A 55,062-nucleotide genomic window follows, 5' to 3' on the forward strand; every position below is an offset into this window, starting at 1 on the left:
TTGTCGATGTACCGCGCCGTCTGATCGCCCGGACGAATGCCCGGAATGAACGCACCGCTCTTCTTCAGGTTGTCGGCCGTCTCACGACTGTTGAACACCAGGCCCGTGTAGAAGAAGCAGAAGAAGATGATGGCCGCCGCATACAGCATGACGTAAATGGGTTGCCCCGGCGTCAGCGTCGATGCGATGTCCTTCAGCCAGCGCATCGAATCGCCCGCGCTGAACCAGCCCACGATGGTGGCCGGCAGCAGGATGATCGACGACGCGAAGATCGGCGGAATCACGCCAGCCATGTTCAGCTTGAGCGGCAGGTGCGACGACTGGCCGCCATACACCTTGTTGCCCACCTGACGGCGTGCGTAGTTCACCAGGATCTTGCGCTGGCCGCGCTCGACGAACACGACGAAGTAGGTCACCAGGCACACCAGGGCCACGATGAACAGCGCCACGATGATGCTCATCGCGCCGGTGCGCACCAGCTCCAGCAGCCCGCCCACGGCATTCGGCAGACCGGCAGCAATGCCGGCGAAGATCAGGATCGAAATGCCGTTGCCCAGACCGCGCTCGGTGATCTGTTCGCCCAGCCACATCAGGAACATGGTGCCGGCCGTCAGGCTGACCACCGCGGTCAGGCGGAAGCCCCAGCCCGGAGCGATGACCAGGCCTTGCGATGCTTCCAGCGCCACGGCGATGCCGAACGACTGGAACAGCGCCAGGGCCAGCGTGCCATAGCGGGTGTACTGCGTGATCCTGCGACGTCCCGCCTCGCCTTCCTTCTTCATCTGCTCGAAGGTCGGCACGACGTAGGTCATCAACTGCATGATGATCGACGCCGAGATGTACGGCATGATGCCCAGCGCGAACACCGTGAACCGCGACAGCGCACCACCCGAGAACATGTTGAACAGGTTCAGGATGCCGCCCTGCTGGCCCTGGAACAGCTGACGCAGCTGGTCCGGGTTGATGCCAGGCACGGGAATGTGCGCGCCGATGCGGTACACGACCAGCGCGAGCAGCAGAAACACCAGCCGGCGACGCAGGTCGCCGTACTTGCCGGTTTTCGCGATTTGCGGTCCGCTGGTGGCCACTACTCAATCACTTTCAACAATCTGGATGCTTCAGGCCAACGCACCACCGGCGGCCTCGATGGCAGCCTTGGCACCGGCGGTCGCGCCGACGCCCGTCAGCTTGACGGCCTTGGTCAGTTCGCCGGACTTGATGACCTTCACCACCTTGACGATCTCGCGCACGAGCCCGGCCTTCTTGAGGGCGAGCACGTCCACTTCGGCAGCGCCCAGGCGCTCCAGGTCGGACAGGGTCACTTCGGCGTTGTACTTGAGCGAGGCCGACTTGAAGCCACGCTTGGGCAGGCGACGCTGCAGCGGCATCTGGCCGCCTTCGAAGCCGACCTTGTGGTAGCCACCGGCACGCGATTTCTGGCCCTTGTGGCCGCGACCGGCCGTCTTGCCCAGGCCGGAGCCGATGCCGCGACCCACGCGGCGGCGCGCCTTCTTGGCGCCGTCGGCGGGCTTGATGCTGTTGAGTTCCATGATCGGGTTCCTCAGACGATCTTGACCAGATAGTCGATCTTGTTGATCATGCCGCGCACCGCAGGCGTGTCCTGCAGTTCGCGCACGCTGTTCAGTTTGCGCAGGCCCAGGCCGCGCACGGTGGCGCGGTGCGATTCCTTGCAGCCGATGGGGCTGCGAACCAGCTGAACCTTGACGGTTTTCTGCTCGGTTGCCATGTCTTGACTCCTGCTTTAGGCGGCGAAGATGTCTTCGACCGACTTGCCGCGCTTGGCCGCCACTTCGGCCGGCGTGGTGCTGTGGCGCAGCGCATCCAGCGTCGCGCGCACCATGTTGTAGGGGTTCGACGTGCCGTGGCTCTTGGCCACGATGTCGGTGATGCCCAGCACCTCAAACACGGCGCGCATCGGGCCGCCGGCGATGATGCCGGTACCGCGCGGGGCGGGCGCCATCATCACGACAGCGGCGCCATGGTGGCCGGTCACGTTGTGGTGGATGGTGCCATCCTTGAGCGACACCTTCAGCATGTTGCGGCGGGCCTCTTCCATGGCCTTCTGCACGGCGGCGGGCACTTCCTTGGACTTGCCCTTGCCCATGCCGACGCGGCCGTCGCCGTCGCCCACCACGGTCAGCGCGGCGAAACCGAGGATACGGCCACCCTTGACCACCTTGGTCACGCGGTTGACCGCGATCATCTTCTCGCGCAGGCCGTCCTCCGGACCGTCACCCTGCGTTCTTGCCTGAAACTTTGCCATTTGTCTGTCCTGCCTTCTTAGAACTGCAGACCCGCTTCACGGGCGGCGTCGGCCAGGGCCTTGACGCGGCCGTGATACGCGAAACCCGCGCGATCGAAAGCCACTTTTTCGACACCGGCGGCCTTGGCACGCTCGGCGATGCGCTTGCCGATCTGCTGCGCGGCAGCGACGTTGCCGCCCTTGCCAGCCGCGCCCAGCTCCTTGCGCATGTCGGCCTCGGCGGTGGAGGCGCTGGCCAGCACGCGGCAGCCGTCCTCGGACACCACGGTGGCGTAGATGTGCAGGTTGGTGCGGTTCACGCTCAGACGGGCAACGCCCTTGTCTGCGATGCGGATGCGCGTCTGACGTGCACGACGAAGACGCTGCTCTTTCTTGGTCATCATGATGCAGGTCCTTATTTCTTCTTGGTTTCCTTGATGACGACGCGTTCGTCGGCATACCGGATACCCTTGCCCTTGTAGGGCTCGGGCGGACGGGCGTCGCGGATGTTGGCGGCCAGCTGGCCCACCACCTGGCGATCGGCGCCCTTGACGATGATTTCGGTCGGCGTCGGCGTGGTCACGGTGACGCCCGCCGGCATTTCGAAGTTGACCGGGTGCGAATAACCGATGGCCAGGTTCAGCTTGTTGCCTTGAGCCTGGGCACGGAAGCCTACGCCCACCAGCGTCAGCTTCTTCTCGAAGCCCTTGCTGACACCCACCACCATGTTGTTCACCAGCTGGCGCATGGTGCCGCTCATGGCATTGGCTTCGCGCGACTCGTTGGCCGGCTCGAACGACAGCTTGCCGTCCTTGGCCACCACGTTCACCAGGTCGTTGGCGGCGAGCTTGAGCTCACCACCGCTGCCCTTGACGGTGATCTGGTCTTCCTTGATCTGAACGTCGACGCCCTGAGGAACGGCGACGCCCATCTTTGCAATGCGGGACATGTTCGCTTCTCCTTACGCGACGTAGCAGAGCACTTCGCCGCCGACACCGGTGGCACGCGCCTTGCGATCGGTCATCACGCCCTTGGGCGTGGTCACGATGGCCACGCCCAGGCCGTTCATGACCTGGGGAATGGCGTCGCGGCCCTTGTACACGCGCAGGCCGGGGCGGCTGACGCGCTCGATGCGCTCGATGACCGGGCGACCGGCGTAGTACTTGAGGGCAATTTCCAGCTCGGACTTGCCGCCGTCGGACTTGACTTCGAAACCGTCGATGTAGCCCTCGTCCTTCAGGACCTGGGCAATGGCCACCTTGACCTTGGACGACGGCACCGACACGGTCTGCTTGGCCACCATCTGCGCGTTGCGGATGCGGGTCAACAGATCGGCGATGGGATCACTCATGCTCATGTTGTTCTCTCCTGCCGATTACCAGCTGGCCTTGGTGATGCCGGGAATCTGGCCTTCGAAGGCGAGTTCGCGGATCTTGGCGCGGCCGAGGCCGAACTGGCGGAACGTGCCGCGCGGGCGGCCGGTCATCTCGCAGCGGTTGCGCTGGCGAGTCGGGTTGGCGTTGCGCGGGAGCTTCTGCAGCGCCAGGCGGGCCTGCGCGCGCTCGTCGTCGCTGCGCTTGGCGTCGTTGGCGATGCTTTTCAGCTCGGCGTGTTTCTTGGCGAATTTGGCGACGAGCTGCTCGCGCTTGAGCTCGCGTTCGATCAAAGCTTTCTTGGCCACGTCGCTACCTCAGTTCTTGAACGGGAAACGGAAGGCCTGCAGAAGCGCCTTGGCTTCCTCGTCGTTCTTGGCCGTCGTCGTGATGCTGATGTTCAGGCCGCGCAGGGCGTCGACCTTGTCGTACTCGATCTCGGGGAAGATGATCTGCTCTTTGACGCCGACGTTGTAGTTGCCGCGGCCATCGAAAGAGCGACCCGAGATGCCGCGGAAGTCACGCACGCGGGGGAGCGCGACGGTGACAAAGCGGTCCAGGAATTCGTACATGCGCACGCCACGCAGCGTGACCATGGTGCCGATGGGCTGCTGCTCGCGGATCTTGAAGCCGGCGATGGCCTTCTTGGCCTTGGTGACCACGGGCTTCTGGCCGGCGATCTTGGTCAGGTCGGCCACGGCGTTGTCCATGACCTTCTTGTCCGCCACGGCCTCGCTCACACCCATGTTGAGCGTGATCTTGGTGATGCGCGGCACCTCCATGGGCGACTTGTAGCCGAACTTCTTCATCAGCTCGGGCGCCACTTTTTCGCGGTAATGTTGTTGCAGTCGTGCCATGATGATCCTCAGGCCTTGATCTCTTCGCCGCTGGACTTGAACACGCGCACGCGGCTGCCGTCCTGCAGGGTCTTGACGCCGACGCGGTCGGCCTTGCCGGTGGCCTTGTTGTAGATGGCCACGTTGGACTGGTGAATGGGCATGGCCTTCTCGATGATGCCACCCGTCACGCCCTTCATGGGGTTCGGCTTGGCATGCTTCTTGACCATGTTGATGCCGTCCACCACGATGCGCTCTTCGCACACACGCAGGCTGACGGTGCCACGCTTACCCTTGTCGCGGCCGGCGAGCACGATGACCTCGTCGCCCTTGCGAATCTTGTTCATGTCGCGCCTTCCTTCTTACAGGACTTCAGGGGCCAGCGACACGATCTTCATGAAGCGCTCGGAACGCAGCTCGCGCGTAACCGGGCCGAAGATGCGGGTGCCGATGGGCTCCAGCTTGTTGTTGAGCAGCACGGCGGCGTTGCCGTCGAACTTGACGAGCGAGCCGTCACCGCGGCGAATGCCCTTGGCGGTGCGCACCACCACGGCGCTGTAGACCTCGCCCTTCTTGACGCGGCCGCGCGGCGCAGCTTCCTTGATGCTCACCTTGATGATGTCGCCGACGCTGGCGTAGCGGCGCTTGGAGCCGCCCAGCACCTTGATGCACAGGACGGATTTGGCGCCCGTGTTGTCGGCGACCTCGAGTCGAGATTCAGTCTGGATCATTTCGTTGTTTCCCAACTTGCACCCCGCCAGCCTGGCCAGCGGGATCAGTCTTGGGCCCGCGCCCTGGATAAGCCTTGCAGCCACCAGAACGGTTTAGGGGCAGATTCCTCACCCAAAATGGGCGAAGCTCTCGATTCTGGCAGTTTGTGGCGGGGCTGTCAAGCACCCCCGCCGACGCCGGTCTGGGCGTAGCTTTGCGCCAACTCGTCGAAGGCGGCCAGGTCCGGGGAGTGCCCCAATTCGCTTGCCAGCACTGCCGCCACGGCGGGGGCGGCCGCAGCGGCCTCACGCGCATCCAGAAACAGCAGGCGGCTTCGGCGCGCCAGCACGTCCTCGACGTTGCGGGCGTATTCGTGCCGCACGGCAAAGCGCACCATGGCTTCACTCAGCCCGGGCGCCAGCCAGCGGTCGGCGCCAGGCAGGCTGCTCACGATGTCGGCTTCGCTGCCGTACAGGTGCAGGCCCGGCGCCTGGCTCAGCGCCACCGGGGCGCCGCCCGGCGCGGGTGCACCGACCATCCGCAGGCCCGCCGTGTGCGACGCCCCGCGCGGCAGCAGCACGCCAGCCTGGGTGCAACGGGCCAGCACGTCTTCGGCCATGGCACGGTAGGTGGTCCACTTGCCGCCCGTCACCGTGACCAGGCCGGAGCGCGCCACCAGCACCGTGTGTTCGCGGCTGATGGCCTTGGTGTCGTCGCCCTCGCCGCTGGACTTGACCAGCGGGCGCAGGCCGGCCCAGGTGCTGAGGATGTCGGCGCGTTCGGGCGCCCGCCGCAGGTATTGGCCCGCTTCGCGCAGGATGAAGGCGATCTCGTCATCGGCCGGCCGCGGCTCCAGCGGCAGGTCGGGGCGGGGCGAGTCGGTGGTGCCCAGGATCAGCTTGCCCAGCCAGGGCACGGCAAACAGCACGCGCCCGTCGGCGGTGCTGGGCACCAGCAGCGCGTGTTCGCCGGGCAGAAACGCCTGGTCGACCACCACATGCACGCCCTGGCTCGGCGCCACGATGGGGTTGATGCCCTGTCCGGCGGCGCGCGCGTCCAGCGTGCGCAGGCCGTCCACCCAGACGCCGGTGGCGTTGACGATGCAGCCGGCCTGGATACGGAAGTCGCGCCCCGTGTCGGCGTCGCGCGCCACCAGCCCGACGGCGCGGCCGCCGTCGTGCAGCACCGCGGTGGCCGACACGTAGTTGATCAGCAGCGCCCCGTGCGCCGCCGCGGTGCGCGCGATGGCCAGCGCCAGCCGGGCGTCGTCGAACTGGCCGTCCCAGTACTTCACGCCGCCTTTCAGCCCGCGAGGCTGCGCGCCCGGCAGCATCTGAAGCGTTTCGCGCGCCGACAGCCATTCGGTGCGGCCCAGGCCGGCGCTGCCGGCCAGCAGGTCGTACATCTTGAGGCCCGTGCCGTAGAAAGGCGTGTCCCACAGGCGGTACGAGGGCATCACGAAAGGCAGCGGCTGCGCCAGATGGGGCGCGCTGTTCAGGATGTGCACGCGCTCGTGCAGCGCCTCACGCACCAGGCCGATGTTGCCCTGCGCCAGGTAGCGCACGCCGCCGTGCACCAGCTTGGTGGCGCGCGACGACGTGCCCTTGGCGAAGTCGTGCGCCTCGATCAGCACCACGCTGTGCCCGCGCTGGGCCGCGTCCAGCGCCACGCCCAGACCGGTGGCGCCGCCGCCGACGATGGCGATGTCGTATTTGCGCGGCTCGGCAAGGCGCGCCAGCAGCGCTGAACGGTCGGTCGGCAGGGGCGTGCGGGTCATCGGGCGGTGGATTTATACAAAAACCATAGCAGCGTGCGCGCTTCTGGCGTGCGCCACGGGCTTATTTTGACCTGATTTTTTGTCTGCTGTGGCCCGCCGGCGCACGGCGCGCCTTACGCCACGTCATCGCGCGCCCAGCCGCGTGCGCGGTCCACGGCTTCGCGCCAGCGGGCGATGCGCTGGCGGCGCGCCGGCTCGGGCAGGCGCGGCTCAAAGCGCCGGTCCATCGCCCAATGCTCGGCAATATCGGCACCGCCCGCCCACACGCCGGTCGCCAGCCCGGCGAGGTAGGCCGCGCCCAGCGCCGTGGTTTCGGTCACGCGCGGGCGGACCACGGGCACGCCGGCCAGGTCGGCCTGCAGTTGCATCAGCAGGTCGTTGCGGCTGGCGCCGCCGTCCACGCGCAGCTCGGTCAGCGCAATGCCCGAATCGCGGCTCATGGCGCCAAACAGGTCGGCCGATTGCAGCGCAATCGCCTCCAGTGCGGCGCGGGCGATGTGCGCGCGCGTGGTGCCGCGCGTCAGCCCCACCAGCGTGCCGCGCGCGCGGCCGTCCCAGTCCGGCGCGCCCAGGCCGGCGAAGGCGGGCACCAGAAATACGTCACCGCTGTCTTCGACGCTGGCCGCCAGCGCTTCGACTTCGGGCGCGCTCCGGATCATCTGCAGGCCGTCGCGCAGCCACTGCACCGTGGCGCCGGCCATGAATACCGACCCTTCCAGGCAGTAGGCCGTACGCGCCCCCCCACTCGGCCGCCGGCCCCTGCCAACCCACGGTGGTGAGCAGTCGGTTGCGGCTGGCCACCGGCAGGCTGCCGGTGTTCATCAGCATGAAGCAGCCGGTGCCATAGGTGTTCTTGGCCATGCCGGGGGCAAAGCAGGCCTGGCCGAAGGTGGCCGCCTGCTGGTCGCCCGCCACGCCGGCGATGGGGATCGGTGCCGCACCCAGCACGCCCGGCGCGGTTTCGCCCAGCACGCCGCTGGACGGCACGATGCGCGGCAGCACCGCGCGCGGGATGTGGAACAGACGCAGCAGCTCGTCGTCCCAGTCCAGCGTGTGGATGTTCATCAGCAGCGTGCGCGACGCATTGCTGGGGTCGGTGGCGTGCACGCCGCCGCGCGGGCCGCCGGTCAGGTTCCAGATCAGCCAGCTGTCGACGGTGCCGAAGGCCAGCTCGCCCGCCTCGGCGCGCGCGCGGGCGCCGGGCGTCTGGTCCAGCAGCCATTCGAGCTTGGTGGCGGAAAAGTAGGCGTCCAGCACCAGCCCCGTCTTGCGCTGGATCAGGCCCGCCTTGCCCTGGCGCCGCAGCGCCTCGCAGCGCGCGGTGGTGCGGCGGTCCTGCCAGACGATGGCGCGCGCCACCGGCTCGCCCGTGGCGCGGTCCCACAGCACGGTGGTCTCGCGCTGGTTGGTGATGCCGATGGCTGCAATTTTTATAGCTGACTGCGCTTGTCCTGCCTGCGCTGCAGCCAGTTTTTGCATGCATTCGCGCGCCACGGCCAGTTGGGTCGCCCAGATCTCGGCCGCGTCGTGCTCGACCCAGCCGGGCTGCGGAAAGTGCTGCGTGAATTCGCGTTGCGCCACCGCCGCCACGCGACCCTGTTCGTCAAACGCAATGGCGCGGCTGCTGGTGGTGCCTTGGTCGAGGGCGAGGAGGTAGCGCATGGCGCCAAGCGTAGCCGATGGATCGGCGCCTTTCCAGCACCGCGTGGGTCCCTCAGGACGGCTCGAATTCGCCCTGCATATAGATGCGCGCCAGCCCGCGCGTAATGGCATCCACCACCTGCTCGCGCCGCAGCGCGATGTGCTCGCCCAGGCAATGCTGGGCGGCGGTGGCATCGCCGCGCGCCAGGGCGTCGAGCAGCGCCTGGTGCTCGCGCTGGGTTGAATCGCGCCCCACGGCCTCCATGTCCAGCCAGCGGACGAAGCGGATGCGCTCGTTCAGGTTGGCCAGCAGGCGGCGCAGTTCGGCGTTGCGCGCCATGTCGGCCATGCGCAGGTGAAAGCCCTCGTCCAGCGCCACCAGTTCACGCACCGGCGTTTCTGGCGGCACCGATTTGCTGCCGGCCAGGAAGGCCTGCGCCTCGGCCAGCTGGTCGGGCGTGGCCCGGTCCAACGCCAGGCGCAGGCATTCGCGCTCAACGGCCAGGCGCGCCTCGTACAGGTCCAGCGTCTCCTGCACGTCGAGCGGGCGGCGCACGTAGCCGCGGCTGGCGGGTTCGAGGAACCCGTCCGTCACCAACCGCGCCAGCGCCTCGCGCACCGGCGTGCGGCTGACGCCCAGGCGCGCCGCCAGGTCGATTTCGGACAGGCGCTCGCCGGGCTTCAGTTCGTAGGCGATGGCCATGTCGCGCAGGCGGGCCAGCACGTCGGAGCCGCGCTCGCGCCGCGTGGCGGAGATGTCGGGCCGCGCCGGCTTGGCCGCTGCGCCGGGCGGCGACGCGCGGCCGCCGGCAGGCCGCGACGCGCCGTGCGCCCGCTGGCCCGTGCCGCCGGACGGCGCGCCTGAAATATCGCCGTGCTTGTCTTGTCGTGTCATCGAAGTTTCAGTATACTGAATTGCATGCTGAACGCGAATGTGCCGCGCCAGCGCCTGACCTGATCGCCCCCGCCCCTCCTGAAAGCGCCCCGCATGACGACCCCCCTTCACCGGCGCCGACGCGCTGATCCGCATGTTGCAGCTGAACGGCGTGCAACACATTTTCGGCCTGTGCGGCGACACCAGCCTGCCTTATTACGACGCGCTGGCGCGGCTGGACCACGGCATGACGCACATCCTGACGCGCGATGAACGCAGCGCCGCCTACATGGCCGACGGCTATGCGCGCGTCACCGGCCGCGTGGGCGTCTGCGAAGGGCCGAGCGGCGGCGGTGCCACCTACCTGCTGCCGGGGCTGGTTGAGGCCAACGAATCGTCCGTCGCCGTGCTGGGCATCACGTCCGACGTGTCGGTGACGGCGCGCGGGCGTTTTCCGCTGACCGAGCTGGACCAGAAAGCGCTGTACGCGCCACTGACCAAGTGGAACACCGTGATCAACCGCGTGGAAGAAATCCCCTCCGCCGTGCGGGCCGCCTTCCGCGCCATGACCACCGGCCGCCCCGGCGCCGCGCACATCGGCCTGCCCTACGACGTGCAGAAGCACGCGATCGCCGAATCCGACGTGTGGGCGCAGCCCGGCCACCAGACCTTTCCGGCGCTGCGCAGCGCGCCCGACGCGGCAGCGGTTCAGGACGCCGCCGAGCGCCTGCTGGCCGCCAGGTGCCCGGTGCTCATCGTCGGCGGCGGCGTGATCCAGGCCGGCGCCTGTGCCGAGCTGACCGCGCTGGCCGAAGCCCTGGGCGCGCCGGTGTGCACCACCGTCAGCGGCCACGGCAGCCTGCCCGCCGCGCACCCGCTGCTGGTGGGCGTGGTCGGCACCAACGGCGGCGTGCCCGCCACGCGCGCCGTGCTGGAACAGGCCGACCTGGTGCTGTTCATCGGCTGCCGCGCCGGCTCCACCACCACCGAGCACTGGAAGCTGCCCGGCCCCGGCGTCACCATCCTGCACCTGGACGTGGACGCCGCCACCATCGGCACCAACTACCGCACCGACGTGGCGCTGGTGGGCGACGCGCGGCTGGGCCTGCAGGCGCTGCTGAACGACATTAAAAACCATAGCAACAAAGCGACGAGCGATCAGGGCTGGGGCCAAAAAATGGCTGCGCAGGCGCGCGCCGACAAGCAGGCCTTCTTCGCCCCGCTGGCCGCCTCCACCCAGACCCCCATCCGGCCCGAGGTGGTGCTGGCCGCGCTCAACAAGCTGCTGCCGCCCAAGGCCATCGCCGTGGCCGACCCTGGCACGCCCTGCCCGTATTTCTCGGCCTACTTCCAGGCGCCCGAAGCGGGCCGCCACTTCATCACCAACCGTGCCCACGGCGCATTGGGCTATTCGATGGCCGCGGCCTTCGGCGCGCAGGTCGGCGCGCCCGATTCGGTGGTCGTCTCGGCCATGGGCGACGGCAGCTTCGGCTTCACCTGCGGCGAGCTCGAAACCATCGTGCGCTACGGCGTGCCGCTGAAGATGATCGTGTTCTCCAACAGCGTCTATGGCTGGATCAAGGCCAGCCAGAAGACCGGCTATGGCGAGCGCTACTTCTCGGTCGACTTCAACCGCACCGACCACGCCCGCGTGGCCGAAGCCTTCGGCGTCAAGGCCTTCCGCGTGCAGGACCCGCGCGACGTGGAGAGCACGCTGAAGGCCGCGCTGATGCATGATGGGCCGGCGCTGGTGGATGTGATCTCGCAGGAGTTGCAGGACACGGCGGTGCCGGTGAGCCAGTGGATGGGGTAGAAATGACGACCCCCCCTGTGGCGCTGCGCGCCTTCCCCCGAAGGGGGACGCCGCCGGTGGCCGGGCCAAGCCCGCTCCACGGCGGCCGCTGGTGTGGCCTGCTCCGCGGCCGTTTGGGGTTGGACAGCCGTCAATCGTTTTTTTGAGTATTCATGATGTCAAGAGGACTCACGATGAACCAGCGCGCCAATCGCCGCCAGCTTCTGCAAACCACTTCAGCCACTGCCCTGCTCAGCCTGCTCGGCCTGCCCGCGCAGGCGCAGGAAGGGCCGCCGCTCAAGCTGGTGGTCACGTTTCCGCCCGGCGGCAGCACCGACATCACGGCGCGCATCATGCAGCCGCGCCTGTCAGAGCTGGCCAGGCGCTCCGTGATCGTCGACAACAAGCCCGGCGCGGCCAGCCAGATCGGCACCAACTACGTGGCCAAGGCCGCGCCCGACGGCAACACGGTGCTGGTGTGCTTCGACACACACGCCATCAACCCCATCGCCAAGCCCCGGCTGCCCTACGACACCTTCAAGGACTTTGTCGGCGTCAGCCTGGCGGTGCGCTTTCCGCTCGTCATCGGCGCGTCGCCCAGCGTGCCGGGCGCCCACCTGCGTGAATTCCTGGACGCCGCGCGCAAGGCGCCGGGCAAGTTCAGCTATGCGTCGACCGGCGTCGGTTCGATGAACCATCTGGTGATGGAAGACATCAAGCGCAAGTCCAACACCTTCGTGCTGCACGTGCCGTATGGCGGTGGCGGGCCGGCCGTGGCCGCGGTGGTCAGCGACCAGGCCAGCCTGACGCTGCTGTCCTATGCCGCGCTCAAAGGCCAGATTGCCGCCGGCAAGGTCAAGCCGCTGGCCGTGACGGGCGCCAAGCGCCTGCCCGACCTGCCCCACGTACCGACGGTGGCCGAATCGGGCTTTCCGGGCTTTGAAGCGTATTCGTGGATCGGCATCTTCGCGCCCAGCGCCACGCCGCCGGCCACCGTCAAGCGGCTGACCGACGAGTTCCAGGCCACGCTGCACACGCCCGACGTGGCGAACAAGCTCACGGCCGCCGGCTTCGAGGTGATGGCCACCGACGGCCTATCGCTCGACCGTTACGCGCGCGAGCAGCACGACCGCTGGGACAAGTTCATCAAGCAGACCAAGCTGAAGCTGGACGAGTGAGATGCGCCCCCACGCTACGCCACTGCGTGTGCTGCGCTGCCCCCCGAGGGGGCCGCAGCCGCCTTGGGAGCGGCCCGGCGGCGGCTGACCATGCCCCCACGCTACGCCACTGCGTGTGCTGCGCTGCCCCCGAGGGGGCCGCAGCCGCCTTGGGAGCGGCCCGGCGGCGGCTGATCCTCGCGTCAAATGAGCCATAGGCCACAACTTGACCACGTCGTGCTGGCGGTGCACGACCTGGCCGCGGCTGCCGACGATTTCCGCGCGCTGGGTTTCACCGTCACGCCGGGCGGCGAACACACGGGCCGCAGCTCGCACAACGCGCTGATCGTGTTCGACGACGGCGCCTACCTGGAACTGAAGGCCTGGCGCGCCGCGGCGCCCGACGAGGCCTGGTGGCGCACGCTCGACGCGCATGGCGACGGGCTGGTCGACTACGCGCTGTGGCCGGCCAGCGTGCCCGCCGCGCTGGCGGCCGCGCACGCGCGCGGGCTGCACACCTTGCGCGGCCCCGTGCCCGGCCGCCGCGCGCGGCCCGACGGCGCCGACGTGCGCTGGGAAACCGCGCGCCACGACACACCCGACGTGCCCTTTCTGTGCGCCGACCTGACCCCGCGCGCGCTGCGCGTGCCCGAAGGTGCGGCGCGGCAGCACGCCAACGGCGCCACGGGCGTTGCCTGCGTGCAGATGGCCACGCACGACCTGGCGCAGACCGCCCGCCGCCACCAGGCGCTGCTGGGCACGGCGCTGTCGTGGCAGTGGGCGGGGCGCGACGGCGACATGGCCGGCCTGCGCTACCGCCTGGGTGGCACCGATTTCGAGCTTTTCGGGCCGCTGGCGCTGGCTGATCAAGCGGATATAGCTATTCAATTCATAGCAACCGATCCGTCACCCCACAGCGCTTTCGACGCCGCCCGCGCACGTTTGCGCGGGCACGGCGAAGGCCCGTTTGCCTGCCGCCTGCACGCAGCCGCGGGGTCGCCCGCCCGCGTGCTGGATCCCGCGCGCACGCACGGCGCGCGCCTGGTGCTGGGCCAAGCCGGATGAGTGCGCCAGCGCGTGCGCCGGCTTAGACTCCCGCGCCATGGTGCATCCCAACCCCACCGCTTTCCGTCTGCATCGCCGCCAGTGGCTCGGCATGGCCTTGTCCGCCGCCGGCCTGCTGGCCGCCCCGGCCAGTAAAGCCCGCACGCCCGCGCGGCGCGCCGTCGCGCCCGCCCTGCGCCTGCTGGCGCACGGCAGCCTGTCCACGGGCACCGAGTTCAAGGGCACGCTGGTGGGCGGCCTGTCGGGTCTGGCGTACGACGCGCAGAACGACCTGTGGTACGCCCTGTCGGACGACCGCAGCCGCCACGCGCCGGCGCGCTGCTACGTGTTCCGCCTGCCGCCGCTCACCACGCAGCCGCTGCTGCCGCAGTGGGTCGACGTGATCACGCTGCTGGGCGCCGACGGCAAGCCGTTTGCCCGCCACGCGGTCGACCCCGAAGGCCTGGCGCTGCGGCGCGACCCGGCGACCGGCAGCGCCACGCTGCTGTGGACGAGCGAGGGCGACATCCGTGCGCAGATCGCGCCGGCGCTGTATGAATCGGCGCTGGACGGGCGGCTGCTGCGCACCTTCACCCTGCCCGATGCGCTGCGCGAGCTGGGGCGCATCGGCCGCGGCCCGCGCCACAACGAAACGCTGGAAGGCCTGGCGCTGACGCCCAATGGCCAGCACGCCTGGACCGCCATGGAAGGCGCGCTGGCGCAGGACCGCGACGGCCTGACGCCCGGCGCACCGCCCGGCCCGTGCCGGCTGACGCGCTTCGACGTGGCCAGCGGGCGCGCCGACCGCCAGGTTGCCTACCTGCCCGAAGCGCGGCCTTTCGGGCCGCTGATGCCGATGGGCGGCGTGGGCGAAAGCGGCATCTCCGAGATCATCGTGCGCGACAACGACCACCTGTGGGTGCTGGAGCGCGCCTGGACGCCCGCCACCGGCGTGTCGGCGCGGCTGTACGAAGCCGACCTGCGCCACGCCAGCGACACCCTGGCCGTTGACGCGCTGACCGGCCGCCGCTACCGCCCCTGCGCCAAGCGCCTGCTGCTGGATTTGCGCCAGTGCGGCCTGCCGCACGTCGACAACTTCGAGGCCATGGCCTGGGGCCCGCGCCTGCCCAACGGCCACCGCACGCTGGTGATGTGCACCGACGACAACTTCAATCCGCTGCAGGTGACGCAATTCATAGCGCTGGAAGCGCCACCCCCCCTGAGGCGCTGACGCGCCTTCACTCCCTCTGCGGCGCGAGGGGGACCACGCCAGTGCCCGGCGCAGGTCCGGGCACGGCGTTCCTCGCATGGCCTGCGCCGCGGCCGCCGGCGTCACGATCCGGGACGCCGTGACCGACCTACACTGCCACATCACTGACACGACTGCATCACCCGCCATGAATCAGCCCGCATTGCCTTCCACCACCCGCATCGCCTTCATCGGCGGCGGCAACATGGCCAGCGCCATCATCGGCGGCTTGATCCGGCAGGGCGTGCCTGCGGCGCACATCGCGGTGGTGGAGCCGTTCGAGGCGACGCGCGAGGCACTGCGCGCGCAGCACGGCGTGGTCGCCCAGGCGGCCGCCGGCGCCGCGTTGGACGGCGCCGATCTGCTGCTGTGGGCGGTCAAGCCGCAGAGTTTTCGTGAAGCGGCTGCGCCCGTGGCCGCGCACATCGGCGGTGCGCTGCAGCTGTCGGTGATGGCCGGCATCCGCTGCGCCGACATCGCGTCGGCCACCGGCGGCGCCCGCATCGTGCGCTGCATGCCCAACACGCCGGCCCTGGTGGGGCGCGGCATGACGGGGCTGTTTGCCGCCCAAGGCAGCGACGCCGACCGTGCGCTGGCCGAAAGCGTGATCCGCACCACCGGCGACGTGCTGTGGGTGCAGCGCGAGGAGCAGCTGGACGCGGTGACCGCGCTGTCCGGCTCGGGCCCCGCCTACGTGTTCTATTTTCTCGAAGCCATGCAGCAGGCGGGCACCGAGCTGGGCCTGTCGCCCGAGCAGGCGCGCCAGCTGGCCGTGGGCACCTTCGCCGGCGGCAGCGCGCTGGCGGCGGCGTCCACCGAGCCGCTGTCGCTGCTGCGCGAGCGCGTGACCAGCAAGGGCGGCACCACCTACGCCGCGCTGACCGCGATGGAGCAGGCCGGCATCCAGCCCGCCTTTGTGCAGGCGATGCACGCGGCGTGCAGGCGCGCGCATGAGCTGGGCGACGAGTTCGGGCGCTGAGCCGGCACGGCCCGCCCGCGCGTGATGGGCCGCGCGGACACGGCGTAAGCGTTTTGCGGCCACGCGCCGTCTAGACTGCGGCGCGACCCGCGCTCTGCGGGGCCGCCAGAATCACACCGAAAGACATCGCACGATGCAACGCCGCCATTTCTCGGCCCTGGGTCTTGGACTGCTGCTGGCGCCCGCGTGGGCGCAGGTCAGCGACATCAACGACGCGATCAACAAGGCCGGGCGCCAGCGCATGCTGTCGCAGCGCGTGGCCAAGGCGTATCTGGCGACGGTGCTGCGCGCCCAGGCTGGTCAGGCCGAGAAGATCCTCGACCAGTCGATGGCGCTGTTCGACCGGCAGCTGGTGGAGCTGAAGGCCTTTGCGCCGTCCAGCGCCATCCGCGACACCTATGTCCAGCTGGAAGTAGCCTGGGCCACCTACAAAGAGAATCTGGTGGGCAAGACGCCGTCCCTGGGCGGCGCGCCCGCCGTGATCGCGCAGTCCGAAGCGGTGCTGGCGCTGGCGCACAAGGGCACGGGCCAGCTGGAGCAGGAATCGGGCAAGTCGCTGGGCCGCCTGGTCAACGTGGCGGGCCGCCAGCGCATGCTGTCGCAGCGGCTGGCCAAGTATGCGTACGCCAGCGCTGCCGGCATCGACCGTGCAGTGGCGCAGGCCGAAATTGCCAAGGCGCGCACCGAATTCCTGGCCGGCATGAAGACGCTGACCGACGCGCCCGAAGCCACGCCGCGCATCCAGGAGCAGTTGCGCCTGGGCGAACAGCAGTGGGTGTTCTTCGACGCCGCCCTTCAGGCGTCGCAAAAAGGCACGGCCACGCCCGAGGCGCTGTCGCACGTGATGACGACCAGCGAGAACATCCTGGCCGTGCTGAACGAGGTGACGGGGTTGTACGCAAAACTCTGACGCCACCCCTGTGGCGCCTGCGGCGCCTTCCCCCAGGGGGGACGCCGCTGGTCGCCGGGGGGACCCCGGCTCGGGCGGCCGCTGGGATGGCCTGCTCCGCGGCCGCTGGACGCACGGTGCGAGGCGGCGCAGCGCTCATCGAAGGGTTTTCCCTTCTCTCAACGACCACACCAGCCATCGGGCATGAGACTCCCTGCCTCTGGTCAATAACCTGCCCCCGCGAAGGGAAGGTTGGGGTGACGCCAGCGGCACTCGGTCCGCCCAGCAGCCTCAATACCCCGCACGCCCCAGTGCGAACGCCGCGGCGATGCCCGCAAACACTGCCGCGCCGATCCAGTGGCTTTGCTTGAAGGCGACGAAGCAGCCTTCGCGCGTGCGGGTGCGGATGAGCGTGTAATGCCACGCCACCTGCGCCGCCGCCACCGCAAAGCCCAGCGCCAGCGGCCACAGCGCCGGCAAGCGCGCGGCGCTCACGCTCCACCAGATGGCGAGGTAGAGCGCGAAGAAACCCATCACCGCCGCCACGTCGGCGCGCCCCAGCGTGATGGCCGAGGTCTTCATGCCGATCTTCAGGTCGTCGTCGCGGTCGACCATGGCGTATTCGGTGTCGTAGGCCAGTACCAGCGCCATCTTGCCGAGAAACAGCCACAGCGCCTCCAGCGGTACGCTGCCACGCACCGCCGCGTAGGCCATCGGAATGCCGAAGCCAAAGGCAATGCCCAGCACCGCCTGCGGCATGGCGAAAAAGCGCTTCGTGAACGGGTACACGATGGTGACCAGCAGCGCCGGCACCGACCAGGCGATGACGGCCCAGGTTGTGGTGAGCGCCAGCGCAAACGCCGCCGCCGCCAGCACGGCGCCGAGCGCCAGCGCCTCGCGCACGCTGACGAGGCCGCTGGTGATGGGCCGTTGCGCCGTGCGCTTGACGTGGCGGTCGAAGTCGCGGTCGGCCACGTCGTTGATGCAGCAGCCGGCCGACCGCATCAGCACCGTGCCCAGCGTGAACACAATGAACAAATGCCAGCCCGGCCAGCCGCCCGCCGCCAGCCACAGCGCGCCCAGCGTGGGCCAGTACAGGACCAGCCAGCCAGCGGGGCGATCCCAGCGGATGAGGTCGAGATACAGCGAAAGCCGGCTGCGCGGCGGCGCGGAAGGAGGGGTGCTGACCATGGCCTATTTTGCGTTGGCGCGATGCGTCCAAGCGGATGCGTGCGCAGCCGTCGATAGCTATTTATTTTATAGCTTCAGCGCTTGATAGATAAGCGCCAGCGGCCCGTTTCCCTCTGAATCAGCATTGCGACTTGCCACGGGGAATCCAACAGCCGGACGCAGAGGACGCAGAGATTTCGCAGAGGACGCAGAAAAAACCAAAAAATTTCTTTTGGCTGTTTCTTTTGCGTCCTCTGCGAATCCTTTGCGTCCTCTGCGTCCGGTATTCGGTGTTCGGTGTTCGGTGTTCGGTATTCAACTACACCGCACGCCGCGCCCACTGCAGCATGCCCACCGTCACCGCCAGCACCATGCCCGCCCACAGCAGCCCGCCCAGCACGTCGCTCAGGTAATGCACGCCCAGCAGCACGCGGCTGGCGGCAATGGCGGCGATCAGCAGTGCGGCGGCCACGCCGATCAGCCAGCGCCCGCGTGGGCTGGCGCGCTGGCACAGCAGCCAGGCCAGCAGGCCGTAGACCATCAGCGCGCCCGCCGCGTGGCCGCTGGGAAAGCTGTAGCCCGAGGTGACCAACCCCGGCACCGGATCGGGCCGCGCGCGCTCGAACAGGTTTTTCAGCACCCGCACCGCCAGGCTGTTGGCGGTGATCGACAGCAGCCAGACCGTGGCCACCCAATGCCGCCGGCGCCACAGCAGCACGGCGGTGACGGTGAGCGTCAGCAAGGTCAGCGCGACGATGTCGCCCACGTCGCTGAAGCGTACAGCCAGCGTGCGCAAGGCGGGCGTCGTCACCGCCCGCGCGCCCTGCGCCGCCCATGTGTCCATGGCGCGCACAAAGGGCAGCGGGCCGACATGTACCGCCCAGGCCAGCGCCACACCCGCCACCGCCAGCGCCGCCACCCAGGCCATACGCGCAAGACCGACGCCGTGGACCGCCACGTCGGCTGCCACACGCGTGCCTCGGCGATAGCGCACCAGCGCCCACGCCGCGCACAACAACACCGCCGCCAAGGCCCACGGCGCGAGCGGGTCGAGCGCGGTCTGCGTACGCGAAATGGTGGCCGTCACTTCAAGCGGCACGGCCGGCAGGGCCGGCGCGCCCGGTGCCGCAGCGGCCGGCGCGCTCACGACAGGCGCTGCACGCCCGGCAGCTCGCACGCGTAGATCGCGTTGCGCAGCGCGGCAATGGCTTCGTAGCGCGTGAAGCTGCGGCGCCACGCCAGCACCACGCGGCGCAGCGGCGGCGTGCCGTCGTCGTCGCGCACGGGCAGATAGCGCACCGCGCCGGGTTCGTGCGGGTCGCGCGCAGCGGCACGCTCATCCAGCGCCTGCGGCGGCACCGCCAGGCGCGGCACCAGCGTCACGCCCATGCCGGCGGCGACCATGTGCTTGATGGTCTCCAGCGACGAGCCTTCGAAGCTTTTGCGAATGCCTTCGGTGTGGCTGGAAAAGCGCGCAAATTCGGGGCACACCTGCAGCACATGGTCGCGAAAGCAGTGCCCCGTGCCCAGCAGCAGCATGTGCTCGCGCTTGAGCTGTTCGCTGGTGACGACCTCGCCCTGCGCCAGCGGGTGGCTGGCGGGCAGCGCGGCCATGAAGGGCTCGTCGTACAGCGGCGCCATCGCCAGCCCGGTGTCCGGGAAGGGCTCGGCCAGCACGGCGGCGTCGATCTCGCCGGTGCGCAGCATCTCCAGCAGGCGCACCGTGAAGTTTTCCTGCAGCATCAGCGGCATCTGTGGCGTCAGCCGGATGTTCTGCCGCACCAGGTCGGGCAGCAGGTAGGGGCCAATGGTGTAGATCACGCCCAGCCGCAGCGGCCCGCCCAGCGGGTCCTTGCCGCGCTGGGCGATTTCCTTGATCTCGGCCGCCTGCTCCAGCACGCTCTGCGCCTGGCGCACGATCTCCTCGCCCAGCGGCGTCACCGTCACCTCGCCCGCGCTGCGCTCGAACAGCTTCAGCTCCAGCTCGTCTTCCAGCTTCTTCACCGCCACCGACAGTGTCGGCTGCGACACGAAGCAGGCCTCGGCGGCCTTGCCGAAGTGTTTTTCTCGGGCGACGGCAACGATGTACTTCAGTTCAGTCAAGGTCATGCCAACGCCTCGCACCCGGCCAACGTCCACGCCGTCGCAACGATCACGCTACAGGGTCGATCCCCGCTGCGCGGGGCCCCTCGCCCTGTCCTCCGCATGATCACGGCAACGATGTACTTGAGTTCGGTCAAGGTCATGCCAACGCCTCGCACTCGGCCAACGTCCACGCCGTCGCAACGATCACGCTACAGGGTCGATCCCCGCTGCGCGGGGCCCCTCGCCCTTTCCTCCACATGATCACGGCGACGATGTACTTCAGTTCAGACAAAGTCATGCCAACGCCTCGCACTCGGTCAACGTCCACGCCGTCGCAACGATCACGCTACAGGGTCGATCCCCGCTGCGCGGGGCCCCTCGCCCTTTCCTCCGCATGATCACGGCGACGATGTACTTGAGTTCGGTCAGGGTCATGGCTTCAACGCCGCTGCCTCTGCCGCACAGTCGCGCCCCGTGCCACGCCCGCCGGCGCGCGCGGCGCGGATCTCGCTGGCGGCGGCGCGCATCTGGGCCTGGAACGGCGGGTGGGCGTGCAGGCGCGCGACGGCGGCGGCGCCCATCAGGCGGCCGGCTTCCACGTCGCTTTGCCAGTGCACACCGCAGATGACGCGGCTTTGTCCGTACGCATGGCCGCGCTGCAGCAGCGCGTCGGCGCGCTCGGGCATCAGCTCGGCCAGCACCAGCGCCCAGGCCCAGCCCAGCGCTGCATGGCCCGACGGATAGGAGCCGTCCCGCATCAGGCGCGCTTCCTCGTCGGGCGTACAGCTGCCGTCCTTGTATTCGGCGAAGGGGCGCACGCGGCGGTAGTGGTCCTTGGCGCGATAGGTCGCGCCGCCCGCGTCCACCAGCGTGCGGCGCAGCACGGTGTACAGGTGCGGCGTGGCCTCGGGCGTGATGTCGAGCTGGGCCGCGCAGGCGAACGTGCTGGCGGCGGCGGGAAAGTCCAGCTTCGCGTCGACCGCCGCCTGCGCTCCGCGCGGGGTGGCCAGCAGCGGGCGCGTGGCGCGGTAGGCCGCTTCGTCGGCAGCGCGCAGCGCCGATGCCTTGTCGGGCGGCGGGGGCAGCAGCGCCAGGCTGTCGGGCAGTGCCGCGCGGTCGAGGTAGCCGTTGAGCAGGCCGGGGCGCAGTTCGCCGATCTGGGCCGGGTCGGTCGGCGGTGTCGGGCCGGCGGTCGGCGGGCTGGTGCTGGCGCAGGCGGCCAGCAGGGCGGTTAGGCCCAGCGTGGCCAAAGTGCGTGAAGCGCGGGTCAAGCGCATGCGGGTCTCCTGGTCTTCAAGGGGGCAACTCATCGGCAGCAACGCTATCAGAGATTGGCCCGGTCATCGCGATTGTCGTCACGCCTTGAGGTAGTCGGACCGGGTGCCCAGCCAGCGGTCGACGTGCCGCTGAGCCAGGTCGCGATGTTCGTCCAGCATGCGCGGCGCGGCGTCGCGCGCCCAATCCAGCAGCGCGCTGTCTTCGGCCAGGTCGGCAAAGCGCAGCAGGGCCGCGCCGGACTGGCGTGCGCCCAGAAATTCGCCCGGGCCACGGATGTCCAGGTCGCGGCGGGCGATTTCGAAACCATCGCTGGTTTCGGCCATGGCCTTCAGGCGCGCGCGCGCGGTTTCGCCCAGGCGGCCGCCTTCGGGCACCTCGTACAACAGCACGCAAGCCGACGCCGCCGCGCCGCGACCGACGCGGCCACGCAGTTGGTGCAATTGCGACAGCCCAAAGCGCTCGGCATGCTCGATCACCATCAGGCTGGCGTTGGGCACGTCGACGCCGACTTCAATCACCGTGGTGCTGACCAGCACCGGGATGGCGCCGCTGCTGAACAGCGCCATCACCGCCTTCTTTTCGGCCGGCGGCATGCGCGAATGCAGCAGGCCGATCATCGGGCCTGACGCAGCCCTGCTGCCGGGCCGCCCCAGGGCGGGAACCGCGCCCTCGGGGGACAACGGCGGCGCGTGGTGGCTCAAGGCGGCGCTCAGCTCGGCATGCGTTTCGGTGGCGTTGCGCAGGTCCAGCGCCTCGCTTTCCTCGATGAGCGGGCAGACCCAGTACACCTGCCGTCCTTCGGCGATCTGCGCGCGGATGCGCTCCATGACCTCGGCGCGGCGGTGCGACGCCACCAGCTTGGTGACGACGGGCGTGCGGCCGGGCGGCAGCTCGTCGAGCGTGGACACGTCCAGGTCGGCGTAGTAGCTCATGGCCAGCGTGCGTGGGATGGGCGTGGCGCTCATCATGAGCAGGTGGGGTTCGTGACTTGCCCCTTCCCGCTCTGGGGGCAGGTGGGGATGGGGGCTTGCGACGTTGGCTGCTTCGGCGGCGTGGCCCCCACCCCTGCCCTCCCCCAGCGAGGGAGGGAGCGAAGACGCCATCTTCTGGCGCAGTGCCAGACGCTGCGCCACCCCAAACCGATGCTGCTCGTCAATGATCGCCAGCCCCAGCCGCGCAAAGCGCACCTGCTCCTGAATCACGGCGTGCGTGCCGATCACCAGCGCGGCCTGACCGGATTCGATCAGGGCCAGCATCTCGGCGCGCGCCTTTTTCTTCTGGCTGCCGGTCAGCCAAGCCACGCGCTGGCCGCGCGGCGCAAGCAAAGGCTCCAGCCATTCGACAAGCTTGGCAAAGTGCTGCTCGGCCAGGATCTCCGTCGGCGCCATCAGCGCGCATTGCCAGCCGGCGTCGATGGCGGTGCAGGCCGCCAGCGCCGCGACCACCGTCTTGCCGCTGCCCACGTCGCCCTGCAGCAGGCGGTGCATGGGCTGCGTGGCGCCCAGGTTGCGCGCAATTTCTTCGCCCACGCGGCGCTGCGCGCCGGTCAACGCAAACGGCAGCGCGGCCAGCAGTTGATCGACCAGTCCGCCGCGCACCGCCGCCAGCACCGGCGCGCGCAAATGCTCACGCGCGCGGCGCGCCTGCAGTTGCGACAGCTGCTGCGCCAGCAGCTCCTCGGCCTTCAGGCGCTGCCACGCTGGGTGGGTGTGGTCTTCCAGCTGCGCCAGCGCCACGTCGGGCGCGGGTTGATGCAAAAATGATAGCGACCGGCGCAGATCCCACAAGCGCAGGGAGCCCATCTGATTCAGGAATGCGTCCGGCACCGTCTCGCTCAGGTCGGCGCGCGCCAGCCCGGCCAGCACCGCCTTGCGCAGATACGGCTGCGGCAGCTGTGCCGCCGTGGGGTACACGGGCGTCAGCGCGGCGGGCAAGGCGCCACCGGCGGCGCGCACTGTGGGGTGCATCATCGTCAGGCCGGCAAAGCCGCCGCGCAGTTCGCCGCGCGCACGGATGCGCGTGCCCACCGCCATCTGCTTTTGCTGCGACGGATAGAAGTTGAAGAAGCGCAGCATGCAGGTGTCGCTGCCATCGTCCACGCTGACCAGCAGCTGCCGCCGCGGGCGATAGGTGATCTCCTGGTGCGTGACCGTCCCCTCGATCTGCACCGTGTCGCCGTCGCGCGCGTCGCGCAAGCGCACGATGCGCGTCTCGTCCTCGTAGCGCAGCGGCAGGTGCAGCGCCAGGTCGATGTCGCGCGTGAGGCCGAGCTTGCGCAGCGCCTTCTGGGGCGCGGACAGCGGGGTGGCAGCGGCCGGGGCGGCGTCGGGCATGTGACAATTCTGCCCTGTCCCACTTCTTGGAACGGGTCCGTCCGGCCCTCAAGCATGTCCCCGCGCGCCTTCACCACCAGCGACTTCGATTTCGCTCTGCCCCCCGACCTGATTGCCCAGCATCCGGCCCCCGAGCGCACGGGCTCGCGCCTGCTCGACGGCAGTGGCGATGCGCCGGTCGATCGCCGCTTCACCGATTTGACCGCGCTGCTGCGCGACGGCGATCTGCTCATCTTCAACGACACGCAGGTCGTCAAGGCGCGCCTGTTTGGAGAAAAGCCCAGCGGCGGCAAGCTGGAACTGCTGATCGAGCGCGTGCTGCCCGACGGCACCGTCGCCGCGCACATGAAGGTCAGCAAGAAGCCGGCGCCCGGCACCGTGCTGCGCATGGCCGGCGGCTTTGAGGCCGAACTGCTCGGGCGCTGGCCCGACGCGCATGGCCCGCTGTTCCACCTGCGCCTGTCGGGCGACGCGTATGCGCTGATGGCCGCACACGGCCACGTGCCGCTGCCGCCCTATATCACCCACGCAGACCAGCCCGAGGACGAATCGCGCTACCAGACGGTGTTCGCCCGCCACCCCGGCGCCGTGGCTGCGCCCACCGCCGCGCTGCACTTTGACGAGCCTCTGCTGACCGAGCTGGACGCACGCGGGGTGCGGCGCGCCTTCGTCACGCTGCACGTGGGCGCCGGCACCTTCCAGCCCGTCAAGACCGAAAGCCTGGCCGACCATGTGATGCACCGCGAGCGCTACCACGTGCCACCCGACGCGGCGCAGGCCGTTGCCGACTGCCGCGCGCGCGGAGGCCGCGTGGTGGCCGTGGGCACCACCAGCGTGCGCACGCTGGAAAGTTGGGCGCACAGCGGCGAGGCCAGCGGCGACACCGGCATCTTCATCACGCCGGGCTTCGGCTTCAAGGTGGTCGATGCGCTCGTCACCAACTTCCACCTGCCGCGCAGCACGCTGATGATGCTGGTCAGCGCGCTGGCTGGCTACGACCGTGTGATGGCGCTTTACGCGCACGCGGTGGCGCAGCGCTACCGCTTCTTCAGCTATGGCGACGCGATGTGGCTGGTGCGCCGGGATTTCCGATCCTTATCGGGCGCCAACGCTTGTTCAGACGCCGTATTCAGCTATTCAATTTATAGCATTCAGACCACCAGCTTGAGCCACACCTTGCCGTCCTCGACCTTGGCCGGATAGCTGCGGATCGCCTCCACGCACGGCGCCATCGTGGCGTCGCCGCTGCGAATGTCGAAGCGGCCCTGGTGCAACGGGCATTCGATTTCGTGCCCTTCCAGAAAACCGTCGCACAGCCGTCCATGCCCGTCGTGCGAGCAGAGGTTGTCGGTGGCGAAGACCTCGCCCGCCTCGGTCTTGTAGATGGCAATCTCGTCGTCGATCGGGCGCACGGCGATGCCCGCGCCTTCAAACAGGTCGGCCTCGGTGGCCACGGCGATCCATTGGGGTTCGGTCATGGGTTGAGCTCCAGGGTGTGACTGGTCAATCGGGCTTGAGGCCGGCGCGCTCGATCACCGGGCGCCAGCGGGTTTGTTCTTCACGCATGAAACGGCCCAGCGATTCGGGCGTGCCGCCGATGGGGTCGAAATACGCGGCCTTGAGTTTTTCGCGCACGTCGGGCTCCTTCAGCACCGCGTCCAGCTCGGCGCTCAGGCGCTGCACGATGGCGGGCGGCGTGGCCGCGGGCGCGACGTAGGCGAACCACGGCGCCGCCTGGATGTCGGGCAGCCCGGATTCCTTGAGCGTGGGCACGTCGGGCAGCAGCGGCGAGCGCTCGGCCGACGTGATGGCCAGCGCCTTCAGCTTGCCGCTTTTCACCTGCGGCATGATGGCCACCGCCGGCAGGCAGGCAAAGTGCACGTCGCCCTGCAGCATGGCCGTCACGGCCTGGCCGGACGAGGCGTAGGGGATGTGCACTGCGAACGAGCGCGTCTTGATCTTGATGAGCTCCACGCCCAGGTGCGAGATCGATCCGTTGCCGGTGGAGGCAAAGTTGTACTTGCCCGGATGGCGACGCAGCGCGTCCAGCCAGCCCTTGACCGAATCGACGCCCATCGCCGGCGACACCGCACACACGTTGGGGTTGCGCGCCGCCAGCGACACCGGCGCGAAGTCGCGGAACGGGTCGTAGGGCAGGTTCTTGTAGAGGATGGTGTTGTAGACCAGTGGCGCGTTGACCGACAGCAGCACGGTGTAGCCGTCGGGCGCGGCCTTGGCCACGGCGTCGGTGCCCGCATTGCCGCCCGCACCGGGCCGGTTTTCGACGATGAAGCCCTGGCCCAGCCGCGCCGACAGCCGGTCGTTCAGCACGCGCGCCAGGATGTCGGGCGACGAACCCGCGCCGTACGGCACCACCACCTTGACCGGGCGCTGCGGCCATGACTGGGCCTGCGCCCCCGCCGCGACGGCCACCAGCGCGAGCGCCGCGCACTGCTTGATGAACTGCTTCAAGACACATCCTCCATGGCGTTGAAATCCTGCTGCTCGCGGGCGATGAAGCCGGCAATCAGCGCACGATAGGCCGCCTCGACCACCTCGGGGTAGGCGCCCTGCGCTTCGGCCAGAGCGCGCACCTTGTCCAGCACCTGCTGCTGGCGGGCGGGCGCCGAGACCTGGAACGCATCGCGCTTGAAGCGCGCTGCGTCCTTGACGTAGCGGCCGCGTTCGGCCAGCAGCGCGACGATCTGGCGGTCCAGCGCGTCGATGCGCTCGCGCACCTCGGCGAGCGACGCGCACAGCGGCACATACGAAGGGTCGGTAAAGCGGCGCAGCGGGCCGCGCTGGGTATCGGGTTCCTGGTTCATATCGGGTAGATGATGGAGTTGGGAATCATCTCGCTGTCGTAGATGGCCAGTCGCTCGGCGAACTTCAGGCCGCCGGGCGTCTGCACCACGCGGTCCAGATAGCGGCCGACGTTAAACACCGTCGACAGGCCATCGAGCTTGGTGCGGAACACCGCATAGTGGCTCTCGCAGCGGATGCCGTCGTCGCCCACGCTGCGGATTACCGGCGCGCCGACCACGTGGCGCTGGTAGTACGGGTCGTGAAACAGCGTCTCGCGGATGCCGTAGACCCGGTCGCGCAGGCTGGCCTGGCTGTCGAACGACAGGGTGGCCAGCGGAAAGCCGCGCTCGTGGTTCTCACGCGGCTGCAGCTTGTACACGCAGTCGTCTGTGAAGAAAGTGGGCCACAGATCCCAGTCGCCGCTGTCGACGGCGGCGGCGTAGTCGGCGTGCAGTTGCACCAGGGCTTGCCAGGTGGCGAAGTCGAGTGCGGGCGCGCTCATGCGGCGGCTCCCGACGCATCGCTTTCCATCACTTTGCGCCAGTAGTCGTACATGCCGCGGATCAGTGTCTCGGTGACCATGTGATCGGTTTCCTCCACGCCGCGCCCGCCCAGTTCGGCCAGCGCGCGGTGGCCGGGCTTCTGCGTGAAGCCGCATTGCGACAGCTCGATGGCCTCGCCATCGTCCGCGCTGACGAATCCCGCCGGACCAAACAGGTTGGCCTGGCGCAGGCGGCGCGCCGTCATCTCGGGCGTGTCGTCGGCAAAGCCGAAGTGCGTCCACACGAAGTCGAAGTGGCCGTGCCCGTCGGGCTGGATGTGGCGCGTGGACACGCTGTTGACCTGCTGCTGGAAGATCACGCTGGGGAAGATGGTAGTCATCACCGCCGTCGGCTCGCCCCACCAGTCCTCGTGCACGATGTCAAGAAAGCGCGGGTCTTCCAGCGCCATGCTCGACTTGAAGCTGGACACCTGCGACACATCGGACTGCTTGCCCGCGTTGCCGCGGGTCGAGATCATGGCCGCGTGGCGGTGGTGTGCGTCCATCTTCAGCGCCGCCTTGTTGTCGGCGCGCCAGAGCCCGAAGGTGACGAACCAGGTGTGCAGCAGGCCGGGGTGGTAAGGGTCCTTGATGTTCTCCTGCATCAGCTTCCAGTTGCCGGGAATGCGCTGGCGGTTGTAGCCCAGGAGGGTGAGCGTGCGGCCGTTGAACAGGCGGTCGAAGTAGGCGAGGATGGTGGGGCCGAGGTAGTCCTCCAGCGATTCCACGTCGTGATCGAACGAGGCAAACACCACGCCGCCGCGCGTGGCGACCTTCAGTTGGGTCAGGCCGTGGTCCTTCGTGTTGAAGTCGGCCGGCATGCCGCCCTTGACCTGCCCGTCCTGCCGCACGCCGCGCCGCAGCGGCACGCCCTGCAACTCGCCACTCAGCGTGTAGCTCCACTGGTGGTAGGGGCAGACGAATTCCTTCACGCCGCTGCCGTGGCGCTTGCGGCAGAACTGCATGCCGCGGTGCGCGCACACGTTTTCAAAGCAATGCAGCGCGCCGTCGGCCGCGCGGCTCAGGATCACGCTGCGCTCACCCACCACGGTGCGCTTGAAGTCGCCGGGGTTCGGCACCTCGGCCTCCAGCCCCACATAGCACCAGTGGCCGCGGTAGAAGAAGCGCTCCAGCTCCTGGCGGTGCAGCGCCTCGTCGGTATAGACGGCAAACGGAATGCGGCTGGTGTCGCCGGCGGGCCATGCAATGGGTTCAGCGGACATCGGATCGGAGCTCCGGACAGGCGGTGACGTGAAAGCGGCATGATGGCCCAGCGGCACCCATTCATCAATCCGCCAGCGGCAATTCACGTTATTTGGGTGGTGAATAATGGGTGCATGGACTGGCGCCGGCTTGACCTGAACCTGTTGCGCGTATTCGCCCAGCTGCTGCGCGACCGCCATGTGTCGCGTGCGGCGCTGGCGCTGGGCCTGTCGCAGCCGGCCGTCAGCAACGCCTTGCGGCGCCTGCGCGCCGAGCTGGGCGACGAGCTGTTCCACCGCACGGCCAGCGGCATGCAGCCCACGCCCTATGCGCTGCAGGTGGCGCCCGCGCTGACGCAGGCGCTGGACCTCATCGGCGGCGCTTTAAGCGCGGCGCACGCTTTCGATCCGGCGCGCGATGAACGCGGCTTCACGCTGGCCCTGTCCGACGTCGGCCAGATCTACTTCCTGCCGCAGCTGATGGAAACCCTGGCGTGCGAAGCGCCAGGCATCAGCCTGCGCACCGTCGGGCTGGGCGATGCCGAACTGGCGGCCGCCATGGCCGACGGGCGGGTCGACCTTGCCTTGGGCTGGCTGCCGCAGTTGCAGTCGGGGTTCTTCCAGCAGGTGCTGTTCCGCCAGGGCTACGTGTGCCTGCTGCGCGCCGGGCATCCGGCGGCCGCGCTGCCGTGGAACCGCGCCAGCTACCGCGCCTGTGACCACGTGCACGTGCAGGCCGGCGGCTCAGGCCACGGGCGCATCGAGGCGCAGCTGCAGCAGCTCGGCCTGCTGCGCCGCGTGCGCCTGACCATGCCCGACTACCTGGCGCTGGGCCACGTGCTGCTGCACACCGACCTGGTGGCCACCGTGCCGGAGCGCTTTGCCCAACGCATCTGCGACACGCTGCCGCTGGCCGTGCGGCCGCTGCCGGCGCGGCTGCCACGCTCGGTCATCCACCAGGTCTGGCACGCGCGGGCGCACCGCGAGCCGGCGCACCGCTGGCTGCGGCAGCAGGTTCAGCGCCTGTTTGCCGATGGCGCGGGCGGGCCTGCGCGCACGGCTTGATGCCGGATAATGCCGAGCTCACGCTCGATTTCGCCCCTCTCCCGCGCGCCTCTGCGGTGCCGGTTCAAGGGCATGCTCTCATGCAGAACTACACAAACCCCAACGACGCCTTTACCCTTGAATTGCAGCGCATCAACAGTCTGATGACCATGGGGGACTTGCCTCAGGCGGCGCAGGCGTTGAATCGGGCGCAGTTGCAGCGTCCGGGCGATGCACGGATTTATTTACTGGGTATACAGCTCGCGGAAAAAGCCGGCAATGCAGCGGGCGCCTTGCAGGCTGCCGAACGGGCTGTCAAGGCCGCTCCGGACTGGCCCGTGTCCCTGATGGAAGCGGCTGCTTTGTTGCTGCGGCAAGGTCGCTTCAACGACGCCCTTCCGCTGGCGCGGCGCGCCATGGCCATTTCGCCGGACGACCTGAATGTGGTGCGCCGAGCTGTGCTCGTGGCGCTGAAATCAGGCAACGCGGAAGCGGCGACTGCATGGCTGCACAGGCTTGTCGCGCTGGCGCCGCACGAGCGTGCCTTTCGCGATCTTTTCGCCAAGCAGTTGCTGGCCAATCGTGATGCCGCCCAGGCCAAGGCCGTGTATGACGCGTTAGTCGAGGAGCAACCTGAAGATGTGATGGCACGTTCAGGCCGCATTCAGGCGGCGCTGGTGCTGGGCGACCTGGCGGTCGCCGAGAGCGACGCGCAGATGTTGCTGGCGCAACAGCCCGACAACCCTGATTACGCCTACTGGCTGGCGCTGGCGCAAGGTAAGACACCACACACCCAACCGGACAGTCTGGTAAAGGAGCGTTTCGACAACTTCGCCGATCACTTTGACGTGACGCTCTGGCGTCAGCTGGAATATCGCGTGCCGCAGTTGGTCGCGGAATTTCTGCTCAAGACGCACCCGGACCGGCGCTTCAACGTGCTTGATCTGGGGTGTGGGACAGGTTTGGTGGGAGTTTGCCTAGGACCGCTCAACGGATTCATCATCGGCGTCGATCTGTCCGAAGAGATGATCCGGAAAGCGGCGCAGCATGGCATTTACGAACGTTTTCACAGCGTCAACGTGCTCGATGCTCTGAGGGAAACGCCGGCCGACCACTACGAAGCCATTACCTGCTGTGACGTACTGGTGTACGTGGGTGATCTCTCAGAAGTTATCCCGAATGCGTTGCGCATCCTCAAGCCCGGCGGCCATTTCCTCTTCTCCTGCGAAGCCGCGGAAGAGGATGAAGCGGACGTCTTGTTACGTGCCACCGGCCGTTACGCGCACAAGGCGTCGGCGGTGCAGCGTTGGTGCGAGCAAGCGGGCTTTGAAAGCGTACAAATCGAGCACCTGCCCAAGCTGCGTATGGAAGATGGCGTTCCCCTTCCCGGCTTCCTGGTCATCGCGCGCAAGCCGGTCGCCGCCTGATCCGCGCCATGCTCCGCTTCGACCTGCTGGGCACCGACCCCGCCAGCCACGCGCGGCGCGGGCGGCTCACGCTCAACCACGGCGTGGTCGAAACGCCGATCTTCATGCCCGTGGGCACCTACGGCACCGTCAAGGGCGTGATGCCGCGCAGCCTGCACGAAATGGGCGCGCAGATCATCCTGGGCAACACCTTCCATCTGTGGATGCGGCCCGGGCTGGACGTGGTGCAGCAGTTCAGCGGCCTGCACGCGTTTGAGCAATGGCACAAGCCGATCCTGACCGACTCGGGCGGCTTCCAGGTCTGGTCATTGGGCGAGATGCGCAAGATCAGCGAGGAAGGTGTGAAGTTCGCCAGCCCCGTCAACGGCGACAAGCTGTTTCTCACGCCCGAGATCAGCATGCAGATCCAGACCACGCTGAACAGCGACATCGTCATGCAGTTTGACGAATGCACGCCGTACGAAACCAAGGGCCACATCACCACCGAACGCGAAGCGCGCGCGTCGATGGAACTGAGCCTGCGCTGGGCCAAACGCTGCCAGGCCGAGTTTGCGCGGCTGGAGAACCCCAACGCGCTGTTCGGCATCGTGCAGGGCGGCATGTTTGAGCACCTGCGCGATGAATCGCTGCAGCAGCTGGTCGAGATGGACTTCCCCGGCTACGCCGTGGGCGGCGTGAGCGTGGGCGAGCCCAAGGAAGACATGCTGCGCATCACCGCGCATACACCGCACCGCCTGCCCGCGCACAAGCCGCGCTACCTGATGGGCGTCGGCACGCCCGAAGACCTGGTCTACGGCGTACAGCAGGGCGTCGACATGTTCGACTGCGTGATGCCCACGCGCAACGCGCGCAACGGCCACTACTTCACGCGCTTTGGCGACCTGAAGATCCGCAACGCGCGCCACAAGACCGACCCGCGCCCCATCGACGAAACCTGCACCTGCTACGCCTGCGCCGGCAGCTCGGGCGTGTCGTATGCCGATGGCGGGCGCGAGGGCTTCAGCCGCGCCTATCTGCACCACCTGGAACGCTGCGGCGAAATGCTGGCGCCCATGCTGGCCACGGTGCACAACCTGCATTACTACCTGCGGCTGATGCAGGAGGTGCGCGACGCGCTCGACGCTGGCCGGCTGGCCGACTTCGCCCAGCGCTTCGCCGCCGACCGCGCACGCGGCGTGTAGCGCGCCGGCCGGCGGCGTGTCTGCCTGACCGGCGCCTGGCGCGTTGATCGGTTGCAAGCAAAATAAGCCCCCCGCGCTTGTGCTGAAAGCGCCACCAGCTATAAATTCATGAGCATCCTGCCGCCCCTTCGCGCCTCGCTGGCCCTGTCGGCCGCGCTGTCGTGCGCCGCGTGGGCGCAGACGCCCGCGCCCGCCGCGGGCGAGCGCTCCATCGCGCCGCCCCCTGCGACGACGGCCACGCCCACCAACGCCCCCCGCACTTGCGTCCACGACACCCACGACCAGCGCGGCGCCGCCCGCCGCCCCGCCGCGCCCCGACGCCACCGAAGTCTGGGCCGCGTTCCAGAAAGCCGGTGTCAAGGATGCGGAAGTCGCCCTGCTGGCGCAGCCGCTGGCGCCCGGCGCGCCGCTGCTGCTGTCGCACAACGAGAAGCTGGCTTTCACGCTGGCCTCCACCACCAAGGTCATCACCACCCTGGCCAGCCTGCAGACGCTGCCCACCAGCTTTCGCTGGCGCACCCGCGCGTGGCTGACCGGCGCGCCGGCCGACGGCAAGCTGGCGGGCGACCTGGTGCTGGTCGGCGGCGGCGACGCCACGCTCGACAGCCAGCGCCTCACCGACTGGTTCAAGCGCCTGCACAAGCAAGGGCTGACGCAGGTGCAGGGCCACATCGTGCTGGACCAGAGCCTGTTCCGACTGATCGAGAAAGACCACGCCAACACCCCCGTGCCCGAAGCCGGCAACCCGCACCACGCCCTGCCCGACGCCTTCGTGCTGGACGACAGCCGCTTTCGCGTGACCTTGCGCGCGGGCGAAGGCGGCGCGCTGGCCGCCACGTTCGATCCGCCGCTCGGCGGGGTCGAGGTGGTCAACCAGACCAGCGGCAGCCGCGCGTGCACGGCGCAGGCGCGCTTCGAGCCGGCGCCGGCGGCCGACGCGGCGCGCCCGCCCGCCAAAGCCGCCCCGGCCCCTGCGGTGGTGCCGGTCGTCGCCTCGGCGCCGGCCAGCGCGGCCGACCCCGAAGCCGCCGCGTCGGCGCCCGCCGCCGCCGCCCGCGCGCCGGCCGCGCCGCCCGTCGCCCCGGTGGGGCGCGTGGTGGTCAGCGGCCAGTGGTCGCCGCGCTGCACCGCCGCGTTGACGATGGAAGCCGCACCCGGCCGCGCGCTGACGGCGGCGCTGGTGGCCGGCGCGTGGGCCGCGTCGGGCGGCCAGCTGGACGGCCGCGTGCTGCACCGCGACGGCGCCACGCCCACCGTGCGCGGCGCCCGGCGCGCCCGCACGCCCGCCAGTCCCTACCCCGGCAAGCCCTGGGCCACGCTGGATTCGCCGCCGCTGCCCGAGCTGGTGCGCGCCATCAACAAGGACAGCAACAACCTGATGGCGCGCAACCTGCTGCTGTCGATGGCGCCCGGCTTTTCGCCCACCACGTCGACGCTGCAGCTGGCCAAACAGCGCCTGGGCGCCTGGTTCAAGAAGCTGGGCCTGGCGCAGGACGCGCCCAATGTCGACAACGGCTCGGGCCTGGCGCACAGCGAACGCGGCAGCGTGCTGAGCATGGTGCAGCTGCTGCAGGCGGCGTGGAACGACCCCAAGACGCAGAAGATCTTCGTGGCCTCGCTGCCCGTGGCCGGCGCCGACGGCACGCTGGCCGGGCGCTTCAAGGGGTCGCCCGCGCAGCGCAACGCCTTCCTCAAGACCGGCACGCTGACTGGCGTGCGCTCGCTGGCGGGCTACGTGCGCGCGCGCTCGGGCCGCATGGTGGCGGTGGCCGTGGTGGTCAACAGCGAGCGCGCCACCGCTGGCGTGCCAGCGCTGGACGGCTTCATCGAGTGGGTCTGGAAGAACGGCTGAAGCCGCTCAGCCGTCGATGCGCCCCAAGCGCCGCCCCGGCTTGCGGCATGATCGCGCGATGCGATCGACCGCGCCCCGCTTTCTGATGCCCCTCGCCCGCCACGCCCTGGCCGCACGGCTGTGGCTGGGCCTGCTGCTGGCCTGCGTCATCGGCGCGGCGCCCGCGCAGGCGCAGGACGGCGTCACCGAACTGCTGGCCACGCTGAAGGCCCGCGCCAGCGCGCCGGCCTCGGCCGCATCGGACGCCGGCACGCCGCCGGCCGACCCCAGGCTGGTGCAGCGCGCCACGCGCGAAACGCAGAAGGACGACGAGCGCATCCTGGCCGACATCACGGCGCGGCTGTCGCGCAACCGCGCCTTCGCCCACGTGCGCGCCGCCGTGCAGGCCGGCGTGGCCGAACTCGACGGCCACGTGGCCGACAACGATGCGCGCCAGCTGGCGACCAAGGTGGTCAGCGCCATCGACGGCGTGGTGGCGGTCGAGAACCAGCTGACGCTGAAGACCGACTTCGGCGCCCGCCTGGGCGAGACCGCCAACATCGCCAAGGAACGCGCGCTGCGTACCCTGGCCCTGGTGCCCCTGCTGCTGATGGCCGCCGCAGTGGTATGGCTGGCCAATCTGCTGGGCCGCTGGCTGGCCAACCACCTGCACATCGTGCGGCTGGACAGCCGCAACCCCTACCTGGGCACGCTGGTGCGCCGCGCCATCCGCACCGGCTTCGTGCTGGCCGGGCTGCTGGTGGCGCTCGATCTGCTGGAAGCCACGGCCCTGGTCACCGCCGTGCTCGGCTCGGCCGGCGTGGTCGGCATCGTGCTGGGCTTTGCCTTTCGCGACATGGCCGAGAACTACCTGTCCGGCATCATGCTCAGCCTGCGCCGGCCGTTCGAGCCGGGCGACCACGTTCGCGTCGATTCGTTCGAAGGCAAGGTGGTGTCGCTGTCCACCCGCAACACGGTGCTGATGACGCTGGACGGCAACGAGCTGCGCCTGCCCAACGCCACGGTGTTCAAGGCGGTGCTGCTCAACTTCACGCACAACCCCAACCGTCGCCTCGCGTTCCAGCTGGGCGTCGGCTACGGCGAAGACCTGCGCCGCGCGCAGGACCTGGGCGTGACCACCATGGCCGCCATGCAGGGCGTGCTGGCCGACCCCGGCCCCAGCGCGTCGATCGACCGCGTGGGCGACTCGGCCGTCACCATCAACTACTACGCCTGGGTCGACCAGCGCCAGACCGATTTCGTCAAGGCGCGCAGCGAGGCGATCCGCCTGGTCAAGACCGCGCTGGAAGACGCCGGCATGGACCTGCCCGAGCCGATCTACCGCGTGCAGCTGACGGCGCCCGAAGGCGGCGCGCCCACCGACACGGCCGCCCTGCCGGCGGCGCCGGCCCCTGCGCTGGCGCCACCGCCCGCCGCGCCCGCGCCGGTCGACCCGCAGGCGCTGGCCCGCACCCAGGCCGACGTGTCGCCCAACACCGAACTGGACGCCCAGATCGCCCAGGAGCGCGCCCGCAACGCCGCGCGCGACATGCTGCAGTCGCCCGGCAGCAAGCCGGACTGAGTTTGGGGTCGAATCGCGCGCCAGCGCTTTGCAGGATTGCGGTGGATGCTATCAATTTTGAGAGTCTGACAAGACGGCGACCATGCGGTATTCACCCCTTCCCCCACTGGGGGAAGGAAAAACCGCCACCCGAAGCCGCTCTCGCTACGCCCCTGCCCCCGCCCCGCACGCATGGCAATAGCGCGCAAACGCGTTCTTGCGCGTGCTGCAGTGGCCGCAGCGGTCGAACAGGCCGATGCCGCAGTGCGGGCAGAAGTCGATCTCGGGGTTTTTCAGGTCCACGGTGCGCTCGCAGCCCGGGCACACGCCCTTGGCCATGCGCGCCAGCGCGGTGTCGTAGCCCAGCTCGGCGCGGCGCTGCACGTCGGGCTGCGCCTCGACGGCGCGCTGGCGTTCCAGATAATTCTGCAGCGCCACGATGGCCCAGCGCCCGACCAGCAGCGTCAGCACGATGCCGACGATATAGCGGACGTAGCCGCCATAACTGGGCAGATACGGCACCAGCTCGACGAAGAAGGCAAACAGCGCGAAGAAAATGAAGCCCCACACGAACGGCCACCAGCGGCTTTGCCGGTGGCGCCTGAAGAGCCAGCCCGCCACGCCCAGCAACGGCAGCGTCAGCGCCAGGCGGTAGCCGAACACGCGCAGTTCCTGCGCGCGCAGCGCCTGCGTGTAGGCGCCTTGCGCGGCCTGCCCCAGGTCGGCCAGCTGGCGGCGCGCGCGCTCGGCCGATTGCTGCGCGTCCAGCAGCGCCTGCTGCTGGCGCTCGACCTCGGCGCGGGCGCTGCGTTCGCGCGCCTGCACGTCGTCCAGCGCCTTGGTGCGGGCAATGACTTCCGGGTCCTGCTCGGCGCGCTCGGTGGCGCGGCGGGTGGCGATCCAGTTGGCGAAGCCCTGGCGCTGCGTGGCCACGTCGGACTGCGCCACCTGCAGCTTCAGGCGCGCCTGCTCCAGCGCGTCACCCACCTCGCGCGCGCGGCGTTCGCCGGCGGTCACGGTGGCGCGCGCGGCCTCGGCCACGCCCGGCGGCATGAAGTCGTCCAGCGTGCGCACCGCCTCCACCTTGGGCAAGTCGCCCACGATGGTGCTGCCCAGGCCGATCAGAAAGCCCGCGAACACGATGGCGACCAGCCACAGGCCGCGCTGAAACCATTTCTCGGACCACCGAAGTGCCTTGCTCATGACTTGCCTTTCCTCTCGAAAACTATGATTTTCATAGCTGCCTGCGCTTGTCTGTCAAGCGCAGGCAGCCATTTTCGTTCATGGCGCAGAGACTTCGACGCGCTGTACGCCACCGGCCGCCGGCAGGCGCGCCAGCCAGTCCAGCACCGAATCGGCCGTCACCGTCTCGATGCGGTCGGCAAAGCGCTGGGCGTTGGGGTGGTCGTCAAACGCGATGTTGCCCGCCGTCATGCGCCCGCCCAGCCGGGTGAGCGCGCCGATGCGCAGCGTGGCGGGGCGATAGTCCTTCAGCCTGAGCCAGGCCTGCGCCTGCTCGCGCCGCTGCACTTGCGGCTCGGCCGCCAGCGCCAGTGTTTCGATGGCCCACTGGTTGCTTTGCTGGTAGCGCGTGCCCCAGGCGTAGCTGACCATGCTGTAGCGGCGCTGGTGCAGCACCGGCACGCGACGGTTGTCCTGCAGCAATTTCCATAGCGCGTCCTGCAGGTCAGGCGCGGGCGGCACCCACGCCGCTTCATGGCGCCACAGGTCGTCCAGAAAGAATTCGCCCAGACCCTGGCGCGTGATGATCGACTGGTCGGCGCCGCATTCATTCAGCTTGTGCACCACGCGCCACGGGCCTTGCGCCGTCTTGTAGGCCCAGCCGACGTGCGAGAAGTGCTGTCCGTACCGGGTCAGGTCCTGCCCGGCGCGCGCCAGCAGCACCACGCGCGTGCCGTGCCGCTGGTGTTCGGCGTCCAGCGTGTCAGCGGTGCGCTGGGCCAGATCCAGCCCGCGCGCGATGGCCTGCGGCGTGGGCGGGGCGGCGTCGCAGCGTTGGCCGGCATTGGCGGCCCCAGCGCAAGCCAGAAGCGCGCCAGCAGCTATCAATAGTGTAGTGAATGTCAGTCTCGAGTGATTCATCGTGATTCTCTTTGGCGCAGCCCATCGGCCGCGGAGCAGGCCATTCCAGCGAACGCCGTGGAGCGGGCTTGGCCCGGCCACTGGCGTTGTCCCCCTTCAGGGGGAAGGCGCGAAGCGACTCAGGGGGTGTCACAAGATCCTTTCGTTGTGGAGCAGCGCGCGGCCCACGGCGTTGGGGACGAAGCACAGCACCTCGCCCGCCACCGACAGGATGACGCCGCTGGCGATCACCGTGGACACGACGCTCGCGCCCGCGCCAAGAGCGACGCCGCGCGCCGCCGCCGCGCCCAGTTCCACGCTGGCCACGGCGCCGTCGCTCACGCGCTCCAGCACGAAGACGGTGCCGCGCGCCGACACTTCGACCGCCTTCACCGTCAGCACCGCGCCGCTCACCAGCAGCGCCGCCGGCACGGCCACCACGCTGCTCGCCGTCGCCCCCGCCACCGACGCGGTGCCGACGACCGAGGCCACCGGCAGCATCGACAGGCCGATGGACGCTTCACTCTGCGCCCGCGCCCCGGTGGCGGCAAACAGCGCGCTGGCGCACAGCACGGCGGCGGTGGCGCGGCGGATGAAACATGTTGGCATGGTGGCTGCGCAGGACGGGTTGAACATGCAGCGCAGTGTGGCCAGCACCAGCCAGGCAAGCACAGAATTCGCGGCAGAGACGCGCAGATCGGCCCCTGCGGTATCAAACAGCGCTACTTTCCGCCGCAGGTGCGCGCCGCCGGCCGGGGTGGCGCGTCATACTGGCGGCCCTTCCTTTTCCACACATGGGCCACCATGCATTCCTTCGGAGCCACGGCCACCGGCGCACGCCTGGAGCGCATGCGCGCTTCCCCGCGCTGGGACGGCGCCGGTTTTCGCAACCTGTACCCGGTGCTGCCCGGCCTGCGCGACGCCAACGTGCCCATGCCGCGCATGACGCAGATGCTGCGCGCCGGCCCCGGCGAACAGCCCGCCGCGCCGCTGCCCGCGCACGACCCGCGCGGCGCCTGGGCGCGCCGGCCCGACACCGGCCTGCGCGCCACCTGGCTCGGCCATTCGACGGTGCTGATCGAGATCGACGGTGCGCGCGTGCTGACCGACCCGGTGTGGGGCACGCGCGCCTCGCCCTTCCGGCTGATGGGGCCGCGCCGCTTTCAACCCGTGCCGGTGCGCCTGCAGGACATGCCGCTGGTCGACGCGGTGCTGATCTCGCACGACCACTACGATCACCTGGACTACCCCACCATCCGGGCGCTGGCCAAGGGCAGCGCCGTGCCCTTCATCACGTCGCTGGGCGTGGGCGCGCACCTGCAGGCCTGGGGCGTGGCGCCCGAGCGCATCACCGAACTGGACTGGTGGGAATCGGCCGCCGTGCCGGGCACGGGCGTGCGCGTGACGGCCGCGCCGTCACAGCATTTTTCGGGCCGCAGCCTGAAGGTGCGCAACCCGACGCTGTGGTCGTCGCTGGTGATCGAAGGCGACCGCCACCGCGTGTTCTTCAGCGGCGACACCGGGTTGACCGGCGAATACGCCGACATCGCGGCGCGCCTGGGCCCGTTCGACCTGACGATGCTGGAAATCGGCGCCTTCTACCCGGCCTGGGGCGACATGCACCTGGGCCCGCGCAACGCGCTCAAGGCGCAGGCCCTGCTGGGCAGCGGCGCGCTGCTGCCGGTGCACTGGGGCACCTTCCGCCTGGCGCCACAGCCGTGGGACGAGCCGATCGAAACCCTGGTGCGCGAAGCCCGCCCCGCCGGCGTGCCGCTGGTGTTGCCGCCACTGGGTGAAGCGGTGGAGCCGACACAGCAGCGCCCCTGGTCGCCGTGGTGGCGCGGCACGGCGCGCGCGCCCGAGCCGTCCGACCGACCGATCCCCGACGAAGAATCAACCGCACCCGAGCGGCTGCGCGGCACGGCCTGGCCGCTGGATTGATCGCGCGCAGACTTCAAGTGATTCGGCCGCCAGCGCTTTGTGGATCGGCGCCAGCAGCTATTGAAACTGCAGCAGAAGAACTCCGTTCCCGCCCATCACGGCGCCGTACGCTGCCAGTCCCAGGTGTAGGTTTCGCCGCGCGCCATGCGCTGCGCGTGTTCGGCCACGACCTGCTCGAAGCGGGCCATGTCGGCGTCGGGCACGCCCTCCAGCCGCGCGGTGAGCTGTCCCGGGCCGGCCGTGAGCAGGCACAGGCCCATCGGCAATTCGATGCGGCCCTGCGTGTCGTCATGGCTCACCGGAAACTTGTGGCCCCAGTGCTTGCACAGCCGCAGGATGATGCGAGCCGGCTCGACGGTGGTGATGGTGGCGGTGGAAATCATGGCTGTAACTCCTGATTTGATAGCTACTGACGCTTGATGTACAAGCGCCAGCGGCCATTTTGATGACTAGTCGAAGCGGAACGCCGAAATGTCCACCGCCATCACGCGGTCGGTGAACACCTTGGCGCCGCGGCTGTCGCCCGCCGCGCCGGCCACCACGTGCAGCGGCAGCAGGTGTTCTTCGGCGCGCGGCGGGTGACTCAGGCGCCCGGCCGGGCCGCTGGCGGCGGCCCAGTCGGCCAGGCGCGCGTTGCGCTCGGCGGCGGGCAGCGCCACGGTGTCGGCCAGCCAGCGGTCGAATTCGGCCGACACGGGCGTCGAGCGCGGGTCGCCGTAGCCGCGCATGTTGTGGTAGCTCATGCCGCTGCCGACGATCAGCACGCCTTCGTCGCGCAGCGGCGCCAGCGCGCGGCCCAGCGCCACGTGGTCGGCGGCGTCCAGGCTTTGCAGCAGCGACAGTTGCACCACGGGCACGTCGGCGTCGGGGAAGGCGACTTTCAGCGGAATGAACACGCCGTGGTCCCAGCCGCGCGCCGCATCCTGCGCCACGGGCAGGCCGGCGGCGGTCAACAGCTGCTGCACCCGCGCCGCGACGTCGGGCGCGCCGGGCGCGGGGTAGGTCAGCTCATACGTGTGGGGCGGAAAGCCGCCGTAGTCGTAGATCAGCCCGGGCCGCTCGGTGGCGCCCACGGTGGCCTGCGGCGCCAGCCAATGGCCCGAGATGAGCAGGATGGCCTTTGGCGTGGCCGGCAGGCTGGCCGGGATGCTGCGCAGGTAGGCGGCGGTCTGGTCCCAGGCGTCGGCCGGGTTCCAGTCCATGAAGAAGCAGGGGCCGGCGCCGTGGGGGATGAAGAGCGTGGGTTGGCGGGGGGTGGTGTTCGTGGTCATGATGACTGTCAGTTTGCGCCATCGCCGCACGATCACAAGCACCCCGTATTCACGACGTCATTCAAAAATGTTGAACGAATGGCGGCGCAGTCAGCCTGGCGCCTGCAGCAATGCCCCCACGCGCTGGTGCAGCTGCTCCGGTGTCACCTGCGGCGCCGGCAGCGCGTGACCCACGTTCAGCCCGACCCGGTTGAACACGCCGCGCCGGAAGGGGCGCACCATGGCGCCGTCTTTTTCAATGCGGCTGAAGTACGAGCCCCACAGGTTGGTCAGCGCCATGGGCAGCACGGGCACCTGCAGGCCGTCGGCGTGCGCCTGCGCCAGGATCTTCATGATGCCGCCCTTGAACGGCTGCAGCTGGCCGTCGCGGGTGATGCCGCCTTCGGGGAAGATGCCCAGCAGGTCGCCCTCGCGCAGCACCTGGGCGGCTTCGTCAAAGGCGCGCTGGTAGGCCGCCGGGTCTTCTTGTTGCGGGGCGATGGGAATGGCCTTGGCCAGCCTGAACACCCAGCCCAGCAGCGGCACGCGGAAGATGCGGTGGTCCATGACGAAGCGGATCGGGCGCGGGCTGGCCGCCATCAGCAGCACGGCGTCGACAAAGCTGACGTGGTTGGCCACCAGCACGGCCGGCCCGGCGGTGGGGATGCGATCGTCGCCCGTGACCCGATAGCGGTACACCAGGCGCGACAGCACCCAGGCCACGAAGCGCAGCAGGTATTCGGGCACCAGCATGAAGATGTAGAACGCCACCACCGCGTTGGCCAGGCCGACGATGAGGAACATCTGCGGAATGCTGAAGCCGGCCTGCAGCAGCGCGGCGGCCACGCCGGCGCTGGCGATCATGAACAGCGCGTTGAGGATGTTGTTGGCGGCGATGATGCGCGCGCGGTGCGTGGGCGCGCAGCGCAGCTGGATCAGCGCGTACATGGGCACGCTGTACAGCCCGGCAAACAGCGCCAGCAGCGCCAGGTCGGCCATCACGCGCCAGTGCGCGGGCTGCGCCACAAAGCTGCCCACGGTGTGGCCGGCGTGCGGCGGCAGCCCGCGCGAGGCGAAGTACAGGTCGACCGCGAACACCGTCATGCCGATGGCGCCCAGCGGCACCAGGCCGATCTCGACGTGACGGCGCGACAGCTTTTCGCACAGCAGCGATCCAATACCGATGCCGACCGAAAACACCACCAGCAGCAGCGAAGCCACGTGCTCGTCGCCGTGCAGCACTTCCTTGGCAAAGGCCGGAAAGTTGCTGAGAAACACCGCGCCAAAAAACCACATCCACGAGATGCCCAACATGGAGCGGAACACCACGATGTTGCCGTGCGCCAGCCGCAGGTTGCGCCAGGTTTCGCTGACCGGGTTCCAGTTGATGGCCAGGTCCGGGTCGGTGGCAGGCGCGCGCGGCACAAACTGCACCACCACCCGCCCGAGCAGCGCCAGCGCTACACAAGCGATAGCTACCGACGCATGCCCCACCTGCGGAATCGCCACCAGCAGCCCACCCACCACGTTGCCCAGCAGGATGGCGACGAAGGTGCCCATCTCGACCATGCCGTTGCCGCCGGTCAGTTCGCGCTCATCCAGCACCTGCGGCAGGTAGGCAAACTTCACCGGCCCGAACAGCGTGGAATGCAGGCCCATCAGGAACACGCAGGCCAGCAGCACCGGCACGCTGGCGACCATGAAGGCCCAGGCCGCCAGCGCCATGATGCCGATCTCCAGGTTCTTGACCAGCCGCATCATGGCCGTCTTCTCGTACTTGTCGGTCAGCTGCCCGCTGGTGGCCGAAAACAGCAGGAAGGGCAGGATGAACAACGCCCCGATGACGATGCCCGCCATGGACGGCGGTAGCCAGCTCACGCTGAGCTGGTAGGTCACCATCACGGTGAAGGCGAACTTGAACAGGTTGTCGTTGGCCGCACCGGCAAACTGCGTCCAGAAGAACGGCGCGAAGCGGCGCTGCCGCAGCAGCGCAAACTGATCGGGCTCGCCGTGCGCGGGCGCGGCGCTGCCGGGCGTCAGCGCGTGGGGGGGGTCGGGCTCATGAAGGAAAACTCCTGATGCTGGCCTGCGGATTGTGCGAGCAGCGCGGCGGACGGGGGTGTTGGTGTGGCGGGCATGGCGTGCGGGGTGGTTCGGCTGTTACCCGGCAGTTTGCGCAGGGCCGGTGCCGATCCGGCGCATCAATGCATCCATGCCGCCTGGATTGCACTTCAAGTATCTTTTTTTGATACCAAAATGGCGCCGCGGCCCGGCCACTGTCGATTTCCGCACGATTTCTGGAACCCCAGACCGCAAACCCTCTCCCTTTAAGAGGAGGGCCGTGAGGCTCACCCCGCCCACGTGGCACCCCTTGCCGATGCGCGCCGGTATGACCGGCCATCCAGCACGGCGTCCCGTCACCGCCATCAGAAGCCCATAACAATGACCGCTGCCCCCATGCAGTGGGTGGCCGCCGCCTTGTTCGCGCTGGCCATCCTGCACACCTTCGCCACCAAGTTCTTCGACCACCTGTCGCACAAGCAGCCGCAGCACGCGGGCGTGTGGCACCTGCTGGGCGAGGTGGAAGTGGTGTTCGGCTTCTGGGCCATCGTGATGGTGGCGGCCATGTTCGCGCTGGTCGGCGGCACGCAGGCGCTCGAATACGTCGATTCGCGCAACTACACCGAGCCGCTGTTCGTCTTCGCCATCATGGTGGTGGCGGGCACGCGGCCCGTGCTGCAGACGGCCGGTGCCGCCATTCGCGCCTTGGCGCGGCTGATGCGCCTGCCGGGCGCGGTGGGCAACTACCTGCTGCTGGTGGGGCTGGTGCCGCTGCTCGGCTCCTTCATCACCGAGCCGGCCGCCATGACGCTGGCGGCGCTGATGCTGTCGGGCACCGTGTTCGCCCAGCCCGTGTCGGAGCGGCTGAAATACGCCACGCTGGGCGTGCTGTTCGTCAACATTTCCATCGGCGGCACGCTGACGCACTTTGCCGCGCCGCCGGTGCTGATGGTGGCCGCCACCTGGGGCTGGGACACGCCCTTCATGCTGGCCCACTTCGGCTGGAAGGCCGCGCTGGCGGTCATGTTCAACGCCATCGTGGTGACCGTGGCGTTTGCGCGCGAACTGGGTCGTTTGCCGGTGCCCGCCGCGCCGCCGGGCGAACAGCCCATGCCGTGGGCCATCGTGGCCGTGCACCTGGCGCTGCTGGCCGGCATCGTGGTGTTTGCGCACCACCCGGCCATGTTCCTCGGCCTGTTCCTGCTGTTCATGGGCCTGGCCACGGCCTACCCGCAGTACCAGGACCGCCTGATCCTGCGCGAAGGGCTGCTGGTCGCCTTCTTCCTGGCCGGCTTGGTGGTGCTGGGCGGCATGCAGGCGTGGTGGCTGCAGCCGCTCTTGATGAGCATGTCGGAGACGGCGGTGTTCTTCGGCGCCATGGGCCTGACGGCGATCACCGACAACGCGGCGCTGACTTACCTGGGCTCGCTGGTCGAAGGCTTGAGCGACGGCTTCAAGTACGCGCTGGTGGCCGGCGCCGTGGCGGGCGGGGGCCTGACCATCATCGCCAACGCGCCCAACCCGGCCGGCATCGCCATCCTGGGCAAGCATTTTCATGAGCAGTCGGTCAGCCCGCTGCACCTGCTGCTGGCGGCGCTGCCGCCCACCGCCGTGGCCGCGGCAGCGTTCTTTCTGCTGTAGCGTGCCGCGCCCGGCGCGGCGTTAGAGTGACGCCCCATGAGCACCACCGCCGATCTCGTCACCGCGCTGAAGAAAGAGCTGAAGGCCGCGCACATGACCTACGCCGACCTGGCGCGCGAACTGGGCATGGCCGAAAGCAGCGTCAAGCGCATGCTGGCGCGGGGCGACATGCCGCTGTCGCGCGTGGACGCCATCTGCCGCGCGCTGAAGATCGACTTTGCCGAACTGGCGCAGCGCGTGGCCGACGCGCAACCGCTGCTGAAGGAACTGACGCTGGAGCAGGAGCGCGCGGTCGTCGCCGACGAGAAGCTGCTGCTGGTGGCCACCAACGTGCTCAGCCAGTGGACGCTGGAGCAGATGACCGCCGCCTACCGGCTGACCGAGGCCGAGGTGGTGAAGTACCTGGCACAGCTGGACCGGATTGGCGTGATCGAGCTGAAGCCACTCAACCGCTATCGGCTGAAGCTGGCCAAGACCTTCCGCTGGCGCCCGCACGGCCCGGTGATGCAGTACGTGCGCGAGCACGCGGTGCTGGACTATTTTTCAGGCGGCTTCGACGGTCCGGCCGAAGGCCTGCTGCTGGTGCACGGCAGCGTCAGCCGCGCGCTGGCGCCCGCGTTTCTGGAGCGGCTGCAGCGCGTGGCACAGGACTTTGCGCAGCAGCACCAGATGGACCAGAAGCTGAAGGACGCCGACCGCGAGGGCTACACCCTGCTGCTGGGCATGCGCCGCTGGGAATTCGCGGCCTTCGCGCGCATGCGGCGGTGAGCGGTGAGCGGTGAGCGCTGGGCGCCGGGAAACCCGCACGGGCGCCAAGCCCCTCGTGGCTTGGCCTTTCAGACACTTCAAACCGTCATTCCCGCGAAGGCGGGAATCCAGGGCTTTCAGACTGCACCGATGCCTGCCACAGGCACTCTGGATTCCCGCCTTCGCGGGAATGACGGCGCAAATTGGGTCGCATGTTTGTAGGTTCGGCTCTTGTGCGCCTCGCGGAAACAACGATAGAACGGCTTCGAGTCGACGCGTTGCTGATCAACAAGACAGCGCGGGGAACGCGAACCATGCCGTCCGCATTCCCCGCGCTGCCTGAGCTATCGCGTGCGGTCACGTACCCGTGACCCGCTGGCTACCAAGCCTCTCAGCTGCGCTCACCCGTGCTCAGGCGCTCGCCATGGGCCAGCGCTTCGCGCGTCTGCTGGCGCACTTCGGCGCGGCTGGGGCGGTTGACGTCGTTGGCGGGCTGCGCCACCACGCCGGTCATCTCGCCCGAAGCCACCTGCTGGATCGACACCGGCTGGCGCGCCACGTCAGACGTTGCCGTGGTGTTGAAACGCACCTGGCTTTCGGCGAACGGGCCTTCGCCCGCGGCGGGCATCTGGGCCATGGCGTTGCCGGCCAGCAGCAGGGCGGCGGCGGTGGAAGCGAGGGTGGCGGTGAACTTGTTCATGGTTTTCTCCAATCAATGAATCGACTTTCAGACCGGCGATGCCGCCGGGGCTTGTGTCGGGTGGCTGATGGGTCAGCGCGTCCGATGGAAGGTAGTTTCGCGTCGGCATGGCGTTTAAAAAAGCACCGCTGCGTGAATGGATCATTTCCAATTCGGAAACAATCAAAAGCTGGCGTACGCTTGCGGTGGCGCGCCGGCGTTGCACCGGCCGCCTTCGCCCCACGCACCGCTCTCCGCCATGACACCGCCTACCCACGCCGCGCCGCCGCTCAGTCCGCGCACGCTGGTGCTGGGCCTGTCGGCGCTGCAGCTCATCAGCTGGGGCAGCGTGTTCTATGGCTTTGCGCTGTTCATGGGGCCGGTGGAGCAGGCGCTGGGGCTGACGCGCGCGCAGTCGTCGCTGGCCTTCAGCCTGGCGCTGCTGGTGGAGGGGCTGGCCGCCTTCGCCGTCGGCCGCTGGATCGACCGCGGCCACGAGCGCGCGGTAATGACCGGCGGCTCGCTGCTGCTGGCGGCGGGGCTGGCCGCGCAGGCGCTGGCGCACTCGCTGGCGGGCTTTTACGCGGCGTGGGCACTGCTGGGGCTGGGGCTGGCGGGGGCGCTGTATTCACCGGTGTTCGCGGTGGTCACGCGGCGTTATCCGCACGACTTTCGGCGCGCCATCATCACCATCACCTTTCTGGGCGGGTTGGCCAGCACGGTGTTCATCCCGCTGACGGACGTGCTGGTGCGTGCGCTGGGCTGGCGCGGCGCGTCGTGGGCGCTGGCGGCGCTGCATCTGGCGGTGTGCGTGCCGCTGCACGCGTGGCTGCTGCGCGGCGCGCCGCCGACGCGGCCATCCACACCGCCAGCCGGCGGCGATGCGCGCGCGGCCGAGCGGCGGCCGCTGGCGGCCTACCTGCGCAGCCCGGTGTTCCGCTGCCTGGGCGTGTTCACGGTGCTGATGATGGCCGTGGTCGCCGCCATTCCGCCGCACCTGGTCAGCCTGCTGCGCGAAAGCGGCCTGCCCCCGGCCTGGGCCATTGCCGTGCCGGCCAGCGTGGGCCTGCTGCAGGTGCTGGGCCGGGTGGTGCTTTACCTGGGCGAGCGCCGGCTGAACGTCGACACCACCAACCGCTGGGTGCCAGTGGGCGTGGTGGCCGGCCTTTGCGCGCTGCTGCTGGGCCACGGGCACATGGCGGGCGCGCTGCTGTTCGTGGCACTGTTCGGCATCGGCAACGGCATGCTGACCATCGTCAAGGGCACCGCCATGGCGCAATACGTCAGCCGCGACCACGTCGGTGCGCTCAACGGCGCGCTGGGCCTGCCGCTGGCCCTGACCCGCGCCGCCGCCCCGCTGGCCGTCGGCCTGCTGTGGTCGCCGCGCTGGGGCTACACCGGCGGACTGGCGCTGCTGCTGGCGACCAGCGTGCTGGGCACGGCGATGCTGTGGCGGGCGCAGCGGTTGGCCGGCGTGGGTGCCGGCGGCAAAACGCTATCGAATGGATAGCTGATTGCGCTTACTGGGTAAGCGCTGGGGCGAATTTACATCGGAATTTCTTGCGCAGCGGCGGCTGGTGCCGCGCTGCGGCGTCCGCGCCCCGCGACCGCCCGCGCCGCCTGATTTAGCGCGGCGCCCACCGCCCTTCGGCAGCTCTGATCATTACTTCAGATTTCATAGCTGCCCGCGCTTTTCTGACAAGCGTCAGCGGCCTGTTTGATCCAACAACTTCGCAGCACCCGCGCGACACCCTGCCCCGCCCGCCACGGCTACGATGCGCCGATGAACACCGCCACCCCCACCCCGCCCGAAGGCCGCATCGTCTGCGAGGCGCGCGGCCATCTGCTGCTGATGCAGATCGACCGCCCCGCCAAGCGCAACGGCTTCACGCCCGCCATGTACCGCCAGCTGGCCGACGCCTATACGCGGCTGGATGACGACCCCGCGCTGCGCGTGGGCGTGCTGCATGCGGCGGGCGAGCACTTCACCGCCGGGCTGGATTTGCCCAGCTTCGCGCCCTACATGCAGCGCGGCGAGCGCGTCATCCCTGACGGTGGCGTCGACCCGCTCAACCTGGGCCAGCCCGCTTACCGCCGCCGCACCAAGCCCGTGGTGGTGGCCGTGCAGGGCATCACCTACACCTTGGGCATTGAGCTGATGCTGGCCGCCGACATCGTCGTCGCCGCCAGCGATTGCCGGTTTTCGCAGCTCGAAGTCAAGCGCGGCATCATGGCCACCGGCGGCGCCACCCTGCGCATGGCCGAGCGATCCGGCCTGGGCAATGCGCTGCTGCACCTGCTCACGGGCGACGAATTTGACGCCGCCGAGGCGCTGCGCCTGAATTACGTGCAGAAAGTGGTCGAGCCCGCCCAGGTCTTGCGCGAGGCGCTGCGAATAGCAGAGCAAATCGCCGCCCAGGCCCCGCTCGCCGTCGTCGCCACGCGGCTGAATGCGCTGAAGTGCGTCGAAGAAGGCCCCCTGGCCGCCATGCGCGAATTCGAGGCAACGCAGCAGCGGCTGGCGACGTCGGAGGATGCGAAGGAGGGGGTGAGGTCGTTTGTGGAGAGGCGGGCGGCGCAGTTCACAGGCCGATGACTCATGAGCGTCCCGCGCCGCAGGCGCTGAACGAAACCTAGCATGCTGGCCGTCAAGGCGCGACAGAAAAATGGGTTTCGCTCCTCAACTCAGCCTATGAATTTGCAACCCCGCCGAGCCAACACGATATTCAAACAATGAAGCACGACCGGTCGTTATGGAACCGACTATGTACGCCAAGCACTTGATAGAAATTTTCCAAGAAATCAATAACTGACTTAATTGCCCAACCAGCACATTCCGCACTCAGACACTGATCTGGAAAAAATTTAGCGCCGCTAGACACGAAAGGAGGGAGATGGTTTTTCAAGAAACGCAGCTTGTTGCTCAGAGACTGGTTAGCGGCATCGTCCTCAGTCCAATGAGATTTATAGTGAGTGAGAGCATTTCGCACCTCCACTAGAGTTGCGACGTTTTGACACAATGGCTGACCTTTTTCTATCGAAGGCAATCTCAACAAGTGAAGAACCAAATCAAATCGTTCCAGCACCCTTTGCTTATCTATCAGTTTTGCGAGAGGATTTAAAAGCTCCCGGGCGGCGATATTTACACTGTTAGCACCCAGATAAGCTCCAGGCCCAAATACACATATTTCATGAATTTCAGCTTCAAGCGCCGCCGTACTCTGCATCAACACAGCGGTGACAAGGCCTCTATGCTGTATTGCGGTTGCAGTATCGATCTGTGCCGTTGCATTCCGTTCTATCTCACGCGCTTGCCGTGCAAATAAAATCGACGCTTGAAGAAATTGCCTGGTGAACGAATAGCGTGAATCTGCGTACGCGATTGTGTTGAACTGCATCATTGTCAAGAGTAATCAGTGGTCGCTGCTATCAGTGCTCGGCAAATCCACAAACACCGTCAACACCCCCGTATACCCATACAGGTGATGCCGTGCGATTTCGCCGCCGGCGAAGAAGCCGACCAGGGGCACGTCGCCCAGGGCGTGGCGCACGATCTGCAGTTCGGCGCTGGGGCCGCCGAAGTGGGCGCCGCCGCGGCCGGCGCAGCTGACGTAGAGGGCGCCGCGGATGCGCCGGGCCGGGTGGGGCGCTGACGCCTCGTCGGGCGGCGCGGCCAGTTCGGCGGCGGTGGTGGCGGTGACTTCCTCGGGCTCCAGCTCTTCGCGGATTTCGGCGCAGATGCGCATCAGGTCGGCGCGCGCGGCCTGGGCGTTGCGCTGACAGAAGGCGGCGCGCTGGCCGACCTGGGGGTAGTCGGCCATGGCCACGCCACGCCGGCCAGGATCGACGCCGATGATGTGGCGCACGAGGACGTCGGCGCCAAAGTTGCCGGTGCGGTGCACGCCCTGCTCGCCGGGGCTGGCCAGGCCGACCAGGGTGCGGCGCACGACGTCGAGGGCAGCGCGCGGCTCGTCCAGACTGATGCGCAGGTCGCGCAGCATCACGTCCAGCGCGGGTTCGCCGTTTAGCGCCAGCAGCACGTTGCCGTCGGCGGCGGTAACTTCGCGCTCCGGGCCCACGGGCTGCGCGCCCTGGGTGACGCGCGACACCAGCGCCACGCCCTCGGCCAGCGCCACCCCCGACAGGCCGCCGGTGAAGACGCCGCCCGCCGCGCCCTGCCCCGGCACGTTGCCGTGGCCGCTGGCGGCAAACTGCACCACCTGCGAACGGCTGGAGGCCAGTCCGCCGAACAGGTAGCCGGTGCGGGTGCGCTGGGCCATTTCGGCGATCAGGTCGGCCACGTCGGGCGTCTGCGCGTCGGCGTGGATGAGCGCGGTGTGCGGCGTGAAGCCGCCGCCGGACGGCAGCGGTGCAACGCCGGAAAACACGCGGTATTGGTCGACCGGCAAATCACACAGCATGACGGAGAGCGCCGGCTCGTCGATGTATTCGGCGCCGCTGGCGCACACGCCGACGCCGACGGTGCCGGCCCAATCGGGCACGTCGGGCAGTTCGGCCTGCAGGTGGTCGAGGATGGCGCGCGCGTCGCCCGCGTAGTGGTCGGTGATGTAGAGCAGGCCCAGCGCGGGCGCGCGGGCGTAGCCGGGCAAGGTCATCTGCGCGCGCAGTTGCGCCAGCACCAGCCCGCAGGCCATGCGCCATTGCGGGTGGGTGGCGTGGCCGGTGGGAAAGAGCGTCATGTCAGGGGGGCGCCGCGCGGCCGGGCGTGCGCGGTCAGCGCCCGAACTTGAAGGGCGGCGGCAGCGGCCAGCCGGTGGCGGCGGGTTTGGTCTTTTTGGCGGGGACCGGGTCAGCGGCGGCGGTCTTGCCGGCTGGCGACTTGCGTGCGGCCGGGGCGGCCTTCTTGGCCGCGGCCTTGCGGGCTGGCTTGGCGGGCGATTTCCTGGCGGGGCGCTTTGCGGCGGCGCCCTTGCGTGCGGTCTTTTTGGCCGTGGGCGCTTTGCTGGCGCCGCCTTCAGCTACTGAATCAGGAGCATCCGGCGCTGCACCAGTCGGCGCTGGGGCCGCATCGCGCAGGGCGTTGGCGGCGATGTGCTGGAACTGCTGGGTCAGCGCGCCCCACCACTGCATGGGGTCGGTCAGCCCCGGCGCGGCGGGGGCGGCCGCGGCCTTGGCAGCGGGCTTGCGTTTGCGTGCGGGGGCGGCCTTGGGGGCTGGCGCGGCGGGTTCGGGGTCGGGCTCTGCAGGTGGCTCAGGCACGGCTTGGGGCGCCGCGGCGGGCGCAGGTGCGGGATCGGCCTGGGGCGCGGCGGGCGTGGCGCTGAAGGGCCACTGGTCGGGCCGGCTGGGTGCGGGCTCGGCCGCGGCCGCGGCGGGGGCGGCCGTCACGTCGGGCGTGGGGATGGTGAAAGCCTTGGCGACCTCGGCCATGCTGACGTTCATGCCCTGCAGCGTGGCCAGGGTCATCTTCTGCACTTCCAGCGCCTGGATGGTGGCCTTGAGCGCGGTGCCGTTCTGCTCCAGCCAGAACAGCACGGCCTTCAGGTCCTTGATGCGCTTGTCGAGCTCTTCCACGCTGATGGTGGGCGCTACCCAGTGGTGCAGCGCCGACACCGGGCCGGCGGCGCCCTTGCCGCCGGCGGCCAGCTGTTGCAGGAAGTCGAAACCGGGGATGAACTTGCCGAAGTCGAACGCGTTGGCTTCATTCATGGCGCAGGCCTTTCGTTGGGCCACCGCGCGGGCGCGGGTGCGGTGTCTCCTTGAAGGCGGCGGCTGCCTGCAGCTTAACGCAATCGAGGGTCAGAGTGATCGACGAAGGCCCCGTCTCAAGGCGCCCTCGACGCACTGCGCAGCGCGGCCGCCACGTCGTCGATGCGAAACACGGCGCGCAGCGCAGCAAAGCGGCTGCGCCAACCACCCGCCGCTTCGGTTCCAACTTCCAGCCGCAGGGCGATGCCTTCGCGCGGCAGCCAGCCCAGCATCAGCGCCGCGCGGTTCGCGGGCCGATAAGCGTTCAGGCCCAGCTCGGCGGCGATCAGCGACACGCCCGCGCCCTGCAGGCGTTGGCGGCTTTGCAGCCGCTCCAGCCGCGCGCCCAACTCCCATTGCGGACGTATCGCCCATACACCCTCGACCCAGCCGCCGAGCGTGTCGCCGCCATAGTCGCCCAGGCCGTTGCGCGAGCGCAGTGGGCCGCGGTCGCGGTGCCACAGCGTGGCCGCGGAGGCCGACAGTGGCAGATCGTGGCTGAGCCAGCGCGCGCTGGCGCCCAGCACCTGCGAGCGGCCGGCGAAGCACACCATGTCCTTCAACGCCTCGTCGCACACCGGCGCGGCGTGCGAATGGCCGCCGCCCGCCAGCGCCGCGCGCGTACCGCGCCCGGTGGGCTCGAAATGCGCGGCAAAGGCATCGAAGGTGAAATCGCCCGCGGTCACGCCACCGTGCAGTGACAGCGCCACGGGCGTGCCTGCGCCACCGGGCCAGACGCGGCCGCGCCACAGGCCGGCGTCCAGCGTCAGGTCGGCACGCCCGATCGCGCGTCGCCACCCCAGTTGCACACCGTCGTCGATCCAGTCGTGCCCGAAACTGGCCTGCTTGGCCAGGGGCACCAGGGCAAAGCGGTCCAGATGACCGGCCGGCGCGACCACGGCCCCCAGCGCGGGCCTCTGCCGCCCCGCCGTCAGGCGCCAGTCGGCGCCGGGTTGCCATTGCAGCCAGGCCGCTTCGAAATGCGCCGGGTCGCCGCCGTGCTTGCCGAGCGCGGCGTAGGCCCCCCCACTGCCCGTGCAGTCGCCAGCCGGCGTCGAGCACCGCGTGCTCCGCTTGCGCGCCGCGCGCGTCCATGCCGGCATCGCCTTGCAACAAAAAGCCCGGCAGCCGCTGCGACGGCAGCTCGCGCGGCGCATCCAGCACGCGCAGCGCGCCTGCCACGCCCACGCGCACGCCGGGTTCGCCAGGCAGCGGGTCGGCTTCACTGCCGTGCGCGCGCACGCTGGTTTGCAAGCCAAAAAGGCCGCCAGCGCACGCCAGAAGCGCGCAAGCCGCTCTACTTTTTGAACGGATCGGCGAACTTGGGGTTGGTGACGAGGTCATGGTCGGTCAGGGTTTTGAGGAAGGCCACCAGGTCGGATTTCTCCTGGGCGTTGAGGTCGATGCGGCTCACCAGATCGCTCTTGAACGGGTTGCGGCGGCCATCGCCCGCGTGGGGTCCGCTTTCGATGTTTCGGCCGCCGGCGGCGTAGAAGTCGAGCACGGCTTCCAGCGTGGCGATGCTGCCGTCGTGCATGTAGGGCGCCGTCAGCTCGATGTTGCGCAGGCTTTGCGCCCGGAACATGCCCATGTCGGCCGGCTTGCCGGTCAGCTCGAACACACCGCGGTTAGGCTCGGGAAAGGCGCCCGTGCCGCCGATGTTGAACAGCCCGGTGTTGTGAAACGGCGTCTCCAGCACTCGCGTGGTGGCGTGGGCAAACTGGTCGTTGAAGTTGGGGCTGCCGTGGCAATGAAAGCATTCAGCCTTCTCGCCAAAAAACAGCTGCATGCCGCGCAATTCGTTGGCCGTCAGCGTGCCGGTGCCGGCGTTGAACCGGTCGTAGCGGCTGCCCGCCGAGATGATGCTGCGCTGGAAGCTGGCCACCGCCTTGATCACGTTGGCCCAGCTGATGGGCTCTGCCTGACCTGGAAACGCCGCCGCAAAGCGCGCCACGTAACCGCTGTCGGCGGCCTGCAGGCGCGCCAGCACCGCGGCCTTGTTGCCGTCGTTGACGCCCATCTCCACCGGCGCGTCGCCGAACAGCGGCACCTCCATCTGCTTTTCCAGCGTCAGCAGGCTGGGGTTGGCCCAGGTCAGCGTGGGACTGTAGACAACGTTGGCCAGTGGTTGCGCGTTGCGGGGGTGCGGCACGCCGGTCGAGCCGATCGACACCGCCAGCCCGTCGGTGAACGCCTTGCTTTGCTGATGGCAGCTGGCACAGGCCTGCGTGCCGTTACCGGACAGGCGCGCGTCGTAGAACAGAAAGCGTCCGAGTTCGACCTTGGCGGCGCTCATCGGGTTGTCGGCGGGCACCGCCGGCACCGGAAAACCGGCCGGCAACGACCACGTCCAGCCGCCGTCGCCGCCTGGGCCGGGGCCAGTGGCCGTGGTGTCGGTGACCGACACCCCACCGCCGCCGCACGCGGACAGCACGAGCGCGAGCGTGGCGCCGGCGAGCGCCAGACGCCCGGTCGCTCGTGCCCCCTGCGGATCATCGAGCCACCGGGTCGCCATCACTTGGCCCGCGCGCTGAACAGCTGCTGCGCCGCGCCGCCATTGATCGGCAGGCCGCTGGCGCCGGCACCGTAGGCAATCTGCAACTGGCTGAAGATCGCCGGGCATTCCGGATCGGTGGTGCCCGACATGCAGCCGATCGGGCCGCCGCCGTCCTGCGTGACATTGCTGCCGCTGAACAGCTTGCCGATGTCGAGCACGACGTTCTGCTTGCTGGCGTCAAAAGCGGGCAGCGTGAAGGCCATGCGGTTGGGCGCAGCGCAGGTGTAGACCGGATTGCCGGCCGGGTCTTTCACTGCGGCGCCGTTGGCATCGACCTTGGCCGCGCAGCCGGTGGAGCCGAGGTGCACATAGAAGGTGTTGGCCGAGCCGCCGTGCGGGTTGGTCGACGTGGGCGCGGTGGTGATGCCGCCCACCGGGTCAATCTCGATCTTGCTGAACTTGCGGCCCGACTGCCAGCTCCAGGCCATCGCGGCGATGTCCAGCGGCGCCTTGCCACCGGCGATGGCGCTGTGGTTCAGCGTCTCGGGCACGCCCATCTGCGCCGACAGGCCGACGTAGGTGCCGGCCGGCACCGTGCCGGTGACGACGGCGTTCATCTCCTTGGTGTTGTCGGCGTTGGCGCATTTGCCGCTGGCGTCTTCCAGGTCAATCAGCGTGACCGCCTCGTCGCCCTGCGTCAGCTGCCAGGCGTTGCTGTCCAGCGTCACGGGTACGGCAGTGCCCTTGTCGTTGATCAGCGCCAGTTGGCTGACGTAAAAGCGCAGGTCGTGCACGTCGGCGGCGACGCCGGCGGTGCCCACGCTGGGCAGGCGCGTGCCGCACGCCACCGGTTGCGTGCCGTTGACGGCGGCAAAGCGGATTTCGACGCGCTTGGGGGTGGTGTCTTCGCCACCGCCGCCACAGGCGGAAAGCAGGGCGGCGGCGGCGACGACGCAGAGGTGGCGGGGGGACAGATGAATCGAATGGTGTTTCATGATTAAGCTCCAACAGATAAAAAACAAAACTTCAATGGATATGCGGCGCTGGTCGCACCGCGGCGGGTGTGCCACGGGTGCGTGGCGTTTGCACCCAGGCTTTGACGGTGACTGCGCCGGCGCGCGCGAAGTGCAGCGTCAGATCGACCCGCTCGCCGTCGCGCAGCGCTTGTCGCAGGCCGATCAGCGCCAGTCGGTACAGGCCGTCGTGGCGCAGCGGCGTTTCGGCACCTGGCGCCAGTTCGATCGCCGTCACCGGGGCGCCGTCGCTCTGGCGCTGCAGCACCACGCGCTCGGCCACCGGCGTGCTGGCGCCGATGAGCTGGTCGGCCTGCGCGCCGGCGTTGCGCACGCCGCGCAGGTAGGCTGCGCCGTCCGCCGCGCCAGCATCGCTCGGCGTCGCGTAAGGATGGTCTA

General features: G+C 69.1%; 55 protein-coding genes and 1 pseudogene (2 of these 56 only partly in view). 18 read left to right on the top strand and 38 right to left on the bottom strand.

Annotation, left to right across the window (positions count from 1 at the left end):
- The 14 genes and pseudogenes from secY to R0D99_RS15440 form a co-directional block, all read right to left on the bottom strand.
- Nucleotides 1-1,088, bottom strand: partial view of a preprotein translocase subunit SecY gene (secY, locus tag R0D99_RS15375; protein ID WP_317749055.1) — the 5' portion only. The gene continues 226 nt to the left of window position 1, outside the view; the window shows 1,088 of its 1,314 coding nt (coding positions 1-1,088); the start codon lies at nucleotides 1,086-1,088; the stop codon falls past the left edge of the window.
- Nucleotides 1,089-1,118: 30 nt separating this feature from the next.
- Nucleotides 1,119-1,550, bottom strand: coding sequence for a 50S ribosomal protein L15 (rplO, locus tag R0D99_RS15380; protein ID WP_317749056.1), 432 nt, complete (start codon nucleotides 1,548-1,550; stop codon nucleotides 1,119-1,121).
- A gap of 11 nt (nucleotides 1,551-1,561) precedes the next feature.
- Nucleotides 1,562-1,747, bottom strand: coding sequence for a 50S ribosomal protein L30 (gene rpmD / locus R0D99_RS15385; RefSeq protein WP_180550655.1), 186 nt, complete (start codon nucleotides 1,745-1,747; stop codon nucleotides 1,562-1,564).
- Nucleotides 1,748-1,762: 15 nt separating this feature from the next.
- Nucleotides 1,763-2,284 (bottom strand): 30S ribosomal protein S5, encoded by a 522-nt coding sequence (gene rpsE, locus R0D99_RS15390; protein WP_317749057.1) that lies wholly within the window; start codon nucleotides 2,282-2,284, stop codon nucleotides 1,763-1,765.
- Nucleotides 2,285-2,301: 17 nt separating this feature from the next.
- Entirely contained in the window at nucleotides 2,302-2,667 is a 366-nt protein-coding gene (rplR, locus tag R0D99_RS15395) for a 50S ribosomal protein L18 (RefSeq protein ID WP_317749058.1), read from the bottom strand.
- Nucleotides 2,668-2,678: 11 nt separating this feature from the next.
- Nucleotides 2,679-3,212: a 50S ribosomal protein L6 gene (rplF, locus tag R0D99_RS15400; RefSeq protein WP_317749059.1), complete on the bottom strand. Its 534-nt coding sequence runs from the start codon at nucleotides 3,210-3,212 to the stop codon at nucleotides 2,679-2,681.
- 12 nt (nucleotides 3,213-3,224) lie between these two features.
- Entirely contained in the window at nucleotides 3,225-3,620 is a 396-nt protein-coding gene (gene rpsH / locus R0D99_RS15405; protein ID WP_317749060.1) for a 30S ribosomal protein S8, read from the bottom strand.
- A gap of 18 nt (nucleotides 3,621-3,638) precedes the next feature.
- Nucleotides 3,639-3,944: a 30S ribosomal protein S14 gene (rpsN, locus tag R0D99_RS15410; RefSeq protein ID WP_317749061.1), complete on the bottom strand. Its 306-nt coding sequence runs from the start codon at nucleotides 3,942-3,944 to the stop codon at nucleotides 3,639-3,641.
- A gap of 9 nt (nucleotides 3,945-3,953) precedes the next feature.
- Nucleotides 3,954-4,493 (bottom strand): 50S ribosomal protein L5, encoded by a 540-nt coding sequence (gene rplE / locus R0D99_RS15415; protein ID WP_317749062.1) that lies wholly within the window; start codon nucleotides 4,491-4,493, stop codon nucleotides 3,954-3,956.
- Nucleotides 4,494-4,501: 8 nt separating this feature from the next.
- Nucleotides 4,502-4,819: a 50S ribosomal protein L24 gene (gene rplX / locus R0D99_RS15420; protein WP_317749063.1), complete on the bottom strand. Its 318-nt coding sequence runs from the start codon at nucleotides 4,817-4,819 to the stop codon at nucleotides 4,502-4,504.
- Between the two features lie 15 nt (nucleotides 4,820-4,834).
- Complete coding sequence (gene rplN / locus R0D99_RS15425; protein WP_317749064.1) at nucleotides 4,835-5,203, bottom strand: 50S ribosomal protein L14; 369 nt, start codon at nucleotides 5,201-5,203, stop codon at nucleotides 4,835-4,837.
- 158 nt (nucleotides 5,204-5,361) lie between these two features.
- On the bottom strand, nucleotides 5,362-6,960 hold the full coding sequence (locus R0D99_RS15430; protein WP_317749065.1) for a glycerol-3-phosphate dehydrogenase/oxidase: 1,599 nt from the start codon (nucleotides 6,958-6,960) through the stop codon (nucleotides 5,362-5,364).
- Nucleotides 6,961-7,073: 113 nt separating this feature from the next.
- A pseudogene (gene glpK, locus R0D99_RS15435) lies at nucleotides 7,074-8,622 on the bottom strand (glycerol kinase GlpK).
- 52 nt (nucleotides 8,623-8,674) lie between these two features.
- The gene (locus tag R0D99_RS15440) at nucleotides 8,675-9,304 is read right to left on the bottom strand and encodes a GntR family transcriptional regulator (RefSeq protein WP_317751136.1); all 630 of its coding nucleotides are present in this window, start codon (nucleotides 9,302-9,304) and stop codon (nucleotides 8,675-8,677) included.
- 325 nt (nucleotides 9,305-9,629) lie between these two features.
- Between R0D99_RS15440 and R0D99_RS15445 the strand changes: the two genes are divergently transcribed.
- From R0D99_RS15445 to R0D99_RS15470, 6 genes are all read left to right on the top strand, one after another.
- Nucleotides 9,630-11,288: a thiamine pyrophosphate-binding protein gene (locus R0D99_RS15445; RefSeq protein ID WP_317749066.1), complete on the top strand. Its 1,659-nt coding sequence runs from the start codon at nucleotides 9,630-9,632 to the stop codon at nucleotides 11,286-11,288.
- 173 nt (nucleotides 11,289-11,461) lie between these two features.
- On the top strand, nucleotides 11,462-12,445 hold the full coding sequence (locus R0D99_RS15450; RefSeq protein WP_317749067.1) for a tripartite tricarboxylate transporter substrate binding protein: 984 nt from the start codon (nucleotides 11,462-11,464) through the stop codon (nucleotides 12,443-12,445).
- 186 nt (nucleotides 12,446-12,631) lie between these two features.
- Entirely contained in the window at nucleotides 12,632-13,489 is an 858-nt protein-coding gene (locus tag R0D99_RS15455) for a VOC family protein (protein ID WP_317749068.1), read from the top strand.
- 37 nt (nucleotides 13,490-13,526) lie between these two features.
- A complete protein-coding gene (locus R0D99_RS15460) occupies nucleotides 13,527-14,699 on the top strand; it encodes an esterase-like activity of phytase family protein (protein ID WP_317749069.1) in 1,173 nt (390 codons plus the stop codon).
- Nucleotides 14,700-14,865: 166 nt separating this feature from the next.
- Nucleotides 14,866-15,696: a pyrroline-5-carboxylate reductase gene (gene proC, locus R0D99_RS15465; RefSeq protein ID WP_317749070.1), complete on the top strand. Its 831-nt coding sequence runs from the start codon at nucleotides 14,866-14,868 to the stop codon at nucleotides 15,694-15,696.
- A 133-nt stretch (nucleotides 15,697-15,829) separates the two neighbouring features.
- Complete coding sequence (locus tag R0D99_RS15470) at nucleotides 15,830-16,606, top strand: type IV pili methyl-accepting chemotaxis transducer N-terminal domain-containing protein (protein WP_317749071.1); 777 nt, start codon at nucleotides 15,830-15,832, stop codon at nucleotides 16,604-16,606.
- Nucleotides 16,607-16,876: 270 nt separating this feature from the next.
- On the opposite strand, the gene ubiA is transcribed toward R0D99_RS15470, so the two are convergent.
- From ubiA to recG, 5 genes are all read right to left on the bottom strand, one after another.
- Nucleotides 16,877-17,776, bottom strand: a complete 900-nt coding sequence (gene ubiA, locus R0D99_RS15475; protein ID WP_317749072.1) for a 4-hydroxybenzoate octaprenyltransferase — start codon at nucleotides 17,774-17,776, stop codon at nucleotides 16,877-16,879.
- A 298-nt stretch (nucleotides 17,777-18,074) separates the two neighbouring features.
- On the bottom strand, nucleotides 18,075-18,902 hold the full coding sequence (locus tag R0D99_RS15480) for a phosphatase PAP2 family protein (RefSeq protein ID WP_317749073.1): 828 nt from the start codon (nucleotides 18,900-18,902) through the stop codon (nucleotides 18,075-18,077).
- Nucleotides 18,899-19,864 carry a hydrogen peroxide-inducible genes activator gene (locus R0D99_RS15485; protein WP_317749074.1) on the bottom strand — a complete coding sequence of 322 codons (966 nt, stop codon included), beginning with the start codon at nucleotides 19,862-19,864 and terminating at the stop codon, nucleotides 18,899-18,901. The genes R0D99_RS15480 and R0D99_RS15485 overlap by 4 nt, the downstream gene beginning before the upstream one ends.
- A 407-nt stretch (nucleotides 19,865-20,271) precedes the next feature.
- Nucleotides 20,272-21,117, bottom strand: coding sequence for a phosphatase PAP2 family protein (locus R0D99_RS15490; protein WP_317749075.1), 846 nt, complete (start codon nucleotides 21,115-21,117; stop codon nucleotides 20,272-20,274).
- Between the two features lie 78 nt (nucleotides 21,118-21,195).
- Nucleotides 21,196-23,451 carry an ATP-dependent DNA helicase RecG gene (recG, locus tag R0D99_RS15495; RefSeq protein ID WP_317749076.1) on the bottom strand — a complete coding sequence of 752 codons (2,256 nt, stop codon included), beginning with the start codon at nucleotides 23,449-23,451 and terminating at the stop codon, nucleotides 21,196-21,198.
- Between the two features lie 54 nt (nucleotides 23,452-23,505).
- On the opposite strand from recG, the gene queA reads away from it, so the two are divergent.
- On the top strand, nucleotides 23,506-24,654 hold the full coding sequence (queA, locus tag R0D99_RS15500; protein ID WP_317749077.1) for a tRNA preQ1(34) S-adenosylmethionine ribosyltransferase-isomerase QueA: 1,149 nt from the start codon (nucleotides 23,506-23,508) through the stop codon (nucleotides 24,652-24,654).
- Here the strand turns inward: queA and R0D99_RS15505 are convergent.
- From R0D99_RS15505 to R0D99_RS15525, 5 genes are read right to left on the bottom strand one after another with little or no spacing between them, the layout of a single operon-like run.
- Nucleotides 24,603-24,929, bottom strand: coding sequence for a non-heme iron oxygenase ferredoxin subunit (locus tag R0D99_RS15505; RefSeq protein ID WP_317749078.1), 327 nt, complete (start codon nucleotides 24,927-24,929; stop codon nucleotides 24,603-24,605). The two genes, queA and R0D99_RS15505, sit on opposite strands and share 52 nt — an antisense overlap.
- 25 nt (nucleotides 24,930-24,954) lie before the next feature.
- A complete protein-coding gene (locus R0D99_RS15510; protein ID WP_317749079.1) occupies nucleotides 24,955-25,923 on the bottom strand; it encodes a tripartite tricarboxylate transporter substrate binding protein in 969 nt (322 codons plus the stop codon).
- Nucleotides 25,920-26,276 (bottom strand): chorismate mutase, encoded by a 357-nt coding sequence (locus tag R0D99_RS15515; protein WP_317749080.1) that lies wholly within the window; start codon nucleotides 26,274-26,276, stop codon nucleotides 25,920-25,922. Before R0D99_RS15515 ends, R0D99_RS15510 begins: the two co-directional genes overlap by 4 nt.
- A complete protein-coding gene (locus tag R0D99_RS15520; protein WP_317749081.1) occupies nucleotides 26,273-26,758 on the bottom strand; it encodes an aromatic-ring-hydroxylating dioxygenase subunit beta in 486 nt (161 codons plus the stop codon). Before R0D99_RS15520 ends, R0D99_RS15515 begins: the two co-directional genes overlap by 4 nt.
- Nucleotides 26,755-28,020 carry an aromatic ring-hydroxylating dioxygenase subunit alpha gene (locus R0D99_RS15525; RefSeq protein ID WP_317749082.1) on the bottom strand — a complete coding sequence of 422 codons (1,266 nt, stop codon included), beginning with the start codon at nucleotides 28,018-28,020 and terminating at the stop codon, nucleotides 26,755-26,757. The genes R0D99_RS15520 and R0D99_RS15525 overlap by 4 nt, the downstream gene beginning before the upstream one ends.
- 114 nt (nucleotides 28,021-28,134) lie before the next feature.
- On the opposite strand from R0D99_RS15525, the gene R0D99_RS15530 reads away from it, so the two are divergent.
- From R0D99_RS15530 to R0D99_RS15550, 5 genes are all read left to right on the top strand, one after another.
- The gene (locus R0D99_RS15530; RefSeq protein ID WP_317749083.1) at nucleotides 28,135-29,064 is read left to right on the top strand and encodes a LysR family transcriptional regulator; all 930 of its coding nucleotides are present in this window, start codon (nucleotides 28,135-28,137) and stop codon (nucleotides 29,062-29,064) included.
- An 80-nt stretch (nucleotides 29,065-29,144) separates the two neighbouring features.
- A complete protein-coding gene (locus R0D99_RS15535; RefSeq protein ID WP_317749084.1) occupies nucleotides 29,145-30,470 on the top strand; it encodes a methyltransferase domain-containing protein in 1,326 nt (441 codons plus the stop codon).
- An 8-nt stretch (nucleotides 30,471-30,478) separates the two neighbouring features.
- A complete protein-coding gene (gene tgt / locus R0D99_RS15540; RefSeq protein WP_317749085.1) occupies nucleotides 30,479-31,651 on the top strand; it encodes a tRNA guanosine(34) transglycosylase Tgt in 1,173 nt (390 codons plus the stop codon).
- Between the two features lie 391 nt (nucleotides 31,652-32,042).
- Nucleotides 32,043-33,503, top strand: a complete 1,461-nt coding sequence (locus R0D99_RS15545; protein WP_317751137.1) for a D-alanyl-D-alanine carboxypeptidase/D-alanyl-D-alanine-endopeptidase — start codon at nucleotides 32,043-32,045, stop codon at nucleotides 33,501-33,503.
- An 85-nt stretch (nucleotides 33,504-33,588) separates the two neighbouring features.
- Nucleotides 33,589-35,064 (top strand): mechanosensitive ion channel family protein, encoded by a 1,476-nt coding sequence (locus R0D99_RS15550; protein WP_317749086.1) that lies wholly within the window; start codon nucleotides 33,589-33,591, stop codon nucleotides 35,062-35,064.
- Nucleotides 35,065-35,208: 144 nt separating this feature from the next.
- Here R0D99_RS15550 and R0D99_RS15555 read toward each other — a convergent pair whose 3' ends face one another.
- The 3 genes from R0D99_RS15555 to R0D99_RS15565 form a co-directional block, all read right to left on the bottom strand.
- A complete protein-coding gene (locus tag R0D99_RS15555; RefSeq protein WP_317749087.1) occupies nucleotides 35,209-36,246 on the bottom strand; it encodes a serine endopeptidase in 1,038 nt (345 codons plus the stop codon).
- Between the two features lie 78 nt (nucleotides 36,247-36,324).
- Nucleotides 36,325-37,146 carry a DUF2145 domain-containing protein gene (locus R0D99_RS15560; protein WP_317749088.1) on the bottom strand — a complete coding sequence of 274 codons (822 nt, stop codon included), beginning with the start codon at nucleotides 37,144-37,146 and terminating at the stop codon, nucleotides 36,325-36,327.
- A gap of 129 nt (nucleotides 37,147-37,275) precedes the next feature.
- Complete coding sequence (locus R0D99_RS15565) at nucleotides 37,276-37,734, bottom strand: hypothetical protein (protein WP_317749089.1); 459 nt, start codon at nucleotides 37,732-37,734, stop codon at nucleotides 37,276-37,278.
- A gap of 195 nt (nucleotides 37,735-37,929) precedes the next feature.
- On the opposite strand from R0D99_RS15565, the gene R0D99_RS15570 reads away from it, so the two are divergent.
- The gene (locus R0D99_RS15570) at nucleotides 37,930-39,066 is read left to right on the top strand and encodes an MBL fold metallo-hydrolase (RefSeq protein WP_317749090.1); all 1,137 of its coding nucleotides are present in this window, start codon (nucleotides 37,930-37,932) and stop codon (nucleotides 39,064-39,066) included.
- Between the two features lie 95 nt (nucleotides 39,067-39,161).
- On the opposite strand, the gene R0D99_RS15575 is transcribed toward R0D99_RS15570, so the two are convergent.
- The 3 genes from R0D99_RS15575 to R0D99_RS15585 form a co-directional block, all read right to left on the bottom strand.
- Entirely contained in the window at nucleotides 39,162-39,449 is a 288-nt protein-coding gene (locus tag R0D99_RS15575) for a DUF2218 domain-containing protein (RefSeq protein WP_317749091.1), read from the bottom strand.
- 66 nt (nucleotides 39,450-39,515) lie between these two features.
- Nucleotides 39,516-40,337, bottom strand: coding sequence for a class III extradiol ring-cleavage dioxygenase (locus R0D99_RS15580; RefSeq protein WP_317749092.1), 822 nt, complete (start codon nucleotides 40,335-40,337; stop codon nucleotides 39,516-39,518).
- Between the two features lie 90 nt (nucleotides 40,338-40,427).
- The gene (locus R0D99_RS15585; RefSeq protein WP_317751139.1) at nucleotides 40,428-42,356 is read right to left on the bottom strand and encodes an MFS transporter; all 1,929 of its coding nucleotides are present in this window, start codon (nucleotides 42,354-42,356) and stop codon (nucleotides 40,428-40,430) included.
- Between the two features lie 402 nt (nucleotides 42,357-42,758).
- On the opposite strand from R0D99_RS15585, the gene R0D99_RS15590 reads away from it, so the two are divergent.
- Nucleotides 42,759-44,018 carry a putative Na+/H+ antiporter gene (locus R0D99_RS15590; protein ID WP_317749093.1) on the top strand — a complete coding sequence of 420 codons (1,260 nt, stop codon included), beginning with the start codon at nucleotides 42,759-42,761 and terminating at the stop codon, nucleotides 44,016-44,018.
- 36 nt (nucleotides 44,019-44,054) lie between these two features.
- The gene (locus R0D99_RS15595; RefSeq protein WP_317749095.1) at nucleotides 44,055-44,786 is read left to right on the top strand and encodes a helix-turn-helix transcriptional regulator; all 732 of its coding nucleotides are present in this window, start codon (nucleotides 44,055-44,057) and stop codon (nucleotides 44,784-44,786) included.
- 370 nt (nucleotides 44,787-45,156) lie between these two features.
- On the opposite strand, the gene R0D99_RS15600 is transcribed toward R0D99_RS15595, so the two are convergent.
- The gene (locus tag R0D99_RS15600; protein WP_317749096.1) at nucleotides 45,157-45,465 is read right to left on the bottom strand and encodes a hypothetical protein; all 309 of its coding nucleotides are present in this window, start codon (nucleotides 45,463-45,465) and stop codon (nucleotides 45,157-45,159) included.
- Between the two features lie 238 nt (nucleotides 45,466-45,703).
- On the opposite strand from R0D99_RS15600, the gene R0D99_RS15605 reads away from it, so the two are divergent.
- On the top strand, nucleotides 45,704-46,954 hold the full coding sequence (locus tag R0D99_RS15605; protein ID WP_317749097.1) for an MFS transporter: 1,251 nt from the start codon (nucleotides 45,704-45,706) through the stop codon (nucleotides 46,952-46,954).
- A 273-nt stretch (nucleotides 46,955-47,227) separates the two neighbouring features.
- Entirely contained in the window at nucleotides 47,228-48,040 is an 813-nt protein-coding gene (locus R0D99_RS15610; protein WP_317749099.1) for a crotonase/enoyl-CoA hydratase family protein, read from the top strand.
- Between the two features lie 130 nt (nucleotides 48,041-48,170).
- Here R0D99_RS15610 and R0D99_RS15615 read toward each other — a convergent pair whose 3' ends face one another.
- The 4 genes from R0D99_RS15615 to R0D99_RS15630 all read right to left on the bottom strand — a co-directional run bounded on the left by R0D99_RS15615 (nucleotide 48,171) and on the right by R0D99_RS15630 (nucleotide 52,256).
- Nucleotides 48,171-48,845, bottom strand: coding sequence for a hypothetical protein (locus R0D99_RS15615; protein WP_317749100.1), 675 nt, complete (start codon nucleotides 48,843-48,845; stop codon nucleotides 48,171-48,173).
- A 12-nt stretch (nucleotides 48,846-48,857) separates the two neighbouring features.
- Entirely contained in the window at nucleotides 48,858-50,144 is a 1,287-nt protein-coding gene (locus R0D99_RS15620) for an FIST signal transduction protein (RefSeq protein WP_317749101.1), read from the bottom strand.
- A gap of 34 nt (nucleotides 50,145-50,178) precedes the next feature.
- A complete protein-coding gene (locus tag R0D99_RS15625; protein WP_317749102.1) occupies nucleotides 50,179-51,114 on the bottom strand; it encodes a PhaM family polyhydroxyalkanoate granule multifunctional regulatory protein in 936 nt (311 codons plus the stop codon).
- A 116-nt stretch (nucleotides 51,115-51,230) separates the two neighbouring features.
- A complete protein-coding gene (locus R0D99_RS15630) occupies nucleotides 51,231-52,256 on the bottom strand; it encodes a hypothetical protein (RefSeq protein ID WP_317749103.1) in 1,026 nt (341 codons plus the stop codon).
- Nucleotides 52,257-52,260: 4 nt separating this feature from the next.
- Here R0D99_RS15630 and R0D99_RS15635 point away from each other — a divergent pair, with 4 nt between their 5' ends.
- A complete protein-coding gene (locus tag R0D99_RS15635) occupies nucleotides 52,261-52,461 on the top strand; it encodes a hypothetical protein (protein WP_317749104.1) in 201 nt (66 codons plus the stop codon).
- On the opposite strand, the gene R0D99_RS15640 is transcribed toward R0D99_RS15635, so the two are convergent.
- The 3 genes in view from R0D99_RS15640 to R0D99_RS15650 are tightly spaced (at most 31 nt apart) and all read right to left on the bottom strand, a layout consistent with a single transcriptional unit that may run on beyond the window.
- Nucleotides 52,451-53,668, bottom strand: a complete 1,218-nt coding sequence (locus tag R0D99_RS15640) for a methanobactin export MATE transporter MbnM (RefSeq protein WP_317749105.1) — start codon at nucleotides 53,666-53,668, stop codon at nucleotides 52,451-52,453. The two genes, R0D99_RS15635 and R0D99_RS15640, sit on opposite strands and share 11 nt — an antisense overlap.
- On the bottom strand, nucleotides 53,668-54,645 hold the full coding sequence (locus R0D99_RS15645; RefSeq protein WP_317749106.1) for an MbnP family copper-binding protein: 978 nt from the start codon (nucleotides 54,643-54,645) through the stop codon (nucleotides 53,668-53,670). The genes R0D99_RS15640 and R0D99_RS15645 overlap by 1 nt, the downstream gene beginning before the upstream one ends.
- Before the next feature lie 31 nt (nucleotides 54,646-54,676).
- A protein-coding gene (locus tag R0D99_RS15650) for a copper chaperone PCu(A)C (RefSeq protein ID WP_317749107.1) crosses the window boundary here: on the bottom strand, nucleotides 54,677-55,062 show its 3' portion. Its footprint extends 94 nt past the window's final position; 386 of the gene's 480 nt are visible here — the last part of the coding sequence; the start codon falls outside the window, past its right edge; it ends in the stop codon at nucleotides 54,677-54,679.

It is taken from the genome of Ottowia sp. SB7-C50 (assembly GCF_033110285.1).
GTDB lineage: Bacteria > Pseudomonadota > Gammaproteobacteria > Burkholderiales > Burkholderiaceae_C > Ottowia.

Bases quoted from the DNA above. Each gene is read 5' to 3' on its own strand.
- rplO (WP_317749056.1), bottom strand. From the start codon at position 1,550: ATGGAACTCAACAGCATCAAGCCCGCCGACGGCGCCAAGAAGGCGCGC.
- rpmD (WP_180550655.1), bottom strand. From the start codon at position 1,747: ATGGCAACCGAGCAGAAAACCGTCAAGGTTCAGCTGGTTCGCAGCCCC.
- rpsE (WP_317749057.1), bottom strand. From the start codon at position 2,284: ATGGCAAAGTTTCAGGCAAGAACGCAGGGTGACGGTCCGGAGGACGGC.
- rplR (WP_317749058.1), bottom strand. From the start codon at position 2,667: ATGATGACCAAGAAAGAGCAGCGTCTTCGTCGTGCACGTCAGACGCGC.
- rplF (WP_317749059.1), bottom strand. From the start codon at position 3,212: ATGTCCCGCATTGCAAAGATGGGCGTCGCCGTTCCTCAGGGCGTCGAC.
- rpsH (WP_317749060.1), bottom strand. From the start codon at position 3,620: ATGAGCATGAGTGATCCCATCGCCGATCTGTTGACCCGCATCCGCAAC.
- rplE (WP_317749062.1), bottom strand. From the start codon at position 4,493: ATGGCACGACTGCAACAACATTACCGCGAAAAAGTGGCGCCCGAGCTG.
- rplX (WP_317749063.1), bottom strand. From the start codon at position 4,819: ATGAACAAGATTCGCAAGGGCGACGAGGTCATCGTGCTCGCCGGCCGC.
- rplN (WP_317749064.1), bottom strand. From the start codon at position 5,203: ATGATCCAGACTGAATCTCGACTCGAGGTCGCCGACAACACGGGCGCC.
- R0D99_RS15430 (WP_317749065.1), bottom strand. From the start codon at position 6,960: ATGACCCGCACGCCCCTGCCGACCGACCGTTCAGCGCTGCTGGCGCGC.
- R0D99_RS15440 (WP_317751136.1), bottom strand. From the start codon at position 9,304: ATGGCCATCGCCTACGAACTGAAGCCCGGCGAGCGCCTGTCCGAAATC.
- R0D99_RS15445 (WP_317749066.1), top strand. From the start codon at position 9,630: ATGTTGCAGCTGAACGGCGTGCAACACATTTTCGGCCTGTGCGGCGAC.
- R0D99_RS15450 (WP_317749067.1), top strand. From the start codon at position 11,462: ATGAACCAGCGCGCCAATCGCCGCCAGCTTCTGCAAACCACTTCAGCC.
- R0D99_RS15455 (WP_317749068.1), top strand. From the start codon at position 12,632: ATGAGCCATAGGCCACAACTTGACCACGTCGTGCTGGCGGTGCACGAC.
- R0D99_RS15460 (WP_317749069.1), top strand. From the start codon at position 13,527: ATGGTGCATCCCAACCCCACCGCTTTCCGTCTGCATCGCCGCCAGTGG.
- proC (WP_317749070.1), top strand. From the start codon at position 14,866: ATGAATCAGCCCGCATTGCCTTCCACCACCCGCATCGCCTTCATCGGC.
- R0D99_RS15470 (WP_317749071.1), top strand. From the start codon at position 15,830: ATGCAACGCCGCCATTTCTCGGCCCTGGGTCTTGGACTGCTGCTGGCG.
- ubiA (WP_317749072.1), bottom strand. From the start codon at position 17,776: ATGGTCAGCACCCCTCCTTCCGCGCCGCCGCGCAGCCGGCTTTCGCTG.
- R0D99_RS15485 (WP_317749074.1), bottom strand. From the start codon at position 19,864: ATGACCTTGACTGAACTGAAGTACATCGTTGCCGTCGCCCGAGAAAAA.
- R0D99_RS15490 (WP_317749075.1), bottom strand. From the start codon at position 21,117: ATGCGCTTGACCCGCGCTTCACGCACTTTGGCCACGCTGGGCCTAACC.
- recG (WP_317749076.1), bottom strand. From the start codon at position 23,451: ATGCCCGACGCCGCCCCGGCCGCTGCCACCCCGCTGTCCGCGCCCCAG.
- queA (WP_317749077.1), top strand. From the start codon at position 23,506: ATGTCCCCGCGCGCCTTCACCACCAGCGACTTCGATTTCGCTCTGCCC.
- R0D99_RS15505 (WP_317749078.1), bottom strand. From the start codon at position 24,929: ATGACCGAACCCCAATGGATCGCCGTGGCCACCGAGGCCGACCTGTTT.
- R0D99_RS15515 (WP_317749080.1), bottom strand. From the start codon at position 26,276: ATGAACCAGGAACCCGATACCCAGCGCGGCCCGCTGCGCCGCTTTACC.
- R0D99_RS15520 (WP_317749081.1), bottom strand. From the start codon at position 26,758: ATGAGCGCGCCCGCACTCGACTTCGCCACCTGGCAAGCCCTGGTGCAA.
- R0D99_RS15525 (WP_317749082.1), bottom strand. From the start codon at position 28,020: ATGTCCGCTGAACCCATTGCATGGCCCGCCGGCGACACCAGCCGCATT.
- R0D99_RS15530 (WP_317749083.1), top strand. From the start codon at position 28,135: ATGGACTGGCGCCGGCTTGACCTGAACCTGTTGCGCGTATTCGCCCAG.
- R0D99_RS15535 (WP_317749084.1), top strand. From the start codon at position 29,145: ATGCAGAACTACACAAACCCCAACGACGCCTTTACCCTTGAATTGCAG.
- tgt (WP_317749085.1), top strand. From the start codon at position 30,479: ATGCTCCGCTTCGACCTGCTGGGCACCGACCCCGCCAGCCACGCGCGG.
- R0D99_RS15550 (WP_317749086.1), top strand. From the start codon at position 33,589: ATGCCCCTCGCCCGCCACGCCCTGGCCGCACGGCTGTGGCTGGGCCTG.
- R0D99_RS15555 (WP_317749087.1), bottom strand. From the start codon at position 36,246: ATGAGCAAGGCACTTCGGTGGTCCGAGAAATGGTTTCAGCGCGGCCTG.
- R0D99_RS15560 (WP_317749088.1), bottom strand. From the start codon at position 37,146: ATGAATCACTCGAGACTGACATTCACTACACTATTGATAGCTGCTGGC.
- R0D99_RS15565 (WP_317749089.1), bottom strand. From the start codon at position 37,734: ATGCCAACATGTTTCATCCGCCGCGCCACCGCCGCCGTGCTGTGCGCC.
- R0D99_RS15570 (WP_317749090.1), top strand. From the start codon at position 37,930: ATGCATTCCTTCGGAGCCACGGCCACCGGCGCACGCCTGGAGCGCATG.
- R0D99_RS15575 (WP_317749091.1), bottom strand. From the start codon at position 39,449: ATGATTTCCACCGCCACCATCACCACCGTCGAGCCGGCTCGCATCATC.
- R0D99_RS15580 (WP_317749092.1), bottom strand. From the start codon at position 40,337: ATGACCACGAACACCACCCCCCGCCAACCCACGCTCTTCATCCCCCAC.
- R0D99_RS15590 (WP_317749093.1), top strand. From the start codon at position 42,759: ATGACCGCTGCCCCCATGCAGTGGGTGGCCGCCGCCTTGTTCGCGCTG.
- R0D99_RS15595 (WP_317749095.1), top strand. From the start codon at position 44,055: ATGAGCACCACCGCCGATCTCGTCACCGCGCTGAAGAAAGAGCTGAAG.
- R0D99_RS15600 (WP_317749096.1), bottom strand. From the start codon at position 45,465: ATGAACAAGTTCACCGCCACCCTCGCTTCCACCGCCGCCGCCCTGCTG.
- R0D99_RS15605 (WP_317749097.1), top strand. From the start codon at position 45,704: ATGACACCGCCTACCCACGCCGCGCCGCCGCTCAGTCCGCGCACGCTG.
- R0D99_RS15610 (WP_317749099.1), top strand. From the start codon at position 47,228: ATGAACACCGCCACCCCCACCCCGCCCGAAGGCCGCATCGTCTGCGAG.
- R0D99_RS15615 (WP_317749100.1), bottom strand. From the start codon at position 48,845: ATGATGCAGTTCAACACAATCGCGTACGCAGATTCACGCTATTCGTTC.
- R0D99_RS15620 (WP_317749101.1), bottom strand. From the start codon at position 50,144: ATGACGCTCTTTCCCACCGGCCACGCCACCCACCCGCAATGGCGCATG.
- R0D99_RS15625 (WP_317749102.1), bottom strand. From the start codon at position 51,114: ATGAATGAAGCCAACGCGTTCGACTTCGGCAAGTTCATCCCCGGTTTC.
- R0D99_RS15630 (WP_317749103.1), bottom strand. From the start codon at position 52,256: ATGCCGGCATGGACGCGCGCGGCGCGCAAGCGGAGCACGCGGTGCTCG.
- R0D99_RS15640 (WP_317749105.1), bottom strand. From the start codon at position 53,668: ATGGCGACCCGGTGGCTCGATGATCCGCAGGGGGCACGAGCGACCGGG.
- R0D99_RS15645 (WP_317749106.1), bottom strand. From the start codon at position 54,645: ATGAAACACCATTCGATTCATCTGTCCCCCCGCCACCTCTGCGTCGTC.